The organism is Nocardia altamirensis NBRC 108246 (assembly GCF_001612685.1).
Lineage (GTDB): Bacteria > Actinomycetota > Actinomycetes > Mycobacteriales > Mycobacteriaceae > Nocardia > Nocardia altamirensis.
Genome location: NZ_BDAY01000016.1, coordinates 1 through 56,368, shown reverse-complemented (window position 1 = coordinate 56,368; position 56,368 = coordinate 1). Strand labels below are relative to the sequence as shown.

General features: G+C 67.4%; 58 protein-coding genes (1 of these 58 cut by a window edge). 23 read left to right on the top strand and 35 right to left on the bottom strand.

Going from position 1 to position 56,368, the window contains the following annotated elements; all coding sequences use genetic code 11:
* Positions 1-107 carry the end of a helix-turn-helix transcriptional regulator gene (locus NA11_RS11185; RefSeq protein WP_069161770.1) on the top strand. 745 nt of this gene lie to the left of the window's left edge, so 107 of the gene's 852 nt are visible here — the last part of the coding sequence; the start codon falls outside the window, past its left edge; it ends in the stop codon at positions 105-107.
* Between the two features lie 41 nt (positions 108-148).
* On the opposite strand, the gene trmD is transcribed toward NA11_RS11185, so the two are convergent.
* From trmD to rpsP, 4 genes are read right to left on the bottom strand one after another with little or no spacing between them, the layout of a single operon-like run.
* Positions 149-841, bottom strand: coding sequence for a tRNA (guanosine(37)-N1)-methyltransferase TrmD (gene trmD / locus NA11_RS11180; RefSeq protein ID WP_069161769.1), 693 nt, complete (start codon positions 839-841; stop codon positions 149-151).
* A gap of 13 nt (positions 842-854) precedes the next feature.
* Positions 855-1,379 (bottom strand): ribosome maturation factor RimM, encoded by a 525-nt coding sequence (gene rimM, locus NA11_RS11175; protein WP_069161768.1) that lies wholly within the window; start codon positions 1,377-1,379, stop codon positions 855-857.
* Positions 1,380-1,622, bottom strand: a complete 243-nt coding sequence (locus tag NA11_RS11170) for an RNA-binding protein (protein ID WP_011210690.1) — start codon at positions 1,620-1,622, stop codon at positions 1,380-1,382.
* Positions 1,622-2,053, bottom strand: a complete 432-nt coding sequence (rpsP, locus tag NA11_RS11165) for a 30S ribosomal protein S16 (protein WP_069161767.1) — start codon at positions 2,051-2,053, stop codon at positions 1,622-1,624. The genes NA11_RS11170 and rpsP overlap by 1 nt, the downstream gene beginning before the upstream one ends.
* 227 nt (positions 2,054-2,280) lie before the next feature.
* Between rpsP and NA11_RS45570 the strand changes: the two genes are divergently transcribed.
* Positions 2,281-2,430, top strand: a complete 150-nt coding sequence (locus tag NA11_RS45570; protein ID WP_167837620.1) for a hypothetical protein — start codon at positions 2,281-2,283, stop codon at positions 2,428-2,430.
* An 8-nt stretch (positions 2,431-2,438) separates the two neighbouring features.
* Here NA11_RS45570 and NA11_RS11160 read toward each other — a convergent pair whose 3' ends face one another.
* The 3 genes from NA11_RS11160 to NA11_RS11150 form a co-directional block, all read right to left on the bottom strand.
* Positions 2,439-2,996, bottom strand: a complete 558-nt coding sequence (locus NA11_RS11160) for a dihydrofolate reductase family protein (protein WP_069161766.1) — start codon at positions 2,994-2,996, stop codon at positions 2,439-2,441.
* Positions 2,997-3,097: 101 nt separating this feature from the next.
* Positions 3,098-4,120 (bottom strand): LLM class F420-dependent oxidoreductase, encoded by a 1,023-nt coding sequence (locus NA11_RS11155; protein ID WP_069161765.1) that lies wholly within the window; start codon positions 4,118-4,120, stop codon positions 3,098-3,100.
* A gap of 120 nt (positions 4,121-4,240) precedes the next feature.
* The gene (locus tag NA11_RS11150; RefSeq protein ID WP_069161857.1) at positions 4,241-5,368 is read right to left on the bottom strand and encodes a questin oxidase family protein; all 1,128 of its coding nucleotides are present in this window, start codon (positions 5,366-5,368) and stop codon (positions 4,241-4,243) included.
* Positions 5,369-5,429: 61 nt separating this feature from the next.
* Here NA11_RS11150 and NA11_RS11145 point away from each other — a divergent pair, with 61 nt between their 5' ends.
* Positions 5,430-5,918, top strand: a complete 489-nt coding sequence (locus tag NA11_RS11145) for a MarR family winged helix-turn-helix transcriptional regulator (protein ID WP_069161764.1) — start codon at positions 5,430-5,432, stop codon at positions 5,916-5,918.
* 26 nt (positions 5,919-5,944) lie between these two features.
* Here the strand turns inward: NA11_RS11145 and NA11_RS11140 are convergent, their stop codons facing one another.
* Positions 5,945-7,039 carry an amidohydrolase family protein gene (locus tag NA11_RS11140; RefSeq protein WP_069161856.1) on the bottom strand — a complete coding sequence of 365 codons (1,095 nt, stop codon included), beginning with the start codon at positions 7,037-7,039 and terminating at the stop codon, positions 5,945-5,947.
* A gap of 57 nt (positions 7,040-7,096) precedes the next feature.
* Entirely contained in the window at positions 7,097-8,059 is a 963-nt protein-coding gene (locus NA11_RS11135; RefSeq protein ID WP_069161763.1) for a LysR family transcriptional regulator, read from the bottom strand.
* Between the two features lie 72 nt (positions 8,060-8,131).
* On the opposite strand from NA11_RS11135, the gene NA11_RS44705 reads away from it, so the two are divergent.
* A complete protein-coding gene (locus tag NA11_RS44705; protein ID WP_141717525.1) occupies positions 8,132-8,317 on the top strand; it encodes a hypothetical protein in 186 nt (61 codons plus the stop codon).
* A gap of 37 nt (positions 8,318-8,354) precedes the next feature.
* Here NA11_RS44705 and NA11_RS11130 read toward each other — a convergent pair whose 3' ends face one another.
* Both NA11_RS11130 and NA11_RS11125 read right to left on the bottom strand, forming a co-directional pair.
* A complete protein-coding gene (locus tag NA11_RS11130; RefSeq protein ID WP_069161762.1) occupies positions 8,355-9,662 on the bottom strand; it encodes a tetratricopeptide repeat protein in 1,308 nt (435 codons plus the stop codon).
* Between the two features lie 102 nt (positions 9,663-9,764).
* A complete protein-coding gene (locus NA11_RS11125; RefSeq protein WP_069161761.1) occupies positions 9,765-11,402 on the bottom strand; it encodes a DUF4331 domain-containing protein in 1,638 nt (545 codons plus the stop codon).
* 131 nt (positions 11,403-11,533) lie between these two features.
* Between NA11_RS11125 and NA11_RS47035 the strand changes: the two genes are divergently transcribed.
* The gene (locus NA11_RS47035; protein WP_069161760.1) at positions 11,534-13,078 is read left to right on the top strand and encodes an HD domain-containing phosphohydrolase; all 1,545 of its coding nucleotides are present in this window, start codon (positions 11,534-11,536) and stop codon (positions 13,076-13,078) included.
* 46 nt (positions 13,079-13,124) lie between these two features.
* Here the strand turns inward: NA11_RS47035 and ffh are convergent, their stop codons facing one another.
* The 6 genes from ffh to ftsY all read right to left on the bottom strand — a co-directional run bounded on the left by ffh (position 13,125) and on the right by ftsY (position 21,345).
* The gene (ffh, locus tag NA11_RS11115; RefSeq protein WP_069161759.1) at positions 13,125-14,690 is read right to left on the bottom strand and encodes a signal recognition particle protein; all 1,566 of its coding nucleotides are present in this window, start codon (positions 14,688-14,690) and stop codon (positions 13,125-13,127) included.
* A 105-nt stretch (positions 14,691-14,795) separates the two neighbouring features.
* Positions 14,796-15,110 carry a hypothetical protein gene (locus NA11_RS11110; protein WP_245745826.1) on the bottom strand — a complete coding sequence of 105 codons (315 nt, stop codon included), beginning with the start codon at positions 15,108-15,110 and terminating at the stop codon, positions 14,796-14,798.
* Positions 15,111-15,227: 117 nt separating this feature from the next.
* On the bottom strand, positions 15,228-17,720 hold the full coding sequence (locus NA11_RS11105; RefSeq protein WP_439957058.1) for a [protein-PII] uridylyltransferase: 2,493 nt from the start codon (positions 17,718-17,720) through the stop codon (positions 15,228-15,230).
* Positions 17,721-17,789: 69 nt separating this feature from the next.
* Entirely contained in the window at positions 17,790-18,128 is a 339-nt protein-coding gene (locus NA11_RS11100; protein WP_069161855.1) for a P-II family nitrogen regulator, read from the bottom strand.
* 5 nt (positions 18,129-18,133) lie between these two features.
* On the bottom strand, positions 18,134-19,513 hold the full coding sequence (locus tag NA11_RS11095; RefSeq protein ID WP_069161756.1) for an ammonium transporter: 1,380 nt from the start codon (positions 19,511-19,513) through the stop codon (positions 18,134-18,136).
* A 311-nt stretch (positions 19,514-19,824) separates the two neighbouring features.
* Positions 19,825-21,345: a signal recognition particle-docking protein FtsY gene (ftsY, locus tag NA11_RS11090; protein ID WP_069161755.1), complete on the bottom strand. Its 1,521-nt coding sequence runs from the start codon at positions 21,343-21,345 to the stop codon at positions 19,825-19,827.
* A 119-nt stretch (positions 21,346-21,464) separates the two neighbouring features.
* On the opposite strand from ftsY, the gene NA11_RS11085 reads away from it, so the two are divergent.
* Complete coding sequence (locus tag NA11_RS11085) at positions 21,465-21,854, top strand: DUF2237 family protein (protein ID WP_014987060.1); 390 nt, start codon at positions 21,465-21,467, stop codon at positions 21,852-21,854.
* Positions 21,855-22,002: 148 nt separating this feature from the next.
* Here NA11_RS11085 and NA11_RS11080 read toward each other — a convergent pair whose 3' ends face one another.
* Positions 22,003-22,776 carry a TetR/AcrR family transcriptional regulator gene (locus NA11_RS11080; RefSeq protein ID WP_069161754.1) on the bottom strand — a complete coding sequence of 258 codons (774 nt, stop codon included), beginning with the start codon at positions 22,774-22,776 and terminating at the stop codon, positions 22,003-22,005.
* Between the two features lie 104 nt (positions 22,777-22,880).
* Between NA11_RS11080 and NA11_RS11075 the strand changes: the two genes are divergently transcribed.
* Positions 22,881-23,795 carry an NmrA family NAD(P)-binding protein gene (locus NA11_RS11075; RefSeq protein ID WP_084654514.1) on the top strand — a complete coding sequence of 305 codons (915 nt, stop codon included), beginning with the start codon at positions 22,881-22,883 and terminating at the stop codon, positions 23,793-23,795.
* Here the strand turns inward: NA11_RS11075 and smc are convergent.
* Positions 23,792-27,409, bottom strand: a complete 3,618-nt coding sequence (smc, locus tag NA11_RS11070; protein WP_069161753.1) for a chromosome segregation protein SMC — start codon at positions 27,407-27,409, stop codon at positions 23,792-23,794. The two genes, NA11_RS11075 and smc, sit on opposite strands and share 4 nt — an antisense overlap.
* 597 nt (positions 27,410-28,006) lie before the next feature.
* Here smc and NA11_RS11065 point away from each other — a divergent pair.
* Positions 28,007-29,524, top strand: coding sequence for a chromosomal replication initiator protein DnaA (locus tag NA11_RS11065; protein ID WP_069161752.1), 1,518 nt, complete (start codon positions 28,007-28,009; stop codon positions 29,522-29,524).
* A 38-nt stretch (positions 29,525-29,562) separates the two neighbouring features.
* Here the strand turns inward: NA11_RS11065 and NA11_RS11060 are convergent, their stop codons facing one another.
* Positions 29,563-29,988 (bottom strand): DUF1707 SHOCT-like domain-containing protein, encoded by a 426-nt coding sequence (locus NA11_RS11060; RefSeq protein WP_069161751.1) that lies wholly within the window; start codon positions 29,986-29,988, stop codon positions 29,563-29,565.
* Between the two features lie 198 nt (positions 29,989-30,186).
* On the opposite strand from NA11_RS11060, the gene NA11_RS11055 reads away from it, so the two are divergent.
* From NA11_RS11055 to NA11_RS11045, 3 genes are all read left to right on the top strand, one after another.
* Entirely contained in the window at positions 30,187-31,272 is a 1,086-nt protein-coding gene (locus tag NA11_RS11055) for an S-(hydroxymethyl)mycothiol dehydrogenase (RefSeq protein WP_069161750.1), read from the top strand.
* Positions 31,269-31,895: an MBL fold metallo-hydrolase gene (locus NA11_RS11050; RefSeq protein ID WP_069161749.1), complete on the top strand. Its 627-nt coding sequence runs from the start codon at positions 31,269-31,271 to the stop codon at positions 31,893-31,895. Before NA11_RS11055 ends, NA11_RS11050 begins: the two co-directional genes overlap by 4 nt.
* Before the next feature lie 372 nt (positions 31,896-32,267).
* Positions 32,268-33,425 carry a Cmx/CmrA family chloramphenicol efflux MFS transporter gene (locus NA11_RS11045; RefSeq protein WP_069161748.1) on the top strand — a complete coding sequence of 386 codons (1,158 nt, stop codon included), beginning with the start codon at positions 32,268-32,270 and terminating at the stop codon, positions 33,423-33,425.
* A 69-nt stretch (positions 33,426-33,494) separates the two neighbouring features.
* Here NA11_RS11045 and NA11_RS11040 read toward each other — a convergent pair whose 3' ends face one another.
* The 8 genes from NA11_RS11040 to NA11_RS45565 all read right to left on the bottom strand — a co-directional run bounded on the left by NA11_RS11040 (position 33,495) and on the right by NA11_RS45565 (position 40,332).
* Entirely contained in the window at positions 33,495-33,950 is a 456-nt protein-coding gene (locus NA11_RS11040) for a DUF350 domain-containing protein (protein ID WP_069161747.1), read from the bottom strand.
* Between the two features lie 35 nt (positions 33,951-33,985).
* On the bottom strand, positions 33,986-35,152 hold the full coding sequence (locus NA11_RS11035; RefSeq protein WP_069161746.1) for a glutathionylspermidine synthase family protein: 1,167 nt from the start codon (positions 35,150-35,152) through the stop codon (positions 33,986-33,988).
* Positions 35,152-35,844, bottom strand: coding sequence for a hypothetical protein (locus tag NA11_RS11030; RefSeq protein WP_245745825.1), 693 nt, complete (start codon positions 35,842-35,844; stop codon positions 35,152-35,154). Before NA11_RS11030 ends, NA11_RS11035 begins: the two co-directional genes overlap by 1 nt.
* Positions 35,845-35,875: 31 nt before the next feature.
* Positions 35,876-36,163 (bottom strand): acylphosphatase, encoded by a 288-nt coding sequence (locus NA11_RS11025; RefSeq protein ID WP_069161744.1) that lies wholly within the window; start codon positions 36,161-36,163, stop codon positions 35,876-35,878.
* 58 nt (positions 36,164-36,221) lie between these two features.
* On the bottom strand, positions 36,222-36,665 hold the full coding sequence (locus tag NA11_RS11020) for an OsmC family protein (RefSeq protein ID WP_069161743.1): 444 nt from the start codon (positions 36,663-36,665) through the stop codon (positions 36,222-36,224).
* 125 nt (positions 36,666-36,790) lie between these two features.
* Positions 36,791-37,498 (bottom strand): response regulator, encoded by a 708-nt coding sequence (locus tag NA11_RS11015; RefSeq protein ID WP_069161742.1) that lies wholly within the window; start codon positions 37,496-37,498, stop codon positions 36,791-36,793.
* A gap of 56 nt (positions 37,499-37,554) precedes the next feature.
* Positions 37,555-40,053 (bottom strand): ATP-binding protein, encoded by a 2,499-nt coding sequence (locus NA11_RS11010; protein ID WP_069161741.1) that lies wholly within the window; start codon positions 40,051-40,053, stop codon positions 37,555-37,557.
* A 114-nt stretch (positions 40,054-40,167) separates the two neighbouring features.
* Positions 40,168-40,332 (bottom strand): hypothetical protein, encoded by a 165-nt coding sequence (locus tag NA11_RS45565; RefSeq protein WP_167837619.1) that lies wholly within the window; start codon positions 40,330-40,332, stop codon positions 40,168-40,170.
* A gap of 379 nt (positions 40,333-40,711) precedes the next feature.
* Here NA11_RS45565 and NA11_RS47155 point away from each other — a divergent pair, with 379 nt between their 5' ends.
* From NA11_RS47155 to NA11_RS10985, 4 genes are read left to right on the top strand one after another with little or no spacing between them, the layout of a single operon-like run.
* Positions 40,712-40,798, top strand: coding sequence for a potassium-transporting ATPase subunit F (locus NA11_RS47155; RefSeq protein ID WP_084654512.1), 87 nt, complete (start codon positions 40,712-40,714; stop codon positions 40,796-40,798).
* Positions 40,799-42,469, top strand: coding sequence for a potassium-transporting ATPase subunit KdpA (gene kdpA, locus NA11_RS10995; protein WP_069161739.1), 1,671 nt, complete (start codon positions 40,799-40,801; stop codon positions 42,467-42,469).
* A 1-nt stretch (position 42,470) separates the two neighbouring features.
* Positions 42,471-44,642: a potassium-transporting ATPase subunit KdpB gene (gene kdpB / locus NA11_RS10990; RefSeq protein ID WP_439957057.1), complete on the top strand. Its 2,172-nt coding sequence runs from the start codon at positions 42,471-42,473 to the stop codon at positions 44,640-44,642.
* A gap of 1 nt (position 44,643) precedes the next feature.
* Positions 44,644-45,534 (top strand): potassium-transporting ATPase subunit C, encoded by an 891-nt coding sequence (locus tag NA11_RS10985; RefSeq protein WP_069161738.1) that lies wholly within the window; start codon positions 44,644-44,646, stop codon positions 45,532-45,534.
* A 48-nt stretch (positions 45,535-45,582) separates the two neighbouring features.
* Here NA11_RS10985 and NA11_RS10980 read toward each other — a convergent pair whose 3' ends face one another.
* The 4 genes from NA11_RS10980 to NA11_RS10965 are packed head-to-tail and all read right to left on the bottom strand — an operon-like array spanning position 45,583 to position 47,306.
* Entirely contained in the window at positions 45,583-45,999 is a 417-nt protein-coding gene (locus tag NA11_RS10980) for a VOC family protein (protein WP_245745824.1), read from the bottom strand.
* Positions 45,996-46,280 (bottom strand): SMI1/KNR4 family protein, encoded by a 285-nt coding sequence (locus NA11_RS10975; protein WP_069161736.1) that lies wholly within the window; start codon positions 46,278-46,280, stop codon positions 45,996-45,998. The genes NA11_RS10980 and NA11_RS10975 overlap by 4 nt, the downstream gene beginning before the upstream one ends.
* 54 nt (positions 46,281-46,334) lie before the next feature.
* The gene (locus tag NA11_RS10970) at positions 46,335-46,763 is read right to left on the bottom strand and encodes a hypothetical protein (protein ID WP_069161735.1); all 429 of its coding nucleotides are present in this window, start codon (positions 46,761-46,763) and stop codon (positions 46,335-46,337) included.
* Positions 46,764-46,817: 54 nt separating this feature from the next.
* Positions 46,818-47,306, bottom strand: a complete 489-nt coding sequence (locus NA11_RS10965; RefSeq protein ID WP_069161852.1) for an SRPBCC family protein — start codon at positions 47,304-47,306, stop codon at positions 46,818-46,820.
* A 145-nt stretch (positions 47,307-47,451) separates the two neighbouring features.
* Here NA11_RS10965 and NA11_RS10960 point away from each other — a divergent pair, with 145 nt between their 5' ends.
* Positions 47,452-48,087 carry an AAA family ATPase gene (locus NA11_RS10960; RefSeq protein WP_069161734.1) on the top strand — a complete coding sequence of 212 codons (636 nt, stop codon included), beginning with the start codon at positions 47,452-47,454 and terminating at the stop codon, positions 48,085-48,087.
* A gap of 23 nt (positions 48,088-48,110) precedes the next feature.
* Here NA11_RS10960 and NA11_RS10955 read toward each other — a convergent pair whose 3' ends face one another.
* The 3 genes from NA11_RS10955 to NA11_RS10945 are packed head-to-tail and all read right to left on the bottom strand — an operon-like array spanning position 48,111 to position 51,197.
* The gene (locus tag NA11_RS10955) at positions 48,111-49,136 is read right to left on the bottom strand and encodes a sensor histidine kinase (RefSeq protein WP_069161733.1); all 1,026 of its coding nucleotides are present in this window, start codon (positions 49,134-49,136) and stop codon (positions 48,111-48,113) included.
* Entirely contained in the window at positions 49,129-49,827 is a 699-nt protein-coding gene (locus tag NA11_RS10950) for a response regulator transcription factor (RefSeq protein ID WP_069161732.1), read from the bottom strand. Before NA11_RS10950 ends, NA11_RS10955 begins: the two co-directional genes overlap by 8 nt.
* A gap of 29 nt (positions 49,828-49,856) precedes the next feature.
* Positions 49,857-51,197, bottom strand: a complete 1,341-nt coding sequence (locus NA11_RS10945; protein ID WP_084654511.1) for a hypothetical protein — start codon at positions 51,195-51,197, stop codon at positions 49,857-49,859.
* A 124-nt stretch (positions 51,198-51,321) separates the two neighbouring features.
* On the opposite strand from NA11_RS10945, the gene NA11_RS10940 reads away from it, so the two are divergent.
* The 7 genes from NA11_RS10940 (at position 51,322) to NA11_RS10910 (ending at position 56,245) form a co-directional block, all read left to right on the top strand.
* Positions 51,322-51,993 carry a glycosyltransferase family 2 protein gene (locus NA11_RS10940; protein WP_069161731.1) on the top strand — a complete coding sequence of 224 codons (672 nt, stop codon included), beginning with the start codon at positions 51,322-51,324 and terminating at the stop codon, positions 51,991-51,993.
* Complete coding sequence (locus tag NA11_RS10935; RefSeq protein ID WP_069161730.1) at positions 51,990-52,670, top strand: TIGR04282 family arsenosugar biosynthesis glycosyltransferase; 681 nt, start codon at positions 51,990-51,992, stop codon at positions 52,668-52,670. Before NA11_RS10940 ends, NA11_RS10935 begins: the two co-directional genes overlap by 4 nt.
* Positions 52,667-53,332, top strand: a complete 666-nt coding sequence (locus tag NA11_RS10930) for a class I SAM-dependent methyltransferase (RefSeq protein ID WP_069161729.1) — start codon at positions 52,667-52,669, stop codon at positions 53,330-53,332. Before NA11_RS10935 ends, NA11_RS10930 begins: the two co-directional genes overlap by 4 nt.
* Entirely contained in the window at positions 53,332-54,480 is a 1,149-nt protein-coding gene (locus tag NA11_RS10925) for a molybdopterin-dependent oxidoreductase (protein ID WP_069161728.1), read from the top strand. The genes NA11_RS10930 and NA11_RS10925 overlap by 1 nt, the downstream gene beginning before the upstream one ends.
* Positions 54,477-54,917, top strand: a complete 441-nt coding sequence (locus NA11_RS10920; RefSeq protein ID WP_174567678.1) for a hypothetical protein — start codon at positions 54,477-54,479, stop codon at positions 54,915-54,917. The genes NA11_RS10925 and NA11_RS10920 overlap by 4 nt, the downstream gene beginning before the upstream one ends.
* Positions 54,914-55,618, top strand: a complete 705-nt coding sequence (locus NA11_RS10915) for a flavodoxin family protein (RefSeq protein WP_069161726.1) — start codon at positions 54,914-54,916, stop codon at positions 55,616-55,618. Before NA11_RS10920 ends, NA11_RS10915 begins: the two co-directional genes overlap by 4 nt.
* 168 nt (positions 55,619-55,786) lie before the next feature.
* On the top strand, positions 55,787-56,245 hold the full coding sequence (locus tag NA11_RS10910) for a DUF5958 family protein (protein ID WP_069161725.1): 459 nt from the start codon (positions 55,787-55,789) through the stop codon (positions 56,243-56,245).
* Positions 56,246-56,368: the final 123 nt, after the last annotated feature.

Genomic DNA, 56,368 nt, shown 5'->3' with positions numbered 1-56,368 from the left:
GGCACGAGACGGTCAAGAGCTATCTCCGCAACGCGATGACCAAGCTCGACGCGCACACCCGCCACGAGGCCGTCAGCGCCGCACGCAAGCACGGCCTACTCCCCTAGGACCAGCTACTCGGCCACCGAGCCGTGAACACGAGGCAGAGTCAAGGTTTTTCAGTCTCAGGCAGGAGATCCGGACGCCGTTCCCGAGTACGCGCGAGCGATTGTTCGTGCCGCCAGGCAGCAACCTTCGCATGGTCCCCGGACAACAACACCGGCGGGACCTCCAGCTCACGCCAGACCACAGGGCGGGTATAGCTGGGACCTTCGAGCAGACCGTCGGAGAACGAATCCTCTTGATGGGACTGCTGATTCCCGAGCACGCCGGGCAGCAGCCGAACCACCGCCTCGGCCATCACCAAGACCGCGGCCTCGCCACCGATCAGCACGTAATCGCCGATGCTGACCTCTTCGACCCGGACCCGACGGGCCGCGTCGTCGAAGACCCGCTGATCGATGCCTTCGTAACGGCCGCAGGCGAAGACGAGGTGACTCTCGGCAGCCCAGCGGTGCGCGGTGGCTTGCGTGAACGGCACACCGGCAGGCGTCGGAACGACGAGCAGCGCGTCGTCGGGGCAGACCGCGTCGAGCGCGTCACCCCAGATCGTCGGCTTCATGACCATGCCTGGCCCGCCACCGTACGGCGAATCGTCGACGGACTTGTGCACGTCATGGGTCCACTGCCGCAGATCGTGCACGTCCAGCGAGATCAGGCCCTTGTCGATCGCCTTGCCGAGCAACGCCGTGCGCAACGGCTCGAGATACTCCGGGAAGATCGTGACGACATCGAGTTTCATGTGATCCTCGTGTTCATTCCGGATCGAGCAGGCCCTCGGGCGGATCGATGACGACAAGCCGGTCCGCGAGCGAGACGGTGGGCACGATCGCCGTGACGAACGGGATCAGGATCTCCCGCTTGTCCTCGACGGCACGCACCGAAAGCAGTTCTCCCGCAGCCGAATGCAGCACCTCGTGCACGGTGCCGACCACGGTGCCGTCGGTGAGCTGAACGGTCAGCCCTTCGAGCTCGTGGTCGTAGTACTCGTCCGGGTCGTCGGACGGCGGCAGTTCCGCGCTCTCCACCACGAACAACGTGCCGCGCAACGCGTCGGCGGCGTCCCGGTCGGCGATGCCGTCGAGAAACACGAGAAGCCGGCCCGAGTGCTCTCGGGCCGACTTGACCGTGAAGTCGCGGACATCCTTGGATCGCGCCAGCCGACCACGCAGGGTGGCGCCGGGCGCGAACCGGGCCTCCGGCACGTCGGTGCGAATCTCGACGACCAGCTCGCCGCGCACACCGTGCGATTTGGCGACCCGTCCTACGACAAGTTCCATCTACTGGTCGGTGTCGACCACGTCGACCCGGATACCCCGGCCGCCGATGCCTGCGACGAGGGTGCGCAGCGCGGTCGCGGTACGACCGCCGCGACCGATCACTTTGCCCAGGTCGTCGGGGTGCACGTGCACCTCGACGGTGCGTCCGCGGCGGCCGGTGATCAGCTCGACCCGGACGTCATCAGGATTGGCGACGATGCCGCGAACAAGATGTTCGACAGCATCGGCGACGACGGCGCTCATTACTCAGCAGCCTCGGTTGCGGTCTCAGCGGCCTCGTCCTTCTTGGCGGCCTTCTTCTTCGGGGTGACGGCCTCGGTGGTCGGCGCGTTGTCGGCGGCGGCAAGCGCGGCGTTGAAGAGGTCGAGCTTGGACGTCTTGGCGGCCTTGACCTTCAGCGTGCCCTCGGCGCCCGGCAGGCCCTTGAACTTCTGCCAGTCACCGGTGATCTCCAGCAGGCGCTGGACGGGCTCGGTCGGCTGCGCGCCGACACCGAGCCAGTACTGAGCGCGCTCGGAATCGATCTCGATGAGCGACGGCTCTTCCTTCGGGTGGTACTTGCCGATGGCCTCGATGGCCCGGCCGTCACGGCGGGTGCGGGCGTCGGCGACGACGATGCGGTACTGCGGGTTGCGGATCTTGCCCATGCGGGTGAGCTTGATACGAACAGCCATGCTTGTTCTGCCTCTTTCATAGGTGTGGTCACGGCGCAATTCAGCGACCCGCACGGTCTGCGAGCCCGGTTTAGCGCTTGGAGTGTGTGACCGCCGCGCGGTACGTAACCGGAGACGGGCTGACACTTGTCCAGGAAGGACGGTGGTTCATTGTGCCAGATGGGTCGGCACCGAAAGAAATCGCCTCGGCGCTGTTACGAACTGCCGCCACGTCGCTATAACGACGCATGGGAATCTTCCGTCGCAACAGGCGCCGCAGCACCACCCGCGAGGTCGCTAGTGAAGTAGGCCAGGAGGCCGCCGCCGAGTTCGTCTTTTCCGGCGTGTTCCGCGTCATCGGCGGGATGTTCAGGGGGCTCTTCCGGCTGCTCGATTGAGCGCGAACTCACGCCTTCCGGTACCGCAGCAGCACCACGCCCGAGTTGAACGGCCGCGTCTCGACGAGCCGAAGCACCGGCACCTCGGTCGCGTTCTCGAACAGCCGCCGACCGGTCCCGAGCACGACCGGGTAGACGAACAGCCGGTACTCGTCGACCAGGTCGGCGGCGATGAGTGCCCGGACCAGCTGAATGCTGCCGGTCGAGACGATGTCCTTGCCCGGCTGGTCCTTCACCGCACGGATCTCCTCGACCAGCGGACCGCGCAGCACCACCGTGTTCTCCCACTCCGGATCCTGGAGCGTGCTGGACACGACGTACTTGGTCGCCTTGTTCAGATGCTCGGTGACACCGGAGGTGTCCTCGGTCTGCTTCGGCCAGTACCCCCGCATCTCCTCGAAGGAGACCCGGCCGAACAGCACGGCGTCGGAGTCGGCCATGTGGGCGTGCAGCGTCCCGATCAGATCGGACTGGTCCACGCCTGCCGCGTTGGCCACGTCGAACCATTCGGCCGCCTCGACCACCCCGTCCACGGTGATGTTCTCGGTGACGATCAGCTCCCGCATCGGTACTCCTCCTGTTGGCGTGCGTCTCCTACTGAAGACGGGCCACGCCAACAGAACTCATCGGTGCCTGCGTCATCGGCGCCCGACGAGGACGGCGCTGCTCAGGCGAACAGCGGCGCGAGGGTCCGTCCCGCGAGCTCGACCGCGCCGGGCTCGTGGCCGTTGGTGACCATGTTGACGATGACGCCGTCGATGCCCTGGTCGAGCACCCTGGTCTGCAGCTGCTCGACGACGTCGTCGGGGTTGCCGACGAACTGACGGTCGGCGAGGGACTGCGCGCGTTCCTCCTCGGACATCGCGGCCAGGTCGATGCCGATGTTGCCGAGGAAGTCCTGCTGCGCCTTGCGCGCCCGATCGCCGTCCTCGTCGATCATCAGGAAGCACAGGTAGCTGGTTTCCAGCGTCTTCGGATCGCGGCCGACCTCGGCGCAGCGCGCGTGCAGCGCTGCGATCTTGCGCGGCAGCTCCGAGGCGTTGCAGATGATGTTGAGGTGGTCGGCGTACCTGGCGGCCAGCGCGAAGGTCTTCTTCTCGCCCGCACCGCCGAGCATGATCGGCAGGTCGTCGCGCAATCGCGGCTCGTTCATCGCGTTGTCGGTGTGATACCACTTGCCGTCGAAGGTGGCGTGCTCGCCGCGCAACATCGGGTGGATGATCTGCAGCGCCTCGTCGAGGCGTTCGAAGCGCTCGGTGAAGGTGCCGAATTCGAAGCCGTAGGACTTGTGTTCCAGCTCGTACCAGCCAGCGCCGATGCCGAGGATCGCGCGACCGGCGCTGACCAGGTCGAGGGTGGTGACGGTCTTCGCGAGCAACGCGGGATTGCGATAGGTGTTGCCGGTGACCAACGCCGACAACTGGATTCGTTCGGTGGACGCGGCGATCCCGGACAGTGCGGTGTAGGACTCCAGCATCGGGTCTTCGGGGGCGCCGAGGCCGGGCAGTTGATAGAAGTGGTCCATCACGAACACGGTGTCGAACCCGGCCGCTTCGGCCTCTCTCGCCTGCGTGACCACCGTCGGGAACAGCTCGCTGACCGGCTGTCCGTAGGTGAAGTTGGGCATCTGATAACCGAGGCGAATGCTGCCATGTCGACGAACGTCCCTGGCGGTGTCTTGGTTGCTCATACTGTCAACGCTATGACTTGGAGTGCACTCCAAGTCAACCTCTGAACCGCTATCGGCCTTATCAGCGTTTCGTCGATACCCGGTAATGCATCAAACCAGCAGCCTCAGTTCCCTCGCGCATCAGCGGCCGAAGCGGACGGCCACCGCCGACCCGGTCTCCGCGTCAGGGCGCTCGATCTGCTGCTGGGCGATGTCGACTGCCCAGGCGTACCGCGGGTCCGGACGCATTGCGTGCTCACGCAGACATGCCTCGGTGAACTTGATGACGTGCTCGTCGCCGTGTTCGACTGCGCGACCGATCAATTCATCCCAGGCGGGCGGCTCGGCCTCCCGCGCGCGGGCCAGTGCGCAGCCTTCGCCGTCGCTGCCGGTGGTGATCATCATCAGCAGGGTGACCTGCGCCTGCCACAGCGCAGCCAGGGTCGGCTCGTGCAGGTGTTGCGGCAACTGCGGCAGGACGAGCCGGGCCGCGGCAGGCGCGGTCACGCCGTGCAACAGCGGAATCGGGAACCCGTTGCCGGAGTGCGCGATACACACGCCCGCGTAGTTCGCGGTCATCTCCGAGATCAGGCGGTCGGCGTGATCGAGGGCGAGCTCGGTGAGCGCGGCGGTGTAGCCCGGCATCGACTGCGGATTCCGCATGCGCGCCAGCCCTTCTCGCGGACTGCTCGGCGGTTCGGGCAGCCGGGGCACCGCGGCCAGCGCCGCGGGCACCGCCAACTCCCCGGACAACCGGCCCGCCCAGGTGGCGTCCACGAATCGGGCGGCCCAATACCCGAGGCCCCGGGAGAGCTCGCGCAGCTGAATCGGCGTGGGTTGCGCGGCGGCGGCCAGACCACGCACGGCATGCGCGGTGCGGATCAGTCCGTGCGTCAAGCCGGTCATCGGGCCGGGCAGCAGCCGCGGCCACCAGCGGACCAGGACCGCCTGCCAGCCGTCCGCCGCGATCTCGCGCACGAAGAGTTCCTCGAAATCGCCTGCGCGGCTGATGTCGCCGAGCGCGGCACGCCAGTCCGTTTCGTCCGCACCGTCGAGCCGCTGGTGCGGCACGGGCGGCTCGTGGTGCGGTGCGGCGTTGCGGTAGATCTCGATCCACCCCGGCACCGCGTCGCCGTGCCCGAGCACGGCCAGCGCCTCGGCGCCCATCGGTCCGTGATTGGCCAGGTCGCCGCCGCCGAGATTGCGTTCATAGCCGAGGTCGTCGAGGCGTTCGAGTGCGTCGTTGACCGCGTCGTGGTAGCTGGACACCACAACCCCCTATGTTTGGATATACGAACAGTTCGTAAATCCGAATATATAGAATGACTCCATGCCCGACAAGCCCCGCGCGCCACGCCTGCCGAGTCGCGCCGAGATCACCGAGGTCATCGGCCTCATGCCGCTGATCGCGAACTTCTTCGACAAGGCGCGCGCCGACATGCCCGCCGAGCACGACGCTTCCTTCACCCGACACGGGCTGACCTCGCGGCACGGCGCGGTCTGCGTACAGCTGGTGCCCGAAGAGTCGTTGAGCGTCAGCGAATTGGCCGCGCGGATGGGACTGGCGCTGTCGACCGTCAGCGAACTGGTCGGCGACCTGGACCGAGCGGGCTGGGTGAGCAGGCAGCCCGACCCCGCCAACCGCCGCCGCACCCTCGTTGCGCTGCAACCGAAGTGGCGCGAACACATGGAGACTTTCGTCGCCCGCCGCGCGGAACCGCTACTGGCCGCGATGGCGACCCTGACTCCTGAGCAGCGCGCAGGTTTCGCGGCAGGCCTGCAGGCGTGGGCGCACGAAATCCAGCACTGGCGAACATAATTCGGCGACGGGCTCGACGGCCCGTACTACCGATGGCCGGTGATGGGGCCGTGACGCTGAAACAGGCGGCCCCGCAAGATCACCGCGTACGGGGTGGCGAGAATCTCCGGATTGACGCGCGGATCTTCCTGATAGACAACGAAATCCGCAGGCGCACCGGCTTCGATACTCGGCCGCCCCAGCCAGCTACGGGCGTTCCACGAGGCGGCCCCGAGCGCATCGTGCGCGGACAATCCGGCCGCGCCGAGCGCCGCGATCTCCTCGGCGATCCGGCCGTGCCGGATCGAGCCGCCCGCGTCGGTGCCCGCAAAGATCGGCACGCCCGCCTCGTGCGCGTTGGCGACCGTCTGCTTCACGCGCCGATGCAGGTCACGCATGTGCGCGGCGTAAGTGGGGAATTTGCCTGCGCTGTCCGCGATTTCGGGAAACGTGTCGATGTTGACCAGCGTCGGCACCAACGCGGTGCCGTGCTCGACCATCATCTCGATCGTCTCGTCGGTGAGCCCCGTGCCGTGTTCGAGGCAGTCGATGCCCGCGTCGATCAGGCCGGGCAATGCGTCCTCGCCGAACACGTGCGCGGTGACGCGGGCACCGTTGGCGTGCGCGGCGTCGATGGCTTCCTTGAGGATCGCGTCGCTCCAGAGCGGACGCAGATCGCCGACGGACCGGTCGATCCAGTCGCCGACGATCTTCACCCAGCCGTCGCCGAACCGCGCCTGCTCCGCGACGATCTCCGGCAGGTCGCGTTCGTCGTCGAGTTCGATGCCGAGCTCGCGGATGTAGCGCCGGGGGCGGGCGATGTGGCGGCCGGCCCGGATGATCTTCGGCAGGTCGTGGTGGTCGTCGATGAACCGGGTGTCGATGGGCGAACCGGCGTCGCGCAACAGCAACGCGCCCGCGTCGCGCTCGGTCTCGGCCTGTGCGATCGCACCGGCGTGATCCTCGTCGCCCCCGCCGTACCTGATCCCGACGTGACAGTGCGCGTCGACCAGCCCAGGCACGATCCAGCCTGTGCGACACAGTGTTTCGGCACCCGGCACCGGCTCGAACGACACCAGCCCATCCCGCACCCACAGATCCCGCACGTCAGCATCGGGGAGAACCACACCACGCAGATGCACAGCAACCTCCTGGAAGTAGTCGGCTGCCTCCAACCTACTGTCCACGCCCCCTGACAGTCACGCGCCAACCGCCGAGGTACGCGGCGTGTGCGGTGCTCGGCGGACGAGCACGACGTCCGTTCGTTCCTCGCACACCGCACGCACCGCCGCCAACCCGGCGGCGATCGCAGGGTGTCCCCCGCTGCCCCGGCGAATGCAGGCGACGTGGCGGCGAGTCGGGCGGGTGTCACCGTGCAGCGGCACTCGCACCACGTCGTGCGCACCGGGCAGGTCGGCGAGGCGCGGAATCAGGCTGACGCCGAAACCGCGGGTGACCATGGCGGAGATGCCGAGCCAATCCATGCCGCGATGCACGATGCGCGGCGTGAATCCGGCTGCGGCGCAGGCGCTCAACTGCAGCTGATTGTGCGCGACGCGTTCCGGCGCGCCGATCCAGGTCTCCTCGGCCGCCTCCGTCAATGCCACGCTCGTCCGGTCCGCCAGCGGGTGATCGGCCGCGACCAACAGGTCCTGCGGCTCGTCGATCAGCGGAAACTGCTCGAAGCGCGGATCGTCCGTTGTCGGACTTCCCGCCGTCGGAATGAGCACGCCCAGATCGGTGTCCCCGAGCAAGAGCAGCTCGTAGCACTGCCGGCTTTCGTCCTCGTTCATCTGCACGGCCAACCGGGGGTGGGCGTCCCGCAGCCGCGCCGCGGCCGGGGCGACCAGCGCGACCAACGCGGTCGGCATCGCGCTGATCCGCAGCACCCCCGCCACCGAGTCCCGCTCCAGCGCCAGCTCGGCTTTGGCCCGCTCGGCCTGTGCGGCAAGCACATCCGCGTGCCGCACCAGTGTGTGTCCGGCCGAGGTGAGGCGGACCCGGCGGCCGATCTGTTCCAGCAACTGCACATCGAGGTCGCGCGCAAGCAGCCGCAACTGCTGCGAGACGGTGGACGGTGTGAGATGCAACGCCTCCGCCGCCGCGGTCACCGTCCCGAGCTCACGAAGCACGCGCAGTGTCTGTAGCCGCGGATCAATCATGTGGCAATTCAACACGATCTGATACGGAATCTTTTGATGGATTCACACTAACCAACCGTGGAGACTTCGACTATGACCACTTCAGCCCCCGCCGAGCACTGCCATCGATGCGACCGTCCGATCACACCACCCGCGGCGACGGCGGCAGGCCACGCGACGTCCGAAGGAGTCGTCCGCTACACCCGCTGCGGGTGCGGTAACCCGCAGATCTGGCTGACACCAGTCGAATTCGACGCGGCGCGGCTACTGCACCGCTGAGCCGATCGGCTATCCGTGCCCGCGCAGACGGGGCAGTTCATCCGGCTCCGAGGAGGGCATCGAGCGCGGCCTCGGCGCGCGGCGCATGCAGGGGTGAGAAGTGGGGGTTGATCTGCACGGCCTCGGTGAGCGCCGCGGCGGCCTCCGTGTTGCGACCGAGCGCGGCGAGGATCATGCCGCGGTGATAGGCGAAGGTGGCGTTGCGCCAGCCGAGACTTGCCGCGCGATCGGCAAGCACGAGGGCGTCGGCGTCGCGACCCGCCTTGTGCAGCGACCACGCCAGGGTGTCCGCGGTGAGGACGAACTGGCGGCGCCCGAATTCCAGCTCGGCCAGCCGAACCGCCTCGGCGGGATCACCATGGTCCGCGGCGAACAGGGCGGCGCCTGCGTACTCCGTCGTGCCCTCCGCTGCCAGCCTGTCGAACCGAGTGGCGACCTCCTGGTATTTCGCGGCCGCCTCGTCGGGTCGGCCCGCGGCCTCGAGCAGCTCGCCGAACTCGATCAGATACTCCGGCAGCGGAGCATCCTCGGTCAGCGCCGCGTACTGCGTGATCGCCTCGCCGATAGCACCGCGTGCGGCGGAAATCTTGGCCTGACCTTGACGCAAAGCCACGCTGCCCGGGTTGGCCAGCAGCCCGGCACGGTACTGGCTCTCGGCCTCCGCGAGGTCGCCGGTAGTGAAGGCGAGTTCGCCGAGGTGGTACCGGCAGAAGGCGATCTGGTCGGGGATGTTCGCCGCCGCCAGCGCCATCTGCAACGCGGTCCTCGCCTCCGCGGTGCGACCGTGCAGTTCCAGGTCGTAGGCGGCGCGGGTGAACGACGGGACGCCGGGTCGCAGCGCCAGCATCCGCTGCACGGCCGCGGTCGCCGCGTCCGCGTCGCCGAGCTGGGTCAGCGCGTCGATCAGGACGCCGTAGCCGTCCGCACTGGTCGGCCGCAACGCGACGGCTTGTTCGGCGTAGCCGCGCGCGGGACCGAAGTCGTGCCTGGCGTTGGCGAGGGCGCCGAGCCCGATCAGCGCGTCGGCGTTGGCCTCCGGCTGCAGCACCAGCGAACGGTCCAACGCCCGTTGCGCATTGCCGTAATTCTCCGGATCGCCAGTGACGCGGGCCAATTCGACGTACGAGCCGCCCAAGTCGGCCCAGGCGCGCGCATTGCCTGGTACCCGCTCCAACTGTTGGGTCAGCTGGCTGATGTGTGCGGACAGCGGGTCGGTGGCCGCGGCAGCGGCAGTGGTCGACGGCCGGTCGTACAGCGTCGCGGTCACGCCGAGCGCGACGGCGCCGACCCCGATCAGGATGGTCGCGAGCACGTATCGTGGCCCGCGGAAACGTTTTTCGGTCATCTCGAGCTTCTTCGCGATGGGTAGTCGAACTTCTGCACAGCGATGGGTAGTCGAAACACCGGGTGGCGCAACGTGTTCACGTTCCGCCACCCGGTGTCCGGGTCAGGCGTTCGGCCGCTGCTCGGGCAGCACGATCCGGTTGGCCCGGCGCCGCCACCACAGCCACCCGCCGCCGGCGAGGACCGCGGCGGCCGCACCGCCGCCCGCGACGATCGGCGTCAAGGACATCCCGTCGTCACTCGGCGTGACCGCCGCCGCCGCGGGAGCCGTTGCGCCCGAGGATGACCCGGCGGGCGTCGTCTTGCTCCGCGCGGGCAACGCGACATACGGGAAGGAGTTGGAGAACGCCGCATCGTTGGCGTCGACCTTGTCCCCTGCCGCGAGCGCGGGCACCAGCTTGCCCGTCTGCGCCGCACCCTCCACGGCCTGAACAGCGATGTCGACCACATCGTCACTCAGCCGCCTGCCATTCGGGAACCCTTGCAGGTCACCAGCGAGCACGCCGAGCCGATTCGGGGCGGCCGCCACCGGCACCGCCATGTTCAACCGCAGCATTTCCGAGGGCCGGAACGCATTGGCATTGGCATCGGCGTTGAGGACCTGCGAATTCAGATCCGCCTGGATGGGCGGTGCGCTGCGGTCCAGCGTCGGCGCCTGCTTCGCGATGCCGGTGAGGAAGATCTCGACCAGGTCGTTGCGTGGCGTAGCAGGCGCGGGAACCTGGTAGATCGCCTCGATCAATTGCGCCAGTTCGGGTTTGGTGACCCGCTCGACCACCTGCGGAACGCCGGCGTCGCCGACCGGCTGCAGCGCGTTGAAGGCGTCCTTCAGCCCGGCCGGAACCACCACCTCGTTCACGAGCGGATTGCCGAGCCGGGATACCTGCACGTACTCACCGGTCGGCGTGGCGGCGCCAGGGGTGAGTTGCATAGTGCGCCGCTCGGTGTCGCTCCACACCCCGATCACCGGGTTGCGCACCGGGTCGTTCTTCAACGCGAGATCACGCATCGGCACCTGCAGCACAACGGTATTGACGTTCGTGCCCGCGAGTGTGTCGGTGCCGACCTCGGACAGGTTGCCGCCGTAGAGCAGATCGAACACCCGCAGATCGAGGAAGAACGGATCCTCGGCGGCGCCGACATACACCGAGCCGCCGCTGGGGAGACTGTGCGTCGCCTCCTTGCGCAACACGCCATAGTCGGGGATGGACGCCGGGCCGGTATCGGACGGCGCGACCGCCCCGTGTGCGATCGGGCGCCAATCGTTGGCGCCGTGACTGACCGACAGCACGTAATTCTGCCGGTACAGCAGGTTTTCGTCGGTCAGGCTGGTGACCGGTCCGTTGTTGTACAGAAAGGTGTTGGCCCCACGGCGATCATCGGTCGTGACCGTGACGCGATAGCTGACATTCGGTTTCGCGTCGCCATCGCTGTCGATGTTGATGTCGTGGTTGGTCTCGGTGGCCCACGGGTAGAAGTTCGGGCCGCCGTTGGGTTCCTGCAACCCGAACCAGTTGGCGACGATCGTCACGGTGTCGGGCTTGTCCGGACTCACGAACGCGTAGACGTCGGTGTTGTCGGCCGCCGGATCTCCGGCGATCAGTGGGGCTTCACGATGGCTCGACGCGTCTGCGGCAGGCAGCGTCAGGCCGCAGACCGTGCCGCCGAGAACCGTGATTCCGACGACGGCGATGGCACCGGCGGCGCGGCGGCGAGCACCTCGCCGAGGTGAACATGACATGAGGTTTCCTTCGGGACGTGCGAATGATGGTGCAGCTCATGGTGGCCGCGCGGGCAGCTCGCCCACATCGGTCGATCGACCTATCCCTGATTCCGCGGGACGCGCCGCCCCCGGCGAACTAACGTGGGAGAGTGACGTTCCCGCCCGCCGCCATCCGAGTCACCGAGGTGCTCGCGGCACTGTCGCTGACGACCGACCTGGCGACCGGCGTTCCGTTCGAGAAGGGCTTGGCGACCTGCCTGGTGGCCACCGCACTCGCCGAACGCATCGGCCTGGCGGAGGCGGACCGCCGGGTCGTCTTCCACGCGGCGCTGCTCGGCGCCGTCGGCTGCACCAGCCGCGCCTCGGAGAACGCGGCCGCATTCGCCGATGACGTTGCCTTCCAACGCGCTTACCACGTGCTCGACCCCGGTGACGCACCCGTCTTCGCCGCGCAGCTGGCCAGCTTCGGCTCCTGGGCGCCCGACCGGCAGACGCAGTTGCGTGACCGCTACGTCGGCGCGCCACCGCAGCAGGCGGCCGCGGCGGTCCGGTCCGTGTGCGAGGTGAGCCGGGCCCTCGGTTCCCGTCTCGGACTACCCGAGGCCGCGGTGCTCGCGCTCACCGAGGTCAAGGAACGCTGGGACGGGCTCGGCGCACCGGAACAGCTTCGGGGCGAGGAGATCTCGCTGACCGGGCGGATCGTGCACCTCGCCGAACAGGCGGTCCTCGCCGCGGCAGGCCGGAACCGGCAGGACGCGACGGCCGAGCTGCGACGGCGGGCAGGCGGGCATCTCGATCCCGATCTGGTTGCCCTGTTCAGCGCGGACGCGGACGCGATGTGGGACTGCCTCGATGTGCCGGACGTGCTGACCGCCGTTGTCCGCGGGGAACCCGGTGTGCCGCTGCATATCCGGCCGCGTGAGCGACTGCACCTGTGTCTGGCGCTGGCGATCGTGGTCGACCTGAAAGGCCGGTGGCTGCTCGGGCATTCGGGCCACGTCGCCGATCTCGCGGGGGCGGCGGGTGAGCTGTCCGGGATGACCCCGGACGACCGGGAAACGCTGCGGGCCGCGGCGCTGCTGCACGACATCGGGCGGGCGGGGGTGTCGAGCGCGATCTGGGACCGGCCTGGCCCGCTCGGTCCCGGCGATTGGGAACGGGTTCGGCTGCACACGTATTGGACCGAGCGGGTGCTGCGCCGCTGTCCCGGGCTCGCCGATCTCGCCGATCTCGCCGCAGGCCATCACGAACGGCTGGACGGCACCGGCTATCACCGCGGCGTCCGTGGCCGTGACTTGGCGCGTCCCGCCCGGATTCTCGCCGCCGCCGATGTCTTCGCCGCACTCACCGAGCCGCGCCCGCACCGCCCCGCCTACGCGCCCGACGACGCCGCCCGCGAACTGCTTGCCGCCGCCGCGGCGGGCAGCCTCGATCGAGAGGCGTGCGTCGCCGTCGTGGAAGCGGCCGGACTGCGCAAGCCGCGGACCGACCTGCCCTGCGGGCTCACCGAGCGCGAGCTCGATGTGCTCAGGCTGGCCGCCCGCGGACTGTCGAACCGGAAGATCGCCGCACAGCTGGTGGTCTCCGAACGCACCGTCGGCCACCATCTCGCGCACATCTACGACAAAACCGGCCGCCGCACCCGCGCGGGCGCCGCGGTGTTCGCGATGGAGCACGGACTACTGCCGGACTGATCCCCGGCGCCGCCCCGTGCCGGACAAGCCAGGGCGGCGAAAACGGTTAGTTCTTCGGGAATTTCAGCTTGCTCAGGTCGAAACCTTCCAACCCGGGCGGGAGTTGGTCGAGGCCGGGCGGCATGTTCGACAGGTCAGGCATCCCTGCGGGCATACCTGGCATGCCGGCGGGCATCCCCGGGAAGCCACCACGCACCTTCGGCGGAGTGGGACCGCGCCCGCCCTTCTTCCCCTTCTTGCCTTTTTTGTTGTTCCCGCGTCGAGCGCCGGGCATGCCCATCTGACGGCCCATCATCGCCATCATCTTCTTGGCTTCGAAGAAGCGATCGACGAGCTGATTGACATCGGAAACCTGCACGCCGGAGCCGTTGGCGATGCGCAACCGCCGAGAGGCGTTGATGATCTTCGGGTTGTCCCGTTCGGCCGGGGTCATGCCGCGAATGATCGCCTGCACCCGGTCGAGCTGCTTGTCGTCGACCGCGGCGAGCGCGTCCTTCATCTGGCCTGCGCCGGGCAGCATGCCGAGCAGGTTGCCGATCGGGCCCATCTTGCGGATGGCAAGCATCTGCTCGAGGAAGTCCTCCAGCGTCAGCTCGCCGCTGCCGATCTTGCGGGCGGCCTCCTCGGCCTGCTCCGCGTCGTAGATCTGCTCGGCCTGCTCGATCAGGCTGAGCACGTCGCCCATGCCGAGGATGCGGCTTGCCATCCGGTCCGGGTGGAAGACGTCGAAGTCCTCGAGCTTCTCACCGGTGGAGGCGAACATGATCGGGGCGCCGGTCACCTCGCGCACCGACAGCGCAGCGCCACCGCGGGCGTCGCCGTCGAGCTTGGTGAGCACGACACCGGTGAACCCGACGCCGTCGCGGAACGCCTCGGCCGTGGTGACCGCGTCCTGACCGATCATGGCGTCGAGCACGAACAGCGTCTCGTCCGGCTGCACGGCGTCGCGGATGCCAGCGGCCTGCCGCATCAGTTCCTCGTCGATGCCGAGACGACCGGCGGTGTCGACGATGACCACGTCGTACTGCTTGGCCTTGGCCTCGGCGATACCCGAGCGCGCGACCTCGACCGGATCGGCCGCGCTCACCCCGAGCGCGTTGTCGCCGCCGCCGATGGAGGTGCCAGGGTGCGGCGCGAACACAGGCACTTCCGCGCGCTCACCGACCACCTGCAGCTGGGTGACCGCGCCGGGCCGCTGCAGGTCGCAGGCCACCAGCAACGGCTGATGTCCTTGTCCCTTCAGCCATTTCGCGAGCTTGCCCGCGAGCGTCGTCTTACCGGCACCCTGCAGACCGGCCAGCATCACCACGGTCGGCGGGTTCTTCGCCAAGGTCAGCCTGCGCGTCTCGCCGCCGAGAATCCCGACGAGCTCCTCGTTGACGATCTTGACGACCTGCTGCGCAGGATTAAGGGCCGCGGACACCTCGGCGCCCTTGGCGCGCTCCTTGATTCGCGTGATGAAACCGCGCACCACCGGCAGCGCAACGTCGGCCTCGAGCAGGGCTAACCGGATCTCACGACAGGTGGCGTCGATGTCGGCCGGTGACAGACGCCCCTTACCACGCAGATCCTTGAGGGCACCGGTAAGCCGGTCGGACAGGGATTCGAACACCGATCGCGCTCCTGATCTCGGGGGACGTCAATTGCCTCCCAGGGTAATGGGATCGCCCCCACTACTCTGCAGGCGGTTCGTCCTTCGAGGTCGAAGTGTGTCTTTTCAGTCGAGTGAACGGCGACGCGGTTTGGCTGTCCTGCGGTAGTCGTGGTTTTCCTTGGCCACCATGTAGACCGCCTCGCGGGCGGTCAATCCCAGTTCCAACGCGAGGTCATCGAGAATCGCCCACTCCGTTGTCGTCGGGATCCGGGAATTGGCCACCGTAGAGGCGATGGTCATCGCGGTCACGGCCTGCTGCGCGGTCAAGGTACGACCGGGTAGCCAGGAAACAACCCAGCGATCTCCGCCGACGCACCGCGCCATATGCGTGGTTTCGTCGCTCGTCATCATCGACGCCGCAACAACTTCAATTGCCACCGACGTGCTCCCCTCATGCTAGCGATAGCCAGACGCTACTGATCCTAGGGCGCGAAAGGTTCACAACAGAAGGGTTCCAGCAAATCATGTGCAACAGATTGGTTACTTCCCGTGCCGTCAGGTTCCGATGACCTCGGGACCGGGCATACCATCCTCCGGCTTCTTCGGCGCAGGCCGCGGCACGACCGCCAAGATCGCCTTTTCGATGGCCGCTCTGCGCTCGGGGCCGTCGTCGGCGCCGAGGTCGACGCAGAAGGTGTCGACCACCGCGGAACCCATGGTCACCACCTTGGCCCAGCGCACGTCGGCGCCGCACTCCTCCAGCGCGGCGGCCAACCTGCTCAGCACGCCGATGCGATCCTCGGCACGCAATTCCAGCAGCACCTGACCCGGCACCGAGGTGCCGGACCAGAGCACGCGCGGCTGGGCCTGCGCGAATTGGCTCGGCCCGATACCGCCCGCCTCGCGCTCCCGTTTGACCAGGAGCGCGGGCACGTCCATGTCACCGGCCATGGCGCGGATGAGTTCCTGGCGCAACAGTCCCGCATCCGGCGGGTCACCGAACTTGGGCGAAACCACGAAAGCGTCGATGGCGGAATCACCTTCGCCACCGAGCGAGGCCGAAAGCACCCGCAGCGAATGCAGCGCGAGCACCCCGGCGGCGTCGGACAACAACCCGGCCTTGTCCGGGGCGATGACGGTGACCGCGTAGGTGTGCTTGCTCTCCCCCGGTTTCAATTCGACGTGCACGCCGCCCGCTTTCGCCTTCGCGATCAGCTCCGGCGCGATGGGTTCCGGCGTCGGCAGCTCGCCGCCCGCCATCACCAGTCGGCAACGGCGGACCAGATCGCCGATGAGCGAGGCCTTCCAATCACCCCACACGCCGGGCCCGGTGGCCAGCGAATCCGCTTCGGCCAGGGTGTGCAACAACTCCAGCAGTTCCGGATCACCGCCGAGCGCGTCGACCACGAATTGCACCGTGTCCGGGTCGGCCAGGTCGCGCCGGGTCGCGGTATCCGGAAGCAACAGGTGGTGGCGCACCATCGCGCTGAGCGTCCGCACATCCGAGGGCCACAGGCCGAGCCTGCGGCCGATGTGGTTGGCCAGTTCCGCCCCGACAATGCTGTGGTCGCCCACCCGGCCCTTGCCGATGTCGTGCAGCAGCGCGCCGAGCGCAAGCAGATCCGGCCTGGCCACGCGGGTGCTCATCGCGCTCGCGTAGGAGACCGTCTCCATCAGATGGCGATCGACCGTCCAGGTGTGCAGCGCGTCGCGCGGCGGCAGGTCACGCACGGCGCCCCATTCCGGAAGCAGCCTGCCCCACAAGCCCGTTCGATCGAGCGCCTCGATCGCGTCGATGGCGCCGCGGCCTGCGCCGAGCAACACCAGCAGGTCGTTGAGGGCGTCCTTGGGCCACGGCTCGCGCAGCTCGGGGGCGTCCTCGGACAGTCGATTGAGGGTGGTCGCCGACATCGGCAGCCCGGTCTGCGCCGACGCGGCAGCCACCCGCAAGATCAGCCCGGGATCGCGCTGCGGCCGCGCGTCCCTGGCCAGCACCACCTCACCCGCATGCTCGACCACCCCCTCATCGAGTGGTCGCCGCACCGGCATGCGGCGTAGGCGCGCCAGGCCGCGACGCGGCAAGGCGTTGGCCGCGGTGCGCAACCCGACATCCACCGAGTAGCTCACCGTCCGCGCCGAATCACTCAGGGTGCGCGCAAGATCGAAGCGGTCGCCGATCCGCAGCGCCGCCCCGATCTCGTCGGCATCCTGCGCCCGCAGCTGGTCACGGGCCCTTCCCGCGACTCGGTGCAGTTCGGTGCGAACGTCCAGCAACCGTCGATGCGCCTGTTTCAAGCCGCCACCGGGCACCTCGGGACCGAGGCCGGGCATGGCGTCGGTCAACTGGGCGATGGCCAGCGCATCGAGGAGTTGGATGTCACGCAGTCCGCCGCGCCCGTTCTTGAGATCGGGCTCGGCCCGATGCGCGATCTCGCCACTGCGCTGCCACCTGGCCTCGGCCTGGGCGATGAGTTCGTCGAACCGGGAACGGATCCCGGTCCGCCATTCCCGGCGCACACCGCCGATCAGCAGATTGCTCAGGTCCTGATCACCCGCGATGTGCCTGGCCTCTAGCATCCCGAGCGCCGCGATCAGATCGTCGGACGCGACCCGCAGCGCCTGCGGGACGGTCCGCACGCTGTGATCGAGCTTGATGTGGGCGTCCCACAACGGATACCAGAGCTGGTCGGCGACCTCGGCCACCCTGGCGGGATCGACGTCGTCGTGCAGCAGCACCAGATCGAGATCGGAGTACGGCAGCATTTCCTTGCGACCGAGACCACCGACGGCGACAACGGCGAGGCCGCTCTCCCTGGTGATGCCGAGCTCGACGGCTTTGCCGGTGATCCACAGCTCGTACAGGTCGACCAGGGCCTGTCGCAACGATTCGGCGTCGAGTCGTGGATTGCGCGGCACCCCACCGTCGAGCAGTTGGGCGCGAGCGCGGACCAGATCGGCCGCTCCGTTGGATACCTTGCCGCCGTTGGTGTCTCCGGTGCCGGTCCGACCACCGTCGTGCTCACTGCCCACAACCCACCGCCCATTCATGCAGTGCGGCCCCGCCCCGACCGGAGCTCCGGTGGGAGGCGAGGCCGCCACGCTAACAACGATTTTCGGTTACAGCGCGTCAGAACCGCGTTCGCCGGTCCTTACCCGGATGATCGCCTCGACCGGCGTTACCCAGACCTTGCCGTCACCGATCTTGCCGGTCCGCGAGGCTTCGACGATCACCTCGACGACCTTGTCGACGGACGCGTCGTCCACGACCACCTCGACCCGGACCTTGGGCACGAAATCCACGGAGTATTCGGCACCGCGGTAGACCTCGGTGTGACCCTTCTGGCGGCCGTAACCCTGCACCTCGCTGACGGTCATGCCGAGCACGCCTGCCTGCTCGAGCCCGGTCTTGACGTCCTCGAGTGTGAACGGTTTGACGATTGCGGTGATCAGTTTCATGTTCGTCATGCCTCCTTGACGGCCGAACGTGCCGTGCTACCCACAGCGGCGAAATCGTAGGCGGTTTCCGCGTGCTCGGACTCGTCCAAGCCAGCGGACTCGCCTTCCTCGCTTGCGCGCAGCCCAATGGTGAACTTCACGATATAGGCAATGATCAGGCTGGCGATGAAGGAGAAGGCAAGTACCGCACCGGCACCAACCGCCTGACGCCACAGCTGATCGATGCCGCCGCCGTAGAACAGGCCGGTCTTCGCGGCGCCCATCTCGGGCGCGGCGACCAAACCGACCATCAGGGTGCCGACGATGCCGCCGACCAGATGCACGCCGACCACGTCGAGCGAGTCGTCGAAGCCGAACTTGAACTTCAGCCCGACCGCGAGGGCGCACAGCGCGCCTGCGACCGTGCCGACGGCGAGCGCGCCGATCACGTTCACCGAGGAGCAGGACGGGGTGATGGCGACCAGACCGGCCACGATGCCCGAGGCCGCGCCGAGCGAGGTCGGATGACCGTCACGCAGCTTCTCCACCAGCAGCCAGGCAAGCATGCCCGCGGCGGTCGCCACGGCGGTGGTGACGAAGGTGGTGCCAGCGAGGCCGCCGGAGGTCAGCGCCGAACCCGCGTTGAAGCCGAACCAGCCGAACCACAGCAGGCCGGCGCCGAGCATGACGAAGGGAAGGTTGTGCGGGCGGAACGCGGTGGTCGGCCAGCCCTTGCGCTTGCCGAGCACCAGCACGAGGGCCAGCGCGGCAGCACCGGCGTTGATGTGCACCGCGGTGCCGCCTGCGAAGTCGACCGCGAGCAGCTTGTTGGCGATCCAGCCGCCCTCGTGGATGACGTTGCCGTCGGCGTCCTTGGCGTCGAAGTCGAAGACCCAGTGCGCAACCGGGAAGTAGACGACCGTGACCCAGATACCCGCGAAAAGCAGCCAGGCACCGAACTTCAGGCGGTCGGCGACCGCACCCGAGATGAGGGCAACCGTGATGATGGCGAACATCAATTGGAAGGCGACGAACACGCTCATCGGAATCGTGCCGAGCAGCGGAATGCCGGTGGCCGCGGAGGTGACGGCGCCGCTGGCGTCCTTGACCTCGGCAATGGCGTTGCCGCCGAGGATGCCTTTCAGGCCGAAGAACTGCGATGGATCGCCGAGCACGCCGAACTTGTTGTCACCGAACGCCATCGAGAATCCGTACAGCGACCACAGCACTCCGACGAGGCCCATGGCGCTGATGCTCATCATGATCATGTTCAGCACATTCTTCGACCGGACCATGCCGCCGTAGAAAAATGCCAGACCAGGCGTCATCAACAACACCAGGGCTGAGCTCGCCAGCATCCATGCGGTGTCACCGGTATCCGGTGCACCGGTAAGGGGAAATGCCACCTTAATGTCCTCCTCATCTCGGGCCCTGCCGACTCCGGCAACTGGACCTGACCAGAAGGGTGCTCACTCGGTGTTTCATCCGAAGAGCAGTCGTGTTTCCCCGACGTGAACGGATGCGGCAGTTGTGTTGCCTTTACGTTTCGCGATTTACACCGTGAGTTTGCGCGCAACTTCGGGGCACGCTCCGGACAAAACGGAAACATGGTTACCGGCGGGTATCAGCAGCAAACATTCGGTGTGCGGTGCGCTGCACCGCACAAGCACACCGAATACCGCGCGCCGCCCCGAGATGCGGCGAGCATGCCGGCGCCTCAGCCGAGCAGCGCGTCCACGAAAGCGCCCGGCTCGAACGGAGCCAGATCGTCGGCGCCCTCGCCGAGGCCGACCAGCTTCACCGGCACACCGAGCTCGTGCTGCACCTGGAAGACGATGCCGCCCTTGGCCGTTCCATCGAGCTTGGTGAGCACCACGCCGCTGATGTCGACCACGTCGGCGAACACGCGCGCCTGCATCAGGCCGTTCTGGCCGACGGTCGCGTCGAGGACGAGCAGCACCTCGTCGACCGCGGCCTTCTTCTCTATCACGCGCTTGACCTTGCCGAGTTCGTCCATCAGGCCGGTCTTGGTGTGCAGGCGGCCAGCGGTATCGATGAGAACCACGTCGACGCCGCGCTCGATGCCGGCGCTCACCGCGTCGAAGGCGACCGCGGCCGGATCGGCCGCCTCCTTGCCACGCACGGTCTCGGCGCCGACCCGCTCACCCCAGGTCTGCAATTGATCGGCAGCGGCGGCACGGAAGGTGTCTGCCGCACCGAGCAGCACGCGCCGCCCGTCCGCGACGAGCACGCGCGCGAGCTTGCCGGTGGTCGTGGTCTTTCCAGTGCCGTTGACGCCGACGACAAGCAGGATCGACGGGTGATCCGCGTGCGGCAACGCCCGGATCGAACGGTCGAGCTCAGGGCGCAGCGCCTCGATCAGCACATCGCGCAGGACCTCGCGGGCCGCGTCGGTGGTGCGCGCGCTGCGCGACGCCATCTCCTCGCGCAGCCGCGCCACCACGGCGGCGGTGCTCGCGGTGCCGAGATCGGCGAGCACCAGGGTGTCCTCGACCTCCTCCCACGATTCGTCGTCGAGGTCACCGCCGCCCAGCAGGCCGAGCAGGCTCTTGCCCACCGCGTTCTGCGAACGGGCCAGGCGGCCGCGCAGTTTGATCAGGCGGCCTGCGGTGGGTTCGATCTCTTCGAGCGGGGCGGGAGCTTCGGCGCCCGCGGCGGTGTCGGGTGCGGCGGCTGGAGCGGTGCTTGCCTCGGCGGTGTCCGCAGCCGACTCGGCCGCTGCCGTCTGCGGCTCAGCGGCTTCTGTTCCACTCGGAGTCGAATCAAGTCCGCTCGGAGCGGCATCCGCTTCAGACGGAGTTGTTTCTGTGGCCTCCGGAGCTGTCGTCGTGTCCGCCGAGGCGGTCGCCACACTCTCCGGTGCGGTCGTCGCCGTCTCCGGCGCCTCGGCGACATCAGCCTCGGGCAGCGGGACATTCGTGATCCCCCGCTTCGGCGCATCGCGCGGAATCGCCGCGTCGTCGCCGACGTGCGGCTGACCGTCCGTGTCGGTCCGCTCGATCACCTGCGGCTCGGGTTCGGCGGTCGCGGTGCCACCGCGACTGAAACTGAACCCACCCGACGCCGCGTAGCCGCCGGACCGATCCGTCAGCTCCTTCTCGGCAGACGGCGGCGTCAGCGACACCCGGGAGCGCTTGTACCGGACAAAACCGACGACAAGCACGACGAGGAGCAGAGCGGCAACCGCGGCGATCAGGATCCAAGCTTCGGGACTCACGCGCCCATCCTTGCAGAACGCCGCAGCCCGCTTTACCACGCCGCTCCGGCCGGAAGACACAACCCCTGAGATTTCTTGTCCTGCGGAACTTCTCGCGACGTGCCAATAGGATCGGCGACGTGACCGATCGAAACGTGCTTGGGGGGCCGCTGGAAGAGTGCGGCGCCGATCCTCTCACCGGCTTCTACCGGGACGGCTGCTGCAGCACCGGGCCGGAGGATCTCGGCAGCCACACCGTGTGCACCGTCGTCACGGCCGAATTCCTGGAGCACCAGGCGTCTATCGGCAACGATCTCAGTACGCCGCGGCCGGAAAACAACTTCCCCGGCTTACAACCGGGCGACCGGTGGTGCGTCGTTGCCGTGCGCTGGCTACATGCGCACGAGGACGGTGTCGCCGCACCCGTCGTGCTGGCCGCGACCCACGAAAACGCCCTGGAAGTGATCTCCATGGACATCTTGCGCAAGTACGCGGTCGATGTCCCCGACGACGTCAGCGACCTGTTGTAAGTCCCAGACCGTGCCAGGCAGCCCGGGCCACCCTCCGGCTGCCGGTTTTCTGCCGTCCGTCGCCCGGCAGCGACGGTCGCAGGCGACCTCTGTCGCTTTTGCGCCGTGTGATCTCTCTCCCATTCAGGGCAACTCGGGCATCACACGCTCACCGGCGCGTGGCAGCGACCCTTTGCCGATGTGCCTTTTGACGGCAGGCGGCCGAGCAATACCGAGGACGACGGCCGGTTCCGGTATGCCGTACTCCCGTGCCACACACGGGGCAGCGGTGTGCAGAGTCCTCGGTTTCGTTACGTCTCGCCATTTCGTTACGTAGATCGGCGTCTGCCGCTGAATTCGTGACACCCGGCACGGCGCGCATGGCGTCCAGGACCATCGCGGCAGCACGGGCGAGGCCGCCGTCGGTCGGCTGAACTCGCTGGATGGCAACACATCCGGTGAAGATCGCCAGCACGTCCGAGACCTCGATGTCGGCCCGCACCGCGCCTTCGCGTTGCGCGGCCGCCAGCAATGCCGCCAAGGCTCGGTGGAACCGCTCCCCCGCACTCATCAGCAGCGCCCGCGGCCAGCCGTCATCGGATTGCACCAGATCGCACAGCGCCTGGTTACCCGGCGTCGACGTGACCACTTGGTGGCAGAACGCGAAGAAGGCCGCGCCCGGATCCGGTGACCCGAGCCGGTCGGCGGCCAGCGCGGCGAGCCGATCGACCCGCTGCTGCATAACCGCTTCCAGCAGATCGACTTTCGTCGGGAAATGCCGGTAGACCGTGCCCGCGCCGACCCCGGCCCTGCGGGCCACCTCGGCCAGCGACACCGAGGGGCCCTGCTCGGCCAGTGCCCGCTGCGCGGCGGCAAGAACCAGCGCGCGGTTGCGCCTGGCGTCGGCGCGCACCGCAGGCGCCTCGTCGATGATGTCGGTCATTTCGTTACGGCCCTCTCTTGCACGACCTGGCCAAACGGGCCAGCGCACCCGTAACGTCCGAATACGGGTCAGCCGACCCGATTCTATCGACAGAGAAGGCACGCATGTCCCCTCAGCACCACCTCGTCCTGGTCACCGGCGCAACCGGCAAGCAGGGCGGCGCGACCGCCCGCAAGCTGCTTGCCGACGGCGCGGCCGTCCGGGTACTGGTCCGCGACCCGAATGCGCCTGCGGCCCAGGCATTGGCCGCCGCGGGCGCGGAGCTCGCCGTCGGCGACTTCGACACGCCCGACAGCCTCCGCGTCGCACTCGCCGGAGCCACCGCACTTTTCGCGGTGCCACCCGCCACCTACGGCGCGCAAGGCTGGGACGCCGACCTGGAAGCCACCCGCGGCGTCGCCCTCGTCACCGCCGCCCGCCGCGCGGGCATCGAGCAGATCGTCTTCACCGGCATCGGCTCGATGAGCGACGACACCTCATGGGGCGCAAACGGAAAGGAGCGCATCGAAGAAGCCGTCGCGGCCAGCGGCGCCCACTACACCCTGCTGCGCCCGGTTCGCTTCATGGAGAACTACCTGCTGCGCGGCATGCCGATCGACGGCATCGTCGACGGCGTCCACCGCCACCTGTTCCCCGCCGACCGCCCGATGAAGGTCATCGCCCTCGCCGACATCGCCGACATCGCGGCGCTGGCGTTCGCCGACCCGGACCGATTCCACAGCCGCACACTCGAACTCGCGGGCGACTCCCTCACCCCACCCGCGGCCGCAACGGCGATCACCGAGACCACCGGCCACCAGGTCCGTTACCAGGAACTCGACGAATCCGACGCCGCCGCACTCGGGGACATGATCGCCCACACCTGGCGGCTGATGCGCGACTCCGGCGGCTGGCGCGCCGATATCGCCGCCCTCCGCGAAATCCATCCTGGCCTGCGCACTTTCGACACCTGGCTCGCCGAAACCGGTGCCGCCCAGATCAAATCCCTCCTGGACAGCGACCGAGTCGGCGCGCGCTAGCTGGCGGCGCCCACCGGGGTCAGGTTCTCGCCGCGCAGGCGCTGCGAGATGACCTGGGTGATGCCGTCGCCGCGCATGCTGACGCCGTAGAGCGCGTCGGCGATCTCCATGGTCGGCTTCTGGTGGGTGATGACGATCAGCTGGCTCTTCTCGCGCAACTGCTCGAACAGCCCGATCAGGCGGCGCAGGTTGGTGTCGTCGAGCGCCGCCTCGACCTCGTCCATCACGTAGAACGGGGACGGGCGGGCGCGGAAGATGGCCACCAGCAACGCCACCGCGGTCAACGACTTCTCGCCGCCGGAGAGCAGCGACAGTCGCTTGACCTTCTTGCCCGGCGGCCGTGCCTCCACCTCGATGCCGGTGGTGAGCATGTCCGACGGGTCGGTGAGCAGCAGCCTGCCCTCGCCACCGGGGAACAGTTTCGCGAACACACCGACGAATTCGCGCTCGACGTCCTCCCACGCCTCGGTGAACACCTGCAGGATCCTGGCGTCCACCTCGGCGACCACCTCGAGCAGGTCCTTGCGCGCGCTCTTGACGTCTTCGAGCTGCGTGGACAGGAAGTTGTAGCGCTCCTCGAGCGCCGCGAACTCTTCCAGCGCAAGGGGATTGACCTTGCCGAGGGTGGCGAGGTCCTTCTCGGCGCGTTTGGCGCGGCGTTCCTGGGCGGTCCGGTTGAACGGCATCGGCGCGGGCGCGGTGACCTGTTCACCGCGCTCCTTGGCCTGCTCGTACTCCTGCCACTCCAGGTCCGACGGCGGCAGCGGCACGTCGGGGCCGTATTCGGCGATCAGGTCGTTGAGGGCGATGCCGAACTGCTCGGAGATGGTCGTCTCGAGCTGCTCGATGCGCAGTGCTGCTTGGGCTTTGGCCACCTCGTCGCGGTGCACCGCGTCGGTGAGCTGGGCCAGCTGGGCCGACAGCGCGCGCACCCGCTCCTTGATCTGCTCGACCTGACCGGCGACCTCACCGCGGCGGCGGACCAGGTCGTCGCGCCGCGTACCCGCCTCGGCCACCACCTTTTCCAGTTCCGCGGCGACCCTGGCGCCGGATTCGGCAACCGCCGCAGCCACTTCCGCCGCCTTCTTACGGGACGCCTGGGCGCGTTCGGCCCGCGCGCGGGTCTCGCGTTCGGCCCGCGCTGCCCTGCGCAACGAATCCGCCTTGCCGCGCACCGATTCCGCGCGTTCCTCGGCGGTGCGCACCGACAGGCGCGCCTCCACCTCCATCGACCGCGCCTCGGCCAGCGCGGCCGCGGCCTCTTCGCGTTCGCGGCCCGCGGTCTCGGTGCCCGCCGAGGTGCCGTCGGCGTCGATGTCGCTCTGTTCCATCTCGGAATTGCGCAGCCGGTCTTCGAGTTCGGCGAGCTCGGCCAGCGATTCCTCCCGGCTGTCCTCGATCTCGGCGCGCTGGGCATGCAGCCGCTCGTTGTCGGCCTGTGCGGTGCGGGCCGCGTGGCCGAGCCTGCCGAGCCGGTCGTAGATGGCGACCAGCGACTGGTCGGATTCGTGCAGCGCGAGCAGCGCCTGGTCGACGGCGTCCTTGCGGTCCGTCTGTTCATCGAGCGCGCCGGACAGCGCGGCCTCGAGCTCCTCGGCCCTGCGCTGCGCCGCAACGAGATCGGCCTTGGCCGTGTCGATATCGGCCTGGATCTCCAGCTGGCTCGGGGCGCGATCGGATCCGCCGAGCAGCCAACCGGTTCCGGTGAGGTCGCCGTCGCGGGTCACCACCCGCACATCGGGCCGCGCCGCCACCACCTGGCGGGCGGTGGCCAGGTCGTCGGCGACCGCGATACCCGCGGTCAACGCCATCATCGCGGCGCGCACGGTGTCGGGGCACTCCACCACATCGGACAACCAGCGGGCGGCACCCGGCAGCGGACCGAGCTGTGGGCGGCCGTGCTCGGCGGCACCGAAGACCAGCGCGACCCGGCCACCGTCGGCGTCTTTCAACGCGCGCACCGCGGCGTGCGCCGACTCACCGGTGTCGGCGGCCACCGCGTCCGCGAGCGGACCGAGCGCGGTGGCGACCGCGGCCTCGAAGCCGCCGTGCACCCGCAGCAGTCCGGACAGCGGCCCGAGCAGACCCTGCGACCGATGCTCGACCAGCCACGCCGCACCGTCGCGGCGAGCCAGGTTCATGCCGAGCGCTTCGATGCGCGCGGTCAGCGACGCGACCCGCTTGCTCGCCTCGCGATCCTGTTCACGCAGTTCGGTCACGCGTTGATCGGCCAGTGCCAGGGCCTGCGTTGCGTGCTCGTGCTGTGCGTCGAGGCCCGCCTCGCCGGCATCCAGCTCGGTGAGTTCGGCCTGCACCGTGTCGAATTCGGCCTGCGCGGCATCGCCGCGCTGCCTGGCGTCGGTGATCGCCGTGGTCAGCCTGGCGATCTCGGTGTCGACCGACTGGGCCTTGCTGCGCAGCGTGTCGACCTTGCCTGCGAGCCGGGCGACGCCCTCGCGACGATCGGCGATCGCCCGCACGGCGGCGAGGTGCGCCTGCTCGGCAGCTTTGGCGGAATATTCGCGTTCGGCCAGCGCGTCCCGTGCCGCCTCGAGTGTTTCGGTCGCGATCTCGACCGCCTCGCGCAGCTCGGCCTCTTCGGCCTCCACCCGCTCGGCCTCGGCCTCCAGCTGTTCGGGGTCACGCCCGCTGCTGACCGGAGTGTCGGTGTCGAAATGGCGGGCACGGTCCTGCGCGATCCTGATGGTCGCGTTCACCCGCTCGGCCAGCGCGGAGAGCTGGAACCAGATCTGCGCGGCGGCATCGGCGCTCGGCGTCAGCCGGGACAGCTGGAATTCCTGCTGTGCCAGTGCGGCATTGGCGGCGTCGAGCTCGCTCTGCACGGTGATGTGCTGTTCGCGCGCGTAGGCTTCCTTGCTCTGCTGGCTCTCCAACTCCCCGCGCCGGGTCACCAGGTCGTCGGCGGCCAGGCGCAGCCGCGCGTCGCGCAAGTCGGCCTGCACGGTCTGGGCGCGGCGGGCCACCTCGGCCTGCCTGCCGAGCGGTTTGAGCTGGCGGCGTAGCTCGGTGGTGAGGTCGGTGAGGCGAGCCAGGTTGGCCTGCATGGCGTCCAGCTTGCGGACCGCCTTCTCCTTGCGCTTGCGATGCTTGAGCACGCCTGCGGCCTCTTCGATGAACGCGCGCCGATCCTCCGGGCGCGATTCCAGAATGGCCGAGAGCTGGCCCTGCCCGACGATGACGTGCATTTCTCGACCGATGCCGGAGTCGCTGAGCAACTCCTGCACGTCCATCAGGCGGCACGAGCTGCCGTTGATCTCGTATTCGCCTGCACCGTCGCGGAACATCCGGCGGGTGATGGACACCTCGGCGTAGTCGATCGGCAGCGCGCCGTCGGAGTTGTCGATGGTGAGGGTGACCTCGGCGCGCCCGAGCGGAGCGCGGCCCGCGGTGCCCGCGAAGATCACGTCCTGCATCTTGCCGCCGCGCAGCGCCTTCGCGCCTTGCTCGCCCATCACCCAGGTGAGAGCGTCGACCACGTTGGATTTGCCGGATCCGTTCGGACCGACCACGCAGGTGATGCCCGGCTCCAACCGCAGTGTCGTCGCGGACGCGAAGGACTTGAAGCCCTTCAACGTCAGGCTCTTGAGATGCAAGTCGACGACCTTTCCGTGTCCAATTCGCGGCCTTCGCCGTCCCTCCGTGGTGACGCAAGCCGCCGCCTCCGGGCCGAACGCTCAGTCCGTGGTGCCCAATTCGCGGCCTTCGCCAGGATGCCCTACCGGCCCCTGTGGTTGTCACGTGCACTACTGCGACGAGCCCATCGCGCGGGCCGCCATGTTCTGCCTGGTCAGCAGACGCGGCGACCAGTCATGGTATCCGTCTGATGCCGAATACCCCGGACGCGGGACAGCCAACGCGGCCGAGGAGCGGTTCGGCGATACCCGTAGGTTATCGAGTTATCCCCCGATATCGCGTATTTCGATGTGCCCGGAGTTTGCCGGACGTGTCCTGCCCAGTGTCCACCTTCCCGGATCTGGTGGTGTGACGACGCGCCAGCGGCCCTGCGGGCCGGTAGCGTGACCGCCCGTCGCGAGGCGGTCCAGGTGAAGAACTCGGGCATCTTCATCAACCTCAGCGCAACCTTTACGCCAACAGCCGGACCAACTCGCCGCACGCCCTGCCGCGGGGCGACGCCGCCGCATACGATCCAGTCTGATCCGCCAGCGTCAATGTTTGGAGCGACCACACAGATGCCAGCCGCAGCCGGGACAAGCACGGCGTTCCGGCTTGCCCGCATCGCGGCGTTCGTGCTCGGTTGCCTGCTGTTTCTGTATGCGTGTGAGACGAGCAAGAGTTCGGTGCTCGCCGACAAGTGGGTGGAAGTTGCGCTGGCGGGCGGGTTGTTGGTCGCCGGGCTCGGCGCGGCCTGGTTCGAGATCAAGCTGCGCGACTTCCGCGACGACGAGGATCTCGACGAGGTCGAGGAGGAGGACGATCGGCACGACGATCGGCTGGCCGCCAGGATGAACCATCCGGCGGGCCGCGGTCGCCGTCCTGAAGTTCGCCGGGCGCGTGCGGATGTGCACGACGAGCCGCCCGTGGATCGGCACTCGTCCCGCAAGGATCGCGTCGGCCTCAGTACGACGCATCGGGAGACACGGCACGAAGGGCTCACCGAATCACGTACGGCTGCCGCGCAAACCCGTGGTGGTCACCGCAAGTCCAAGGACAGCGGGCGCGAAAGCCTCTGGCAGCGCCGCAAATCCGCACCGGAGCACGAGGACATCCGTGCCGAGCGCACCGAAACCGGGGAGTTCCTTGTCGAATCCGAGGGCTGGTCGGTGCGCGCCAAGATCACCCGCTCCGGCGATCTCATCTTTCACGGGCACGACTTGGGCGGCACCTATCGCCCGTATGAATGGATGTGGATCTTCCACCCCGATGCGTTCCCTGCGATCCGTACCGCCCTCGGCGACGACGACGGCGACCTGCTGGTGTTGCTCGAAGAGGTTGTCCCCCAGCTGGATCGGCACGGTAGGCATGACCCGGGCGCCTGGCTGCGCGCGCACGGGATTCCGGCGACCTATCGGGAGAAGGGTGTCAGCGCCACCCAGGACACGCGCGAACTGCCGCTACTGCGTCCCGGCCTGCCGCGAAAAACACCGAGCCGCGCCGACTCGATTCCTCGGCCGACACACCGAAACGACCCATGGCCCAACCGTTCTGGACACGAGGATGCCGCGCCGGTGCCCCGCAGACGCGCGGTGGCCGAGGATCCAGCGCCCGAGCACCCGCAGTATGCGCAGCCTGAACCTCGATGGATAGCAAGGCAAGACCCTGCCGAGCGCCCACGCTCCAGACCTGAGCAAGCACAGCGACCCCGGTACGCAGAGCCGGAGCGCGGCAGGTCACGCTACGACGGCCCGGCCCCCTCCGATGCCGACCCGGATGACCACTCGCACTACCCGAAGCCTCGCTGGTCACGCCACGAGGAGGCGGAAGCGGCAGGATACGAACACCTTTCGCCGCAGCAGCGCCCCCGACAGTCACGCTACGAGCAACCCACGCCGAACCGGCTTCCGGCACCACCCGTACATCGTGGTGAATCCTCGTGGCAGCCAGACGAATACGCCGCACCGTGGCCGACCAGACAATCCGAGTACGACGACCCACCGCCCGCCCGCCGCCATCGATCGAGTCCCCCGCCGAGCGCTGCGGATTCCGGGCGACCCGCACCATCGCACCGCGCGGCCCCACCCTGGCCGTAGCAGTCCAGGCCAGGACATCGCAGGTCAGCCAAGCACGCTCAGCGCAACGGGCTTGCGCAGCGGCCGGATTCCCAGCCGGTCAGCATCCGGAACACGAGCACAGCGCCCCACGGTCCGATCACCCAGATCGGCCACGGGTAGGTGAATTCGCCGACGCTGAGCGAGATCGCACCCCAGATCGCCAGCACGAGCAGGCTGACGCCGAGCCAGCTGGTGCCTTCGATCTTCTGCCAGATCGGGATGCGGGTGGCCGAAGCCTGCTGTCCGGCAGGTTCTTTCGACAGCTTGGGCAGGTCCGTCAGGACCAGCTGCAGATCGTCCTTGGTGGTGGTCTTGTACACCTGCGCCGTGCGCTCGTCGTATTCGGCGAGGTCGATGCGCCCGTCCTCCAGGTGCCTGGCGAGCAGTCGCACCACCTTGTCGCGTTCGGCGTTCGAGGCGCGGGTCCCGGTCGAGATGTCCATATCAAGTCCTTTGCGAGATTCCACCCTCCACAGTGGAATATGTGTCTATCATGAACACTCCACAGTGGAATGTCAACCCTTCGGGCGGTGCCATCAGGCCCCGACGGTGGTGCCCGAATGGCGAGCGCGGCAGGATAGACAGGTGCTCAGCTCGCGGGCGTCAGGGTCCGCGTCGACGAAATCGCTTAGGAGGCACAGGTGTCGGAAACCGTGCGCGGCGTCATCGCCCGCAGCAAAGGCGCGCCGGTCGAGATCGTCGACGTGGTGATCCCCGACCCGGGCCCGCACGACGTGGTCGTCCGGATTCAAGCCTGCGGCGTCTGCCACACCGACCTGCACTACCGCGAAGGCGGCATCAACGACGAGTTCCCGTTCCTGCTCGGCCACGAGGCCGCAGGCATCGTGGAAACCGTCGGCGCGGCCGTCACGCACGTCGAGGCGGGCGACTTCGTGATCCTGAACTGGCGTGCTGTCTGCGGTGAATGCCGGGCCTGCAAGCGCGGCCGCCCCTGGTACTGCTTCGCCAGCAACAACGCGAGCAAGAAGATGACCCTCACCGACGGCACCGAGCTGAGCCCGGCGCTCGGCATCGGCGCCTTCGTCGACAAGACGCTCGTGCACGAAGGCCAGTGCACCAAGGTCGATCCCGCCGCCGACCCCGCGGTGGCCGGGCTGCTCGGCTGCGGTGTGATGGCAGGCCTCGGCGCCGCACTCAACACCGGCAACGTCTCCCGCGGCGACACCGTCGCCGTCCTCGGCTGCGGCGGCGTCGGCGACGCCGCCATCGCAGGCGCCGTGCTCGCCGGCGCGAAAACCATCATCGCGGTCGACCGAGACGCCAGGAAACTCGACTGGGCCACCGATTTCGGCGCCACGCACACCATCGATGCGAGCACCGAGGACGTGGTCGAGAAGATCCAGGAGTTCACCGACGGCTTCGGCGCCGACGTCGTGATCGAGGCGGTCGGCCGCCCGGAAACCTGGAAGCAGGCGTTCTACGGCCGCGACCTGGCAGGCACCGTCGTCCTCGTCGGCGTGCCGACGCCGGACATGACCATCGAGATGCCGCTGATCGACTTGTTCTCCCGCGGCGGTGCGCTCAAGTCCTCCTGGTACGGCGACTGTCTGCCCGAACGCGACTTCCCCACCATGATCAACCTGCACCTGCAGGGCAGGCTGCCGCTGGAACGCTTTGTCACCGAACGGATTTCCCTCGATCAGGTGGAAGACTCGTTCGCCGCCATGCACGCGGGCGACGTGCTCCGCTCGGTGGTGGTCTGGTGAGCGAGCGCATCGACCGCGTCGTCACCTCCGGCACCTTCTCCCTCGACGGCGGCACCTGGGACGTCGACAACAACGTCTGGTTGATCGGCGACGACCACCAGGTCCTCGTCATCGACGCCGCCCACGACGCGGACGCGATCGCCGCCGCCGTCGGCACCAGGACGGTCACCGCCATCCTCTGCACCCACGGCCACAACGACCATGTCACCGTCGCACCGGAATTGAGCAAGCGGCTCGACGCCCCGATCCTGCTGCACCCCGGCGACGACCCGCTCTGGCGGATGACTCACCCGGACACGCCCTATCGATCGCTGGCAGGCATCGATCGAATCACCGTGGCGGGCACCGATATCGACATCCTGCACACTCCAGGCCACTCCCCCGGCTCGGTCTCCCTCCACCTGCCCGAAGCCGCAGCCCTGTTCACCGGCGACACGCTCTTCGCAGGAGGCCCCGGCGCCACCGGCCGTTCCTACTCCGACTTCGACACCATCATCGCCTCGATCCGAGAACGGCTACTCACCCTGCCGGAGGAGACCACGGTCCACACCGGCCACGGCGACACCACCACCATCGCCACCGAAAAACCGGCCCTCGCCGATTGGATCGCCCGCGGCCACTGAGCGCGATCCGGCAATCACCCAACGCGCCGTTGCTCGTCGCTGAAGTCGGCGACGAGCTTCAGCACGCCCACCGAAGTCGCTGCGAATTTCCGTTGCGGGGTAGGGCGGTGCCGTTGCTACAGTGGCGATCGTGAATTCGCCGGAGGCATCCAGACGCTAGCCACCTGTCCGAGTGACCAGGTGGCGTGTGCGGTGCGCAGTGGAACAGCGCTGCCTTCATGTTCTTCGCCGTGCGCGAATTGATGTACGGCCCCTGGTCATTCGACCGTGCCCGCCCCATGTGGGGCGAGATCTGTTGTGCTGCCTGTCCTTTGTGACTACCTCCCAGGGACCGGCGGCTCGGTGTCGAAACCAGAGTCCTGGAGCCTTACTGTGCCAATTGTCGTTTTCGTCCTGGGTGTCGCCGTATTCGCCCAGGGCACCTCGGAATTCATGTTGTCTGGATTGCTCGAACCCGTCGCCGCGGCCACGGGTGTTTCGCTCGGCGCAGCGGGGTTACTTACCTCGCTGTTCGCCGTAGGCATGATCGTCGGAGCCCCGCTGATGGCGATGGCGGCGGGCCGGTGGCCGGTGCGCCACGCGCTGACCGGTTTTCTGTCGCTGTTCCTCGCCGCGCACGTAATCGGCGCGCTCACTACAACATTCACCGTGCTACTGCTGACAAGGGTGGTCGCGGCGGTCGCCAACGCGGGATTCCTTGCCGTCGCGTTGGCCGCGCTACCCGCACTTGTCGGCCCGCACCGGGTCGGCCGCGCGACCTCGGTCATCCTGTCCGGCATCACACTGGCCTGCATCGTCGGCGTCCCCGCCGGTGCCTTCCTCGGTCAAGCTCTAGGTTGGCAGGCCGCATTCTGGGCGATCGCCCTCGTCAGCGCACCGGCGCTGGCGGCAACCTGGCCGCTCGTACGAACTCCGGTCGACCAGGTCGACGAGTCCGACGGCTCGATACGACAGGAATGGCGCACGCTCGGCAACCCGCGCGTGCGCGCGATACTGATCCTGGGAGCACTGGTGAACGCCGCAACCTTCGCCGCCTTCACCTACCTCGGCGCCCTGACCACCGGCGCCGGAGCGAGCCCGGCGTGGGTGCCAGTTGTGTTGGCGCTGTTCGGCATCGGCTCGTTCGCCGGTGTCACACTCAGCGGTCGTTACGCCGACCGGCACGCACAACGGATAGTCCAGGTCGGCACGATAACCCTGCTCGCCAGCTGGAGCACGACAGCCTTGCTCGCAGGCTCACTGCCCGGCCTGTTGGTACTGACAACACTCGGCGGCACGCTGTCCTTCGCCGTCGGCTCCACCCTGATCGGCCTGGCAGTCCGCGCCGCAACCCCGACCGCACCGCGCCTCAGCGGTGCCTTCGCCACCGCAGCCCTCAACCTCGGCGCCGCCGCGGGCCCGGCACTGGCCGGTCTCACCATCACCGCGACCGGAACCCCAACGGCCGCACTATGGATCAGCGCCGCACTCGCCGCCACAGCCACAACCACCGCACTCCTCCACCCCAAATCACACACCCACACCCACTAGCTCATCGACGAGTGGCACATGGCTGCGCCGTTCACCGAGAGACCCTCTCGGTGGTGTGCCACTCGTCGGTCAGAGAATGGCGAAGGCGACGACGAGGCCGAGGGCGAAGTGGGCGGCGGCCACCACCAGGACCTCGGTGGTGTAGGTGTCGGAGTGCAAGGCGGCACCGATGTCGATGCCGAGGGCCTTTTCGATCACGCGGACCGAGACGACCTGGGCGATGATGCCGACCAGGCCGTAGACCAGGGCGGCAATGAGACCCTCGGAGAGCTTGCCGCCGCTACCGACCGCGAAGATGGCGAGCACCACGATGAAGGCCATGCTGATCATGCCCGCAGCGGTGACGATGATGGCGTTGGGATTGCCCGCGATCACCATCGCGCGCAGCTTGCCTGGCGTGGTCAGGTCGATGGCGTAGAAGCCGACGAGCATCAGCACCAGACCGATGAGGGCGTAGAGGATGATCGCTCCAACGCCCTCGCCGAGCGAGCTCCAGTACCCCGATTCGAGGGCATAAGTGGTCATCGCGATCCTTCCGAAAGGGATTGGGTGGCTTGGGGTTACGGGGTGACGATGCGGTGCGGGACGAAGGCGGAGCCGTCGTCGGTGATGAGTCCGGCGGTCTCTCTGATGCCGAGGCCCGCCGCGGTGTCGCCGACGATCCATGCCCCGAGCACGGGGCGCATATCGTCGAATTCCGGTAGCGGGTCCAGCAATTGGTAGACGTAACCCTCTTCGCCGTAGACACCGCCGGTGGCGGTCTCCAGGCCTGCGCCGACGATGGTCATGTTGGCGCCTTCGCGACCGAGCTTGGGTTTGCGGATGTACTCGGTGAGCTCGTTGGGTTGATCGAGGTAGGCGGGCAACAGGTTCGGATGCCCCGGATACATCTCCCACAGCACCGCGAGGATCGCCTTGTTGCTGAGCAGCGTCTTCCAGAGCGGTTCGATCCACATGGTCTGCGGCAGGCTTTCGATGACCCGCTTGCCGAAGTCGTCGTCGAGTGCCCACTCCCACGGGTAGAGCTTGAAGATCGCTTCGATCGGCGCCTCCGCCAGATCGACGAATCGCTCCAGCTCCGTGTCGAATCCGACTTCTTCGATCGGCAGCGCGATGGTGTCGAACCCGGCCTCGGCGGCGGTCTCCTGCATGTAGGCGGTGGTGACGTTGTCTTCACCGGTGGCGTCGGCGCCGGACCAGGTGAAGTGCAGCTGCGCGGTCGGCAGCGTGTCGCGCAGCTCGGTCCAGCGCTCGACCAGCTTCTCGTGCAACGAGTTCCACTGATCGCCGCCGGGGAACTGCGCGGTCAGCCAGTGCCACTGCACAATCGCGGCCTCGAGCAGCGATGTCGGCGTATCGGCGTTGTACTCCAGCAGTTTCGCGGGCCTGCGTGCGTCGTAGCGCAGGTCGAATCGCCCGTACACGTGCGGGTCGCTGCGCCGCCAGGATTCGGTGATCGGCGCCCAGGTCCATTCGGGCAGGCCGAAATCCTTGAACCGTTCGGTGAGCACGATCTGCTCGACCGCGTTCAGGCACATCGAATGCAGCAGCTCGACATCGGCTTCCAGCGCGAGGATCTCCGACATCTCGAACTCGTAGTGCACCGACTCGTCCCAGTACGGCCTCGGCTGTCCGCTGGCGTCGCGACCAGGCGAACCGTAGACCAGGCCTTGGCCCTCGGTGATGGCCTGCCAGTCCGGTCGCGGCGTGCTGCGCACCCGCCGCATTAGGACCCGCTCCCGGTGCTCTTGCTGCCGAGTCCGCCGCGCTGCACGGTGGTGCCGCTCTTGGTTTTGATGTCGGTGCTCTTGGGCTTCACCGTGGTGCCACCGGTCGGCGGCTTGCCGATGGTCGGGGTGCCGCCGTAGTAGTAGCGGTACTGCGGCCCGCCGCCGAGGAAGATCAGTCCTGGGCTGCCGTGACCGTAGCTGCTGTCGTCGACGAAACCGGGACGCCCAGTGCCGCAATTATTGTCGTCGACCACGATCTCCTGGCCGTTCTCGACCTTCACGCAGGACGCGGTGACCTGATCCGGCGCGGTGAGCGCACGATAGGCGAGATAACCGCCGCCGACCAGCCCGGCGACGCCGACGATCGCGACACCGCCGATCATCACTCGCTTGCGGGTGCGCTTCTTGGCCTCGCCTGCCGCGACGGCGGCACGCTGGGCTTCTGCCGCCCGTTTGCGCGCTTTGTCCCTGGCACGCGACTCGGCGACCGTCGGAGGGCGCGGCTGAGTGATGCCTGCTTCCTGGCGCTGCATGCTGCCCTGGCGGGGCGCGGGCTCGGTGGGAAACGGCGGAGTGCCGGGAGTCGGTGTGCCTGGCGTGTTTTCGGGGCCGCCCGCCGACGCGGGCGGCATCGACTCGGGCCTCGGTTCGGTGCCGGAATGCTCGTCACCAGGATTGTTCGTGCTCAATGTTGAGTCCTCGCCGTATCCCGACCCACCATTACCGCTCCTCGAATCCGGTCATTTCGCCGCGCGCGGGCTCCCAGCTTTCCACAACAAGGGTCACCCGACCAGGAGTATCACCGGAACGCAGCAATTCGAGCAACCGTGCGCAATCGGCCGTCGGCCCTTCCGCGACAACGTGCACCCTGCCGTCGCGCGCGTTGGTCGCGTGCCCGGTCAGCGCGAGCTCCAACGCACGCGACCGCGTCCACCAGCGAAATCCCACACCCTGAACGCGGCCGTGCACCCACGCACTCAAACGGACCACATCGGTCGATTCACCCATCAGGACACTGTGACATGCGGGCGGTCCACCGTCGGTCGACTCCGGCGCGTCGCGCGACTCACGCCTCCACGTCGAACGACAACGTCACCTTCGTGCCCGCCTGCAGCGTCCGGCCGACGGTGCACGCCTTGTCGATGGCGCGCTGCACGGTGACGAGCAACCGCTCCCGCGCCTCTTCGTCCAGTTCGCTGAGGTCGAGCTCGAACTTCTCGTCGAGTTGCGGGTACACCTCGTTCTCCCGGTCCGCGTCGCCGGAGACCCGGATGGTCGCGTCGAAGGAGTCGCCGAGCTTGCGCGCCAGCGAGAAGTCGGCGCTCAATCCGGAGCAGCCAGCCAGCGCAATCTTCAACAGTTCGCCCGGGGTGAAAGCGCCGGGTACTCCTTGAGAGGCGATCAGCACCTCGGCGCCGCGGGAGCTGCGGCCTGTGTAAGCCCGCGTCCCGGTGCGCTCGACCCAGAGCTCGGTCGGTTGGGGTGTTGCGGAAGAGGTCTGTTCAGCCATGCGTAAATCCTGCCATTATCGTCGCGTTGAACTCACGCCTGCCAACGTGACGAAGACCTCCGCACATTCCGCGCCGGGACGCGATCCTTACCACTAATGGACGCACGTCCAACCGCGGTCCGCCGCTACTCCTGGAACCGGTACCCCATGCCCGCCTCGGTCAGCAGATGCTTGGGATGCGAAGGATCGTCCTCCAACTTCCGCCGCAGCTGAGCCAGATACACACGCAGGTAATGGGTTTCGGTCGCGTACGACGGCCCCCACACCTCGCGCAGCAGCTCCTTGCGCCCGACCAGTTTGCCGCGGTTGCGCACCAGCATCTCGAGCATGCCCCACTCGGTGGGGGTGAGATGCACCGTCTCGTCGTTCTTGGTCACCTTCTTGGCGGCGAGGTCGACGGTGAACGACGAGGTCACCACCACCGGGTCGGACGCGTCGGCGTCGGAGGCGCCGCGCCGGACCGCGGCGCGCAGCCGCGCAAGCAGTTCGTCCATCCCGAACGGCTTGGTGACGTAGTCGTCGGCGCCCGCGTCGAGCGCCTCGACCTTGTCCGCCGAATCCGTGCGCGCCGACAGCACGATCACCGGCGCCGAGGTCCAGCCGCGCAGGCCGGCCAGCACTTCGATCCCGTCGATATCAGGGAGGCCGAGGTCGAGGATCACCACGTCGGGGTGCTTGTCGGCGGCGGCACGCAGCGCGGCGCCGCCGGTGCCCGCGGTGATCACCTCGTAGCCGCGGACCGACAGGTTGATCCGCAACGCACGCACGATCTGTGGTTCGTCGTCGACCACCAGCACTTTGATCGCCGGGGCATCCTGCTTCTTGTCGGTCATCACGGCTTCCTGTGTGGTCCGGGGCTGCGGTGCTCCCGCTGTCGATGTACTCATCATCAGCTGCTCGCTTCGGTTTCGTCGGCAGGCAGGTCCACGATCATCGTCAATCCTCCGCCTGGAGTCGGTTCGGCGTGCACGGTGCCGCCCATTGCCTCGACGAATCCGCGCACCACCGACAGGCCGAGCCCGACGCCGGTGGTGTTGTCGCGGTCGCCGAGCCGCTGGAACGGCTCGAACAGTTGCTCCTCCGACCCCGGCGGCACACCGGGGCCGATATCCACCACTGCGATTGATACGCGGTCACCTTCGCGTTCGGCGGTGACCCGCACCGGCGTGTCGCGGGTGGCATGCCGCAATGCGTTGTCGATCAGGTTGGCGACCACCCGTTCCAGCAGCCCACTGTCCGCCCGCACCGAGACGTCGCCGACCTCGACCTTCACCCGGTCCATCGCGGCACGCCGCAGGCCACGCGCGCCCATGCCGACGCTGACCAGCGCCCGGTGCACCACTTCGTCCATGTACACCCGCCGCAGCTGCGGTTTCACCACGCCGACGGCAAGGCGGGAGGAGTCGAGCAGGTTCCCGACCAGCGCGGTCAGCTGATCCACCGATTCCTCGATGGTCTCCAGCAATTCGGCGGTGTCCTCGGCGGAGAACTCGATCTCGTCGCTGCGCAGGCTGGACACCGCGGCCTTGGCTCCGGCCAGCGGGGTGCGCAGGTCGTGGCTCACCGCGGACAGCAGTGCGCGGCGCAGCCGGTCCGCCTCCAGCAGTGCGGCCGCGGCGCTGGCCTCCTCGGCGAGCCGGGATTGCCGCACGAGTCCGGCGGCCTGGTTGGCGACCGCGTTGAGCACCGGCCGGTCGCCCGCGTCCAACGGCCGTCCGGCCAGCAACAGCCAGCTCGACGCGTCGCCCGCCTCGATCGCGGTTTCGGCGTCCGCTCCGCGTTGCGGCGGATCGATGCCGACCGCGGCGATCACCTCGTTGCCGCAGAGCATGCTGACCGCGCGCAATCCGTAGGTCTCGCGGACCTGTTCCAGCAGATTCGGTAGATCCGCGCCGTGCAGCACCGCGCCTGCGAACATGGTCAACAGCTCGGCCTGCTGGGAGGCCCGCCGGGCCTGGCGGGTTTGCTTCGCGGCCACATCCACCAGTGCCGCCACCGCGAGCGCGACGAACAGCAGCACCACCACCGTGACGAAGCTGTCCGGCTCGGCGATGGTGAGGCTGTAGCGCGGGTCGGCGAAGAACCAGTTCAGCAGCAGACCCGACAGCAGCGCCGAAAAGGCCGCCGGGACAACACCACCAAGCAACGCGACCGCGACGACGCCGATGAAGAACACCGCGCTCAGGCCACCGAGTTGCAGGTAACCGTCCAGGAACGCCGCACTGATCCCGCACACCGCCATCGGCACCAATACCGCTGCGAGCCAAGCACGGATCGGCTGCCGCGGCATCAGCGACCGCCGCGCACCACGATGGGCTTCCTCGTGCGTGACCATGTGCACGTCGATCTTCCCCGACTGCTGCACCACCGTCGCGCCGATGCCCTCGTCGAACATGCGCGCCCAGCGCGACCGCCGGGAGGTGCCGAGCACCAGCTGAGTGGCGTTCACCTCACGCGCGAATTCCAGCAGCGCGGTGGGCACGTTGTCGCCGGTGATCGTGTGCAGCGAGGCATCGAGGCTGCCGGCGAGTTCACGCAGCCGGTTAAGCCGTTCGGTGGAGACACCCGCCAGCCCATCACCCCGAACAACATGCACGAGAACGAGTTCGGCGCTCGCCTTGGTCGCGATGCGGCTGGCGCGGCGGACAACGGTCTCCGATTCCGGGCCACCGGTCACCGCGACCACCACGCGCTCGCGGGCTTCCCACAGCTCGGTGATCCGATGGTCGGCCCGGTACTTCGCCAGCGCCGCGTCGACCTGATCGGCCAGCCACAGCAACGCCAATTCCCGCAATGCGGTGAGGTTTCCGGGACGGAAGTAGTTGCGCAGCGCGGCGTCGACCTTGTCGGCCGCGTACACGTTGCCGTGGGACAGCCTGCGGCGCAATGCTTCCGGGGTGATATCGACGAGCTCGACCTGATCGGCGCCGCGCACCACCGCGTCCGGAACGGTCTCCTTCTGCTGGATGCCAGTGATCTGCTCGACCACATCGTTGAGGCTCTCCAGGTGCTGCACGTTCACCGTCGAGACCACATCGATGCCCGCGTCGAGCAGCTCTTCGACGTCCTGCCAACGCTTTTCGTGCTTGCTACCGGGAATGTTGGTGTGCGCCAGTTCATCGACCAAGGCCACCGCGGGTGCCCGCCGCAGCACCGCCTCCAGGTCGAGTTCCGGCATCATGGTGCCGCGATACTCGACCTGCTTCGGCGGGATCCGCTCGATCCCCTCCAGCAGCGCCGCCGTCTTTTCCCTACCGTGCGTTTCCACTACCGCAGCCACCACATCACGGCCGCGCTCCAGGCGCCGGTGTGCCTCGCCGAGCATGGCGAAGGTCTTGCCGACTCCCGGCGCGGCGCCGAGGTATATGCGTAGTTGACCGCGCTTCACGCGTCCATCATTGCGCGTCGTGACCCGAGAGCCAGGTACGCCGCGCTCACCCGCCCGGTCGGCGCCGCCTCATGCCCTCCGCACCAGGCCGTGCCTGCGGCCTGCGCCCGAACCTCAGGCATCCAGGCGCCCCGCTTCGGGGGCGCGCCACTCGGGAGCCTGGTCCACTTCCATGACCACGCTCGAACCGTCCTGGGCACGACGATGCTCGCTCAACGCCCGCAGGATCAGCGCACAGCACACGAAACCCACGAGAAGTGCGACGGTGACAGCCGACATTGCGTTCCTCTCTCCATACACGCCAGAACAACCGGTTGCGCTGGAGTCGTCCGCCTGGCCGGCCCTCAACTACTACCCCCATATATGAAGATCAGACGGATCTTTACGGTGTGTTGACGGTCTACCCGCACTCTTTGACGGCATCCTTTCAGCTACCCGAGGCCGGGGTGTAAACGAAGCGCAAAGGCAATGGTCGGACGCGCAAAGGAGTCGTAAGGGACCCCGGCACGGCCCAAATCGGACGATTAACTCACCCTGGTGCGCTCCGCGAATGGAGTGCTGATGGAGGTTGTTGATTCATGTCTGTCGTGATTTTCACGGTGCTCACCGTGGCGATCTTCGCGCTGCTCGGCCTGATCCAGCGGGGGGTGGAAAAACTGTGATCGCGAACCTGATCGGTCTGGTGCTTGCCATCGCCGTCGCGGTCTTCATGGTCGCGGCGCTGCTTTTTCCCGAGAGGTTCTAGGTGAACACGACAACTGCGGGGATCGTCTTCATCGCGTCCCTGATCATCGCGCTCGCCCTCGTCCATGTGCCGCTCGGCGACTACATGTTCCGGGTCTACAGCGCGACCAAACACTCGCGAGCCGAGCGCGTGATCTACAAGGCCATCGGCGTACAACCGGAGGTCGAGCAGACCTGGGGCGTGTACGCCCGCAGTGTGCTCGCCTTCTCCGGCGTCAGCATTCTGTTCCTCTTCTTCTTCCAATTGCTGCAGGGCAAGCTGCCGCTGCACCTGAACGACCCGGCGACCGAGATGACCCCGGCGCTGGCCTGGAACACCGCGGTCAGCTTCGTGACGAACACGAACTGGCAGAACTACTCCGGTGAGTCGACCCAGGGCCACCTGGTGCAGATGGCCGGGCTCGCAGTGCAGAACTTCGTGTCCGCGGCCGTCGGCATGGCGGTGGCGGTGGCGCTGGTGCGCGGCTTCGCCCGCAGGCACACCGGCGATCTCGGCAACTTCTGGGTGGACCTGGTGAGGGGTACCATCCGGATCCTGCTGCCGATCGCGTTCGTCTTCGCGATCGTGCTGGTCGCGGGCGGCGTCATCCAGAATTTCCACCTGCACGACCAGGTCGCGCAGACGCTGAACGGCACCGAGCAGACCATCACCGGCGGTCCGGTGGCCAGCCAAGAGGTCATCAAGGAACTCGGCACCAACGGCGGTGGCTTCTACAACGCCAACTCGTCGCACCCGTTCGAGAACCCGACCACCTGGACCAACTGGATCGAGATCTTCCTGATCCTGGTGATCAGCTTCTCGCTGCCGCGCACCTTCGGGCGCATGGTTGGCAGCAAGAAGCAGGGCTACGCGATCGTCGCGGTCATGGGCACCATCGCGCTGGTCAGCACGGTGCTGCAGAACGTCTTCCAGCTCGCGCACCACGGCACGGTGCCGACCGCGATCGGCGCATCCCTCGAAGGTGTCGAAACTCGTTTCGGCGTGGCAGATTCCGCGACCTTCGCGTCCGCGACCACGCTCACCTCGACCGGTGCGGTCGACTCGTTCCACGACTCCTACACCAGCCTCGGCGGCATGATGACGATGTTCAACATGCAGCTCGGCGAGGTGGCGCCCGGCGGCACCGGCTCCGGGCTGTACGGCATGCTCATCCTCGCGGTGATCACCGTGTTCGTGGCAGGCCTGATGGTCGGGCGCACACCGGAATACCTCGGCAAGAAGATCACGCCGCGCGAAATCAAGCTCGCCGCATCCTATTTCCTGGTCAGCCCGCTGATCGTGTTGGTGGGCACCGCGATTGCGATGGCCATGCCAGGGCAACGCGCGAGCATGCTGAACACCGGGCCGCACGGTCTCTCGGAAGTGCTGTACGCCTTCACCTCTGCGGCCAACAACAACGGCTCCGCGTTCGCAGGCCTGTCCGGCAACACCGAGTGGTACAACACCGCGCTCGGCCTCGCCATGGTCTTCGGCCGGTTCCTGCCGATCATCTTCGTGCTCGCGCTGGCCGGATCGCTGGCCAAGCAGGGCACCACCCCCGAGTCGATCGGCACGCTGCCGACGCACCGGCCGCAGTTCGTCGGCATGGTCGTCGGTGTCACGGTGATCCTGGTCGCGCTCACCTTCCTGCCCGCACTCGCACTCGGGCCGCTCGCTGAAGGAATCCACTGAAATGACCACTCCTACCGCTGAAGTCACCACCGTTCCCGACGAATTCAACGAGTCGAAGAAGCAGCTGGCACAGCACTCCAGCCGGGTTCCGCGCGGCGCGCTCGATCCCAAGATGCTGCTGACGTCCCTGCCGGACGCCGTGCGCAAGCTCGATCCGCGCACCATGTGGCGCAACCCGGTGATGTTCATCGTCGAGATCGGCGCCGTCTGGTCCACGATCCTCGCGATCGCCGACCCCACGTTCTTCGCATGGGCCATCGTCGTCTGGCTATGGCTCACCGTGATCTTCGCCAACCTCGCCGAAGCCGTCGCCGAGGGCCGCGGCAAGGCGCAGGCCGACACGCTGCGAAAAGCCAAGACCGACACCGTTGCCCGGCGGCTCGTGAACTGGTCACCCGGCGCTCGGATCATCGAGGAAGGTGTCGCCGCCCCCGAGCTGCAGCGCGGCGACCACGTCGTGGTCGAGGCAGGGCAGGTCGTTCCCGGCGACGGCGATGTCGTGGAAGGCATTGCCTCCGTGGACGAGTCGGCCATCACCGGCGAATCCGCGCCGGTGATCCGGGAATCCGGCGGTGATCGCTCGGCGGTGACCGGCGGCACCACCGTGCTGTCGGACCGGATCGTCGTCCGGATCACCCAGGAGCCGGGCAAGAGCTTCATCGACAAGATGATCGCCTTGGTCGAGGGCGCGAGCAGGCAGAAGACGCCCAACGAGATCGCGCTGAACATCCTGCTCGCCTCGCTCACCATCATCTTCGTGTTCGCGGTCGTCACCCTGCAGCCGCTGGCGATCTTCTCGAAGGCGAACAACCCTGGCGTGCCGGACACTTCGGCGTTGGACGTCAACGGCATCACCGGGATCGTGATGGTCTCGCTGCTGGTGTGCCTGATCCCGACGACCATCGGCGCACTGCTGTCCGCCATCGGCATCGCGGGCATGGACCGGCTCGTCCAGCGCAACGTGCTCGCCATGTCCGGGCGCGCGGTCGAGGCAGCGGGCGACGTGAACACACTGCTGCTCGACAAGACCGGCACCATCACCCTCGGCAACCGGCAGGCCTCGGATTTCGTGCCGATGCCCGGCATTTCGGCCGACGAGCTGGCGGATGCCGCGCAGCTGTCCAGCCTCGCCGACGAGACGCCCGAAGGCCGCTCCATCGTCGTCTACGCCAAGCAGGCATACAACAAGCGGGAACGCACCCCCGGCGAGCTGAAAGGCGCAACCTGGGTGGAATTCACCGCGCAGACCCGGATGTCGGGTGTCGATCTGTCCGACGGGCACCAGCTGCGCAAGGGCGCGGCCAGTGCGGTCATCGAGTGGGTGCGTGCCCAAGGCGGCGTGGTGCCCAACGAGGTCGGCGTCACCGTGGACGGCGTCTCCGCCTCCGGCGGCACCCCGCTGGTCGTCGGCGAGTTCAAGGACGGCACCGCGCGGCTGCTCGGTGTCATCCACCTCAAGGACGTCGTCAAGCAAGGCATGCGGGAACGCTTCGACGAGATGCGCAGGATGGGCATCCGCACCGTCATGATCACCGGCGACAATCCGTTGACCGCCAAGGCGATTGCCGACGAGGCAGGAGTCGACGACTTCCTCGCCGAGGCGACGCCGGAAGACAAACTGGCGCTCATCAAGAAGGAACAGGACGGCGGCAGGCTGGTCGCGATGACCGGTGACGGCACCAACGACGCGCCTGCGCTCGCCCAGGCCGACGTCGGAGTCGCCATGAACACCGGCACCTCGGCGGCCAAAGAAGCAGGCAACATGGTCGATCTCGATTCGGATCCGACCAAGCTCATCGAGATCGTCGAGATCGGCAAACAGCTGCTCATCACCCGAGGAGCGCTGACCACCTTCTCCATCGCCAACGACATCGCCAAGTACTTCGCGATCCTGCCCGCGCTGTTCATCTCGCTGTTCCCCGGCCTCGACACGCTCAACATCATGCGGCTGGCCAGCCCACAGTCGGCGATCCTGTCCGCGGTCATCTTCAACGCGATCATCATCGTCGCGCTGATCCCGCTGTCGCTGCGCGGCGTGAACTACACGCCGAGCAACGCGTCGAAGTTGTTGAGCCGCAACCTGACGATCTACGGCCTCGGCGGCATCATCGCGCCGTTCATCGGCATCAAGCTCATCGACCTCGTCGTCCAACTCCTCCCCGGGATGTCCTGATATGCGTATCTCCTCGTGGATCCGGCAGCACCTCGCGGCGTTGCGCGCGCTGCTCGTGCTCAGCGCGATCACCGGAATCCTTTATCCCCTCGCTGTTTTCGCGGTGGCACAGATCCCCGGCCTGCACGACAAAGCGGACGGGTCGCTGGTCAAAGTCGGTGACACCGTTGTCGGCTCCAGGCTGATCGGGCAGTCGTTCACCAGTGCCGACGGCAAGGCGTTGGTGCAGTACTTCCAGAGCCGTCCGTCGGCCGCGGGGTCCGCGGGCTATGACCCGACCGCTACGGCGGCGTCCAACCTCGGTCCCGAAAGCATTGTGGACACGTTGGACGCTGATCCGGCGAACGTGAAGCTCAGTCTGCTGTCCACCGTGTGCTCGCGGAGCAAAGAGGTCGGCGACCGTGAGGGGGTCGACGGCGCGCGCCCGTTCTGCACCGAAGACGGTGTTGGGGCGGTGCTCTCGGTGATCGGGCCGCGCGACGCCGACGGTCAGGTTTCGCATCCGACGCAGGTCGTGAGCGTCAACCAAGCGTGCCCGGCGGTGCCGTTCCTCGGTCACTACAAGGGTGTTCAGGTGCAGTGCGCTACTCCCGGCGAGGACTACTCGATGGGGCGGATCGTGCCGATCTTCGGCGATGCGTCGGTCGACACTCCGGTGCCTTCGGATGCAGTCACTGCCAGTGGTAGTGGGTTGGATCCGCACATCTCACCCAGGTATGCCGACCTCCAGGTCGCGCGAATCGCCAAGGCGCGCAACATCTCCGAGGATCAGGTCCGTCAGCTGGTGGCTGCGCACACCGACGGTCGGACGCTGGGGTTCCTCGGTGAGCCCCGGGTCAATGTCGTCGAGTTGAATCTCGATCTCGACCAGCGGTATCCGTTCCGCGGGTGATGAACCCGAACGAGGGCCGGTGACAGTGTCACCGGCCCTCGTGCTTTTCTAGGTGTCCTTCGCTTGCTGGGTATCTTCCGCGCGAGTTCCCAAGGGCAGCAACGGAAGATGCATCGTCAGGCAGAACGGATGCCCCGCCGGATCCAGCAGCACCCGCCATCGATCCGGCTGCGGCTGCGGCTCGGCCACCTTGGCGCCCAACCGCACCGCCTCCGCCTGCGCGACGTCCAGATCCTCGACGACGAGCTCGAAGTGAATATGATGCGGTGTAGCGCCACCCGGCCAGGTCGGCGGCTGGTAGTCCGCCACCCGTGCGGCACTCAACGTGCCCCGTTCGGTGTGCACTACCGCGATGTTCTCCGCGCGATAGACGATCTCACCCCCAAGTATTGCGGCCCAGAACGCCGCCAATTCCTCCTGATCCGCACAGTTCATCGTGATCAAACTCAACCGAGCGATAGTCACGTGATCATCCTACTTTCCGCGGTGGCGGTGCAGCTGATCGTCGAACCGGCACCGGCACTGGCGGATTGGTGGAGCGGCCGGAGGCTGCCGGTTCGGTTCACCAAACGCCCTCGCCGGCGGTGATTCCACCGGTCCGCGACCGTGCCTCCGTTCTGGATCCGGAGCAACCGGACCAACGAGGCGGGCAGCCGAACACCCAACTGCGCCTCCGCATCCTGAACCGCCGTGTCCGTGAGCGGAGCCAAGACGCCGTAGTCGGAGCCACCCCAGAACGACACCATCAACTCTTCAGCACTAGTCACGCCGCAGATCATACGAACAGCGGCCCAGTCGGGTCAGTCGTCGACTAGCAGTGCATAGAGGGCTTGGGCTCGGTCGTGTTCGCCGAAATCTTGCAGCGCGCCCGCGTATTTGAAGGCCAGGTTGTCGGCGTCACAGTCGTCCAGGCAGTTACGGAGCCAGTTCAACGTGAACTGGGTTGCGCCACCGGCTTGTACCGCGTTGACGGCGTCGAGACGCATCCCTTCGGCCTCAATGACGCAGCGAACGCCCGTGCAGGTATCGGCCAACAGCTCGGCGAGGTAGACGGCATACGCCAGCAGCTTGATCCCGCGAAAGGCAGGTTCCTCGCCGTCGTCCTCGGCCATCGATTCGATGACTCCTTGGAGAAAGAAGACGCTGTCGTCGGTACCGTCCAGGCGAGCGCCTCGGTCCCGTGCCCAATCCAGGAACCGATGCGCTTGCGCCAGAAGTTGATCACTCACCGTCGAATGGTACGTATCCGGCGGAGCGCAGCCGTCGATATTGCTTCCCCGACGTCAGACTTGTGACGTCGATGCGGCCAGCTCGGCCAGATGCTGCAGCGAGTTGGTGAGATGCTCGGGGCCGAACGGCGGGAACTGGATGTACTCCCGGATGTACTGCGGCACCGCCGACCAGTCGTAGGTGAGCGTCACCTCGGTCTCCGACGGACCAACCGGCACCAAGTCGTAATGCCAAGTCCAGCCACCGAATTCGAGGTGAGCGTCGTCACCCTTCTCCTGTCCTGGCAGCCAACCGATGGCGCGCGGCGCATCGAGCACCAGCACCTTGTTGGCCATCCGGTAGTGACCGTCGGGATGGTTCGGGTGATACATGTCGATCCGGAAGATCTGCCCCACCTCGGTCAACGGCGCCTGGTCGACAGCGTCCTGCACCCATCCGGTCCCGTCGATGGCGGAATGGGTTGTCGGATCGGCCAGCACCGCGAACACCCTGGCGGCTGGCACGGCGACGGACAAGGCGACTCTCACGGTTTCTTCGGACACGATCCGCACTCCTGGTGATCTCGGCCCTCCCGCAGGCGCGGAAGAACATTCTCTCCATGCAGACGACGCGACTCGGCGAAACTCATCGGTCCGGTTGTCGAAGCCCGCACAGCCGGATGGCGCCTGCGTCGATAGCGTTGTGGCCATGTTGCTGTGGATCAACGGCCCCTTCGGCGGGGGTAAGACCCAGACCGCGTTCGAGCTCCACCGACGGCTACCCGGCAGTGTTGTCTGCGACCCAGAGCAGGTGGGGTTCGGACTGCACCGGATGATGCCCGCGGCGCTTCGCGCCGACTTCCAGGACTACCCCAGCTGGCGACAAGGCGTGTTCGAGGTCCTCGACCACGTGCTACACCAGCACGACGGTGTGGTGATCGCACCGATGACGGTGGCCGATCCTCGCTACTTCGCCGAGACGGTGGGGCGGTTGCGCGAGTCCGGTCATGATGTGCGGCATTTCGCATTGCTGGCCGAGCGGGACACCGTGTTGAATCGGTTGCGTGACCGCGGGCTCGGGATCGCGCCCTTCTTACGCGCTGTCGGGCAGGGCGATATCTTGCTCCGCAGAGAACAGTTCGCTGTAGACAAACTCGACTATTGTCTCGAGCAGTTGAGCAAACCTGAATTCGCCGAACATATCTGGACCGACACGACCGCAGTGGCTGCCGTAGCCAATCGCATCGCCGCGACTGCCGGTGTGACGCTGTCAACCAACACCGACAGTCAGCTGCTCAGCAGATTGCGCCGCATAGCCGTCACAGTCCGCCACGCCCGCAGGTGAACAGCCGTGCGGGACCGGCAGATTCAGTTGTCCGACAACGGAAGCCGGACTTCGAACCGGGCACCCGAGTCCCGGTTCTGGACGGTTATGTCGCCATGGTGCGCCGCCACCAACCCGGCGGCAATCGCCAAACCCATGCCACTGCCGGTAGGTACGCCGTCGGCGGCCACCGGAGACCGCGCCGCGGTGCCGCGATAGGCAACTTCGAAGATGCGCGGCAAATCCTCTTCGGAGATACCGGGACCGGTGTCGTCCACCCGAGCCCACGCTTCCCCATCGTCCGCACCTGCGGAGATCGCAACCTCACCACCTGGCGGAGTGTGCGCGATGGCGTTGGACACCAAATTGGTGAGCACTCGGCTGAGCGCCTGATCGCTTGCGGCAACAACGATTCGGGCGTCGGGTTGCTCGGCACGCAGAGCGACCTTCGCGCGTTCCGCAGTGGGCCGGTTGGCGGCAAGCACTTCATCGATGAGCTCACGAAGGTCGACCGGTTCGAGGTCGAGCCGCAGCGCACCCGCATTGATTTTCGACATCTCGAACAGGTCATCGACCATCCGGGACAGCCGGTTGGTCTCGCAGCCGATCTGCTCGGCATACCGTGCGACGTCCTCGGCGCCACTGACAACCCCGTCTGACAGCGCTTCGGCCATCGCGCGGATCCCAGCGAGCGGAGTGCGCAGATCGTGGCTGACCCAGGCGACAAGCTCGCGCCGCGACTGCTCCGCGGCTCGCTCCTGCTCGCGGATCTGCTTTTCCCAGACAGTTTTTCGCGCCTGCTCCCGCCCGAGCAGGATCGCCGCGGGAACCGTGACGGCCGCGACGACAGCGAGCACGACGGCGTTGCGTTGCAGTTCGTGGGTGAACATCAGCCCGCTGACACCGATGATCCCCGCCAGCGTCGACAGCGTCGGAATCAGTACCAGCACAGCCATACTCGTGGTGAGCGACCGATTGCTGGTGGCGCGCAGGATCACCGCGCCGATCAGCACCACCGGCACCGAGCAGGCGAGCGAGTAGGCGATGAGCTGGGTGGTGTCCTCAGGCATCGGTGGCTCCGTTCCCGGTGCGCGCCCACGCGTAGCCGCGCCCCCACACCGTTTCGATGCGGTGCCGCTCGCCGAGCTTGGCGCGTAATCGCTTGATGTGCACGGTCACCGTGGACAGGTCACCGAAATCCCAGCCCCACACCTGGGCGAGCAACTGCTCCCTGCTGAACACCTGTTGCGGGTGTTGCAGTAGGAAGACCAGCAGATCGAATTCGCGCGGGGTGAGGTCGACCGGTGTGCCGTCGACCAGTGCCAGCCGGAACGCGGGCCGCGCCTCGATGCCGCCGTCGCGCAACACCGCTTCGTCGCTGTCCCGCACCGTTTTGGTACGCCGCAGCACCGACGCGACACGCAGCGCGAGTTCTCGTGGGCTGAACGGCTTGGTGACGTAATCGTCAGCGCCCGCCTCCAATCCGAGGACCCGATCGTCCTCGTCGCCGAGCGCGGTGAGCAGGATGACCGGTAGTTCCGGCCGTGGCCCTGAGCGGATCGCCCGGCAGATCTCGATGCCGTCCGGAGCGGGCATCATCACGTCGAGCACGGCCAGCTCGATCTCGTCTCCGAGATCGGCGAGCGCCGCAACTGTGCTTGGGCCGTCGTCGGTTTCCCGCACGGTCATGCCGTCTCGCTCGAGATAGCGGCGCACCACTTCTCGGACGACAGGATCGTCATCGGCGATGAGAACGGTCATCCGCGCACCTCGATTCGCAACTCATAGCGTCACCAATTCGTCAGGATCAGATGGACGAGCACCAGGGTGCCGATCGCTTGCACCGCAAGCCACACCCGGACGGTGGACCTGGGCAGGAACGCGGTCGCGGCGAGTATCCATATGTCGAAAGGTAACCAGATCCGTTCGGTTTCGGCCTTGCTCAGGCCGCTGATGTCCGCGGCAAGCACGGCAAGTATCCCGGCCGCGACCAACAAGGCGGTCGGATCGAGGGCTCGCAAGAGCCGCAGGGGCAGTGCGCGCGACAACGCCGCCGCGGTCGCGAGCCCGACCACGCAGACCGTCGCGGCCAGATTGCCCCACCACCAGTATGCGTAGGGTCGATCGCTGGCAATGCCCTGGTAGTAGCGCTGCACCACCAGGTGATACCCGTCGAGCCACCAGAATCCGGACACGGTGAAGGCGGCGGCGACCGCGAGCCCGCCCGCAATCATCGGCAGCAGCGGCCGGACGGTGCGGCCCGCGATCAGTACCGCCACCGCAGGAATCGCCAGCAACGCCAACCCGTAGCTGAGATACATGCCGAACCCGAACAGCACCCCCGAAACGATCGCGGCAAGGTGATTGCCTGCAGGCCGGGCAGCGATCGCGAGCAACGCGATCGCCCACGCGGTGACACCGGCGAACATCGCGTCCGCCGATACCGCGATCCAGATCGCGGCCGGTGCCAGCGTGAGAAATGGCAACGCGGCCCGCGCCCGCTCTTCGGCGCCGAGTGCCCGCAGCGTCACTGCCACCGCGGCGACTGCGCTGGTGCCGATCAGCATGCAGGCCAACCCGGCCCACGCCCCGCCGCCGAGGCCGATCCGGTCCAGCAGCACGAAGAACAGCAACGCACCCGGTGGATGCCCTGACACGTGCGTTGTCCACGAGTCCGGCTCGAAATCAAGGATGCGCGAAGAGAATTCGCGCATCATCGCGGCGATGTCGGTGACGCCGCCGACCTCGTGCAGGTACTCGTTGGAGTCGGTGAGCCGGTCGGTGAACCCGCGCGCCCAGCCGTCGACCATGGCGAGCGTGAACGCCCAGGCGATGGCCGTGCCCCACGCGGTCGCCAGCAGCGGCCGCCACGACATCCGCCGCGCGAGCGGCGGGCCTTGTGCGACGACGAGAATCGCGATGACGATCGCGGGGACGGTGCCCCAACCGATGTGCGGCAGCCACACCCCGAAGATCGGCGCGGCACCCGCGTACAGCTTGCTGCGCCAGTGTTCGCTGGCAATTCGCGGTACCACGAAGGCCGTCAGCACCAGCGCGGCCGCGATGCCCGCGCCGATGATGTCGCCGCGGCGGATCCGCGGCGAGGTCGCGGCCTCGGAGACGTCATGCACAGCTATCACCCTAGGGCGGGCAGCGGGCTGTTACCCCAGTTCCCGATGCTTTTCTGAACGATGTCACTGTTTCGTCACAGGTTTTTCGGCCGTTCTGCGGGCCCGACAGCCTACCGTCTGGATCGTGACTCGAACCCAGGTTGATCCGGACGGAGTGACCGTGGTTATTCCGTGCCGAGACGAAGCTGACGCGTTGCCGAATGTCCTCGCGGCCATCCCGGCCGGCTACCACGCCTTGGTCGTCGACAACGGTTCCACCGACGGAACCGCCGCTGTCGCCCGCGGCCGCGGTGCGATCGTGGTGCGCGAGGACCGACCGGGATACGGCGCCGCCGTGCAGGCAGGCATCGACGCGGCCCGCACCGAATTGATCGCGGTGCTCGACGGTGACGGATCGATGGATCCGGCCGAACTGCCCGAGCTCGTCGAATTGGTCCGTGGCGGAGCCGATCTCGCGGTCGGGCGGCGGCGGCCGACCACGGCAGGCGTCTGGCCGTGGCATGCGCGGCTCGGCAACCTTCTCGTCGCCCGCAGGCTGCGGCGGAAATACGGACTGCCGGTGCACGATATCGCCGCGATGCGAGTCGGCAGGCGGGCACGGATCCAGTCGCTCGGGCCGCTGCATCTGCGTTCCGGCTATCCGCTCGAGCTGCTCGTCGGGGCGGCGAGGGCGGGCTGGCAGGTGGTGGAGCGGGATATCGCGTATCGACCGCGCGCCGGTGGGGTGTCGAAGGTATCCGGCTCGTGGCTCGGCACGCTCCGTGCCACCAAAGACTTCCTGGCGGTGCTGCGATGAGTGGTTGTGCGACAACACTGTTGGTGATCGCGAAGGCGCCGATCGCCGGATTCGCCAAGACTCGGCTGACCCCGCCGCTGACATCTCGGGAAGCGGCGCAGGTCGCGGCGGCGTCGCTGCTGGATACGCTCGATTCGGTGCTGCGCAGCGATGTCGCCCATCGGGTGGTCGCGTTCACCGGCGACCTGGCGGCCGCCGAATCCAGCAGCGAAATCGCCAGGGCGCTCCGCCATTTCGAGGTGATTCCACAGCGTGGGATCGACTTCGGCGCGCGCCTGGCCAACGCGCATGCCGACGCCGGACGCCTCGGTGCGCCGGTGCTCCAGATCGGGATGGACACACCGCAGCTCGGCCCCGACGTATTGAGCGCCGCCGCTGCCGAACTCGCCGCAGACGATGCCGCGCTGCTCGGTCCAGCCGATGACGGCGGCTGGTGGGCGCTCGGCCTGCCGACGCCGCAACCGGCCAGAGTCCTTGCCTCCGTGCCGATGTCGACCGACCGGACCGGTGAGCTGACACGAGAGGCGTTGCAACACTGCGGTTGTCGGGTGCGCTCGTTGCCCCGATTCAGCGATGTGGACACCTACGCCGACGCGCAACGTGTTGCCGCGGAATCCGACGGACGTTTCGCGGCGATCATGCACGAACTGGCCCGACCCGGATTGGTATTGCGATGAGCGGCAAAGGCTTCGACGTTTTCGAACGCACCCTGGCGGGCGAGCGCTGCTGGGTACGCACGAGCAACGGCACGCGGCAGCCACTACCGACCGACCGCTGGCTCGGCGTGGCAGGCGGTGCCGACCACCGTGCCGATACCGCACTGATCTGCTGCTGTGACGGACCGACTGTGGATCTGGGTTGTGGGCCGGGACGGTTGACCGCGGCGCTGCTGCAGCGTGGCGTGCCTGCCCTCGGCGTGGACGTATCACCGATGGCGGTCGCCATCAGCAGGTTTCGCGGTGCTCCCGCCTTGCACCGAGACCTGTTCGGGCCCTTGCCCGGCGCGGGTCGATGGTCGTATGCGCTGCTGGCCGACGGCAACATCGGCATCGGCGGTGATCCGGAACGCATCCTCGCGCGCACCGGCGACCTGCTCGCCTCGGACGGGATCGCGATCGTCGAATTCGACCGTCCCGGTACCGGTTCGGTCACCAGGCAGCTCCGGCTGGAGTCGCCGTCCCGCATCGGATCGTGGTTTCCGTGGGCAAGCGTCGGGATCGAACACGCGGACCGACTGGCCGCCGCGACCGGGTTCCAGGTGCTCACCACCGCTGAAGTCGCAGGCCGGTACATCGCGTGGTTGCGGCGAGACGACCGCGCCGTCCGGGCGGTGGCGTGATGAGCGTGCGCGAGACCGATACGGCGAAGCTCGGGCACGTATCGACTGCGCGCGGACCCGAGGTGGCCAGCCGGGTGGGGATCGTGCTCGGCGTTGCGATCCTGATCTGCTTCTGCACCGGACTGCTCAGCCACTGGATTCAGCACCCGCCCAGCTGGTTCTGGTGGCCCGCGCATCCGGTGTGGCTGTACCGGGTGACCCAGGGCGCGCATGTGATCTCCGGTGTCGCGGCGATCCCGCTCTTGCTGGTGAAGCTGTGGGCGGTGTACCCGAAGTTGTTCCAGCGGCCGTTGATCGGCTCGCCGTTGCGTGCGCTGGAGCGTGGTTCGATCGCGCTGCTCGTCGGGGCGATCCTGTTCGAGTTGGTCACCGGGCTGCTGAATATCGCGCAGTACTACCCGTGGAAGTTCTTCTTCCCCACCGCGCATTACGCGATGGCCTTTGTGGCAGTGGGTGCGTTGGCGGTGCACCTGGCGGTGAAGTTGCCGGTGATCAGGGACGCATTGAGTCGGCCTCTCGAGCTCGCGGAATCCGCCGATGCGGGTGGTAGAAGGCATGTTTCGCGGCGGGCTGTGCTCACCGCGGCCTGGGTGTCGGCCGGTGCCGCCTCGCTGGTGGTCGCTGGGCAGACAGTGCCGTTCCTGCGGTGGGCTGCTGTCCTGGCGCCGCGGAGTGGCGAAGGGCCGCAGGGGCTTCCGGTCAATCGGTCAGCCACGGCCGCGGGTGTAGTCGATCGCGCTCGTGATCTCGCCTATCGCCTCACCGTCGTGGTCGGCGACCGCAGACGTCAGTTCACCAGGGACGAATTGCTTGCCATGCCCCAGACACACGCACGACTCCCCATCGCCTGCGTCGAAGGATGGAGCGCCTCCGCCGAATGGACCGGCGTGCGGCTGCGCGATCTGCTTGCCGCGGTCGGCGCATACCCCGGCGGTGACGTGCTGTTCCGTTCGCTCGAGACCAGCGGGATCTACCGCAGCTCCGTTCTCCCGCAACGGCACGCGGTCGACGCGGAGACACTCGTCGCACTGTCGTTGAACGGCGAAACGCTCGACATCGACCACGGCTACCCCTGCCGGCTGATCGCGCCGAGCCGACCCGGCGTGCTGCAAACCAAATGGCTGTCGACGATCGAGGTGCTGCCGTGATCGCGATCCGAATCCTGCTGGTACTCGTCGGAATCTGGCTCGGCTGGTACGGGATCGGCCTGCTGCTCGACTTCCCACGAGCCGACCTGATCTCCATCGCGCTCTGGTTCGGCGGTGCGATCCTGCTGCACGACGCGGTCTTCGCGCCGCTGTCCGCCCTCGTCGGCGTCACCGCACGACGCATCCTGCCCGGACCATGGTGGGGACTTGCCGCCTGTGGCGCCGTCTGCACCGTCGCGCTCGTGCTGATCGCCGCCCCGGTACTCGGCCGCGGCCACGCCATGCCGGACAACCCGACCGTGCTCGACCGAAATTATCCACTCGGCCTCACCACCGCGATCACACTGATCTGGGTGCTGGTCGCCCTCGCCGCCGCAACCAGATTCCGCCGCACCAGGACCTCGCCCGACACCGCCACACCGAGGAGCACACGATGACCACCTATGACGATCTGCGCGCAGTGTTCATCAACTGCACGCTCAAGCGCTCGCCGGAGGTGAGCAACACCCAGGGCCTCGTCGACATCAGCGCCCGGATCATGGAGAAGAACGGCGTCACCGTCTCCCAGGTCCGCGCGGTCGACCACGACATCGCCTTCGGCGTCTGGCCCGATATGACCGAACACGGCTGGCCAACGGACGAATGGCCCGCACTGCAGCGCCAAGTCATGGATGCCGACATCCTTGTCATCGCGGGACCGATCTGGTTGGGCGACAACAGTTCTGTCACCAAACAGGTCATCGAACGGCTCTACGCGAACTCATCCATCCTCAACGAGCGCGGGCAGTACGCCTACTACGGCCGCGTCGGTGGTTGTCTCATCACCGGCAACGAAGACGGTGTCAAGCACTGCGCCATGAACATCCTCTACAGCCTGCAGCATCTCGGCTACACCATTCCGCCGCAGGCGGACGCGGGGTGGATCGGTGAGGCAGGGCCGGGGCCGTCCTACCTGGATCCCGGTTCCGGTGGGCCCGACAACGACTTCACCAACCGCAACACCACGTTCATGACCTGGAACCTTCTGCACCTCGCCCGAATGCTCAAGGACGCCAACGGGATCCCCGCGCACGGAAATCAGCGGTCGGAATGGGACGCGGGATGTCGGTTCGACTTCGAGAACCCGGAATATCGGTAGTTCTGCCTGCGGTCGAGAGTCGCACCATCAAGATGTTGCACCAGAACATATTTCGCGATGCTCAGCTGCGCTCACATGGGATGCTGAACGATTCCATTCGAGCAAAGGAGGCAGTCGTGGGGGGGCGAATCCGCGGAAGGTGGCGGCTCGGGTGGTCGTCAGTGGACGATGAACGCGCGCGACACCATCCTGAACGAGCTTGCGCAGGAGCTGCGGCCCATGTCGGAGGGTGTGGGGTGGTTCGAAAGTCTTGATGACGATGAACAATTCGATGTTCTGCGCTACCTGGCTGAGTATTGCCGTCAGGCGCGCGCAACTGTTGATGATGGGGTGGAGAGCATCCGACGATCCGGCATACGACCGACTCACACGCCGGCGGTGCTCATCACACGCGGGCAGTTGAACGTGCAGCTGCAAAAGATCCTCGAGCTGCCCCACAACGAGCGGGTCAAAGCGTTCCGTTTGTTGGTCGCGTTGCTTGGTGTGGCGGACGAGCGCAGGCGTGCACGGTACTGCGTCGATGGGTGTAGCCACATTTGGCACCAGTTGGGCCTGGCCGGGAGATCGGAACAGCAACTGCGAGTGACCGGGCGGCAAGCTCCTCGCGGTGGGGGCCTTTCAGGATAGAAGGCTAGAACTGCCACGCTATTCACGCGGGACTGAGGCAGGCCCGATTGCTGGGCAGTCCTGGTGGTCTGCCCAGTTCGGTCGCGCCCGTTGGCGTTACCCGTCGGGGTCGCCTTGGAGGGC

Bases quoted from the DNA above. Each gene is read 5' to 3' on its own strand.
- trmD (WP_069161769.1), bottom strand. From the start codon at position 841: ATGAAACTCGATGTCGTCACGATCTTCCCGGAGTATCTCGAGCCGTTG.
- rimM (WP_069161768.1), bottom strand. From the start codon at position 1,379: ATGGAACTTGTCGTAGGACGGGTCGCCAAATCGCACGGTGTGCGCGGC.
- NA11_RS11170 (WP_011210690.1), bottom strand. From the start codon at position 1,622: ATGAGCGCCGTCGTCGCCGATGCTGTCGAACATCTTGTTCGCGGCATC.
- rpsP (WP_069161767.1), bottom strand. From the start codon at position 2,053: ATGGCTGTTCGTATCAAGCTCACCCGCATGGGCAAGATCCGCAACCCG.
- NA11_RS45570 (WP_167837620.1), top strand. From the start codon at position 2,281: ATGGGAATCTTCCGTCGCAACAGGCGCCGCAGCACCACCCGCGAGGTC.
- NA11_RS11160 (WP_069161766.1), bottom strand. From the start codon at position 2,996: ATGCGGGAGCTGATCGTCACCGAGAACATCACCGTGGACGGGGTGGTC.
- NA11_RS11155 (WP_069161765.1), bottom strand. From the start codon at position 4,120: ATGAGCAACCAAGACACCGCCAGGGACGTTCGTCGACATGGCAGCATT.
- NA11_RS11145 (WP_069161764.1), top strand. From the start codon at position 5,430: ATGCCCGACAAGCCCCGCGCGCCACGCCTGCCGAGTCGCGCCGAGATC.
- NA11_RS11135 (WP_069161763.1), bottom strand. From the start codon at position 8,059: ATGATTGATCCGCGGCTACAGACACTGCGCGTGCTTCGTGAGCTCGGG.
- NA11_RS44705 (WP_141717525.1), top strand. From the start codon at position 8,132: ATGACCACTTCAGCCCCCGCCGAGCACTGCCATCGATGCGACCGTCCG.
- NA11_RS11130 (WP_069161762.1), bottom strand. From the start codon at position 9,662: ATGACCGAAAAACGTTTCCGCGGGCCACGATACGTGCTCGCGACCATC.
- NA11_RS11125 (WP_069161761.1), bottom strand. From the start codon at position 11,402: ATGTCATGTTCACCTCGGCGAGGTGCTCGCCGCCGCGCCGCCGGTGCC.
- NA11_RS11105 (WP_439957058.1), bottom strand. From the start codon at position 17,720: ATGAATGGGCGGTGGGTTGTGGGCAGTGAGCACGACGGTGGTCGGACC.
- NA11_RS11100 (WP_069161855.1), bottom strand. From the start codon at position 18,128: ATGAAACTGATCACCGCAATCGTCAAACCGTTCACACTCGAGGACGTC.
- NA11_RS11080 (WP_069161754.1), bottom strand. From the start codon at position 22,776: ATGACCGACATCATCGACGAGGCGCCTGCGGTGCGCGCCGACGCCAGG.
- NA11_RS11075 (WP_084654514.1), top strand. From the start codon at position 22,881: ATGTCCCCTCAGCACCACCTCGTCCTGGTCACCGGCGCAACCGGCAAG.
- NA11_RS11065 (WP_069161752.1), top strand. From the start codon at position 28,007: ATGCCAGCCGCAGCCGGGACAAGCACGGCGTTCCGGCTTGCCCGCATC.
- NA11_RS11060 (WP_069161751.1), bottom strand. From the start codon at position 29,988: ATGGACATCTCGACCGGGACCCGCGCCTCGAACGCCGAACGCGACAAG.
- NA11_RS11040 (WP_069161747.1), bottom strand. From the start codon at position 33,950: ATGACCACTTATGCCCTCGAATCGGGGTACTGGAGCTCGCTCGGCGAG.
- NA11_RS11035 (WP_069161746.1), bottom strand. From the start codon at position 35,152: ATGCGGCGGGTGCGCAGCACGCCGCGACCGGACTGGCAGGCCATCACC.
- NA11_RS11025 (WP_069161744.1), bottom strand. From the start codon at position 36,163: ATGGGTGAATCGACCGATGTGGTCCGTTTGAGTGCGTGGGTGCACGGC.
- NA11_RS11020 (WP_069161743.1), bottom strand. From the start codon at position 36,665: ATGGCTGAACAGACCTCTTCCGCAACACCCCAACCGACCGAGCTCTGG.
- NA11_RS11015 (WP_069161742.1), bottom strand. From the start codon at position 37,498: ATGACCGACAAGAAGCAGGATGCCCCGGCGATCAAAGTGCTGGTGGTC.
- NA11_RS45565 (WP_167837619.1), bottom strand. From the start codon at position 40,332: ATGTCGGCTGTCACCGTCGCACTTCTCGTGGGTTTCGTGTGCTGTGCG.
- kdpB (WP_439957057.1), top strand. From the start codon at position 42,471: ATGACCACTCCTACCGCTGAAGTCACCACCGTTCCCGACGAATTCAAC.
- NA11_RS10985 (WP_069161738.1), top strand. From the start codon at position 44,644: ATGCGTATCTCCTCGTGGATCCGGCAGCACCTCGCGGCGTTGCGCGCG.
- NA11_RS10975 (WP_069161736.1), bottom strand. From the start codon at position 46,280: ATGGTGTCGTTCTGGGGTGGCTCCGACTACGGCGTCTTGGCTCCGCTC.
- NA11_RS10960 (WP_069161734.1), top strand. From the start codon at position 47,452: ATGTTGCTGTGGATCAACGGCCCCTTCGGCGGGGGTAAGACCCAGACC.
- NA11_RS10955 (WP_069161733.1), bottom strand. From the start codon at position 49,136: ATGCCTGAGGACACCACCCAGCTCATCGCCTACTCGCTCGCCTGCTCG.
- NA11_RS10950 (WP_069161732.1), bottom strand. From the start codon at position 49,827: ATGACCGTTCTCATCGCCGATGACGATCCTGTCGTCCGAGAAGTGGTG.
- NA11_RS10935 (WP_069161730.1), top strand. From the start codon at position 51,990: ATGAGTGGTTGTGCGACAACACTGTTGGTGATCGCGAAGGCGCCGATC.
- NA11_RS10930 (WP_069161729.1), top strand. From the start codon at position 52,667: ATGAGCGGCAAAGGCTTCGACGTTTTCGAACGCACCCTGGCGGGCGAG.
- NA11_RS10925 (WP_069161728.1), top strand. From the start codon at position 53,332: ATGAGCGTGCGCGAGACCGATACGGCGAAGCTCGGGCACGTATCGACT.
- NA11_RS10915 (WP_069161726.1), top strand. From the start codon at position 54,914: ATGACCACCTATGACGATCTGCGCGCAGTGTTCATCAACTGCACGCTC.
- NA11_RS10910 (WP_069161725.1), top strand. From the start codon at position 55,787: ATGAACGCGCGCGACACCATCCTGAACGAGCTTGCGCAGGAGCTGCGG.